The following is a 55,807-nucleotide window of genomic DNA, read 5'->3' on the forward strand; positions in this document are numbered from 1 at the left end:
AAGCTGAACGAGCAGGCTGAATGAGCGGGCTGAGGGTGCACAGGGCGATCGCCGGAAAATGCGCGAATCCCCGGCTGCCACGGCATCGAGCTGGGCAGCCGGGGAGCTGGTCGAACCACACGAGTTCGGCGACGCGCGTTCGACCACGCGGATCCCGCCACGCGCGTTCGGTCACGCGCGTTCGGTCACGCGGATTCGGCCGAGCTGTCAGGGGCTCACCGCGTAGACCTCGAACTTCGATGGCCGGGTAAACGGGCCCAGCGGGCGGACTACTCGATCAGGCGCCGGGGAACCGGCCGATCCAGTACCGCGTGCGGTCGAGGTAGGCCGTCTCAGACGCGGTGCCCGTCGTACCGTACGCGCCCTGGAACGTCTCATAACCGAAGCCCGCCGGCGGGTTCGAGGCGGCAGGCTCGATCACCGAGCCCTCGTGCCACTCGTTGAACGAGGTGACGGAGACCCACGAGGGCGACGTGGCGATGGCGTTGCTCCACTCCGTGTCGTACGTCGAGCCGTTGGCGCGGCCGAGGGTCGGAGTGGTGTTGCCGGGGTTCGCCCGGTCGTCGACATAGCCGGGAGCCACGGAAGGCGCCCACACGAGCCCGCTGGCCTTGCAGTACGCGGCGGCGTTCTGCCAACCGGGACCGGTGGCCCCGGCGATGCCGTCGTAGGTGTACATGCCGCCGAAGTGCGCGACCTTCGAGGTGTCGGTGGTCTGTGCGAGCACGATGGCGGACGCCCTGACCTGGTCGAGCGCCGTCCAGTCGGTGATCCTGAGGCTTTCGAACACGTAGAACGCCGGCCGATTGCCGTGCCGGATGTCGCGGTAGAACGCGGGGCTGGCGCCGTACCTGGAGGTGATGTAGTTGATGTCGGCGACGGTCGAGGCGGCGGTGCGGCCCGTGTAGGGCTCGAGGTGCCAGGCGACCTTGATGCCGTTCTGCGCGGCGACGTTCAGCACGCCCGCGGCGAGCTGGTCCTCGTACGACCCCTGTCCCCACCAGCTGTAGACGATGACGCCGGCGCCGGATTGCTTGACCCAGGCCATCTGCTGACTCACCACACGCGTGAGGTCGCCGGAGTCGTAGGCGCCCAGCTTTGGGTAGAGGTTCGCGCCGATGTCGGCGGGCGGGTTGTGGCCGCCCTGCTGCCAGTGGCGGTAGCCGCCGTTGACGGCCGGGCTGCCGTACCACGGGTAGTAGAACAGGTGCACGTTCGCCGACAGCCCCGAGGGCTGCTGCGGTCCGGAGTTGTACGCGTTGAACTCGGCGATCGACCACCACCAGCTGGTGCTGCCGGTCTGCACGACCCTGATGTAGCGGGCGGAGCGAGCGGTGAAGGACACGCTGATCAGGGGTGCGGTACCGGTGCCGGTCGCCACCGCGCCGCCCCAGTCGGCCCCGTCGGCGGACAGGAAGACCTGGTAGCCGCGGGCGTAGTCGGTGGTGTTGCCGGCCGAGTCCATGGTGATCTGGTCGACGGTCTGCGACGCGTGCATGTCGATCGTGACCGACTGGCCGCTCGCCATCGGCACGCCGGTGGACCATCGGGTGGAGGCGTTGCCGTCGAGCATCCTCGCGGGGACGTCGCCGCCGCCGGTTGCGGACGCGGTGGCCGTCCATCCGGTGCGCGGCAGGGCGGCGGCGAGCGCGGCGGTCGGCAGGGCGATGAGCGCGGCGGCGACGAGCGACACGGCCGTCAGCACGCCGAGGAGACACCTTCTCAAAAGAGGCTCCGTTCGGGGATGGGGGGTCACAGACCCGCCGTTCCGGGCTTGCCGGAGGACGGGGCGGCGGGCATCGCCGAGTGCCACGCCATACGGGAGCGGGCCCTGCCGACGAGGGCGTCTCCCGGGTGGAGCGCGGCGCGCCAGGTCAGGTGCCTTGCTCATCGCGCGCCGGTAGCGAGGTGATCGCCGATCGATCACACCCGCGCAGCACGACTGTATTTCTGACTACACAACAAGTCCATACGTCAATGCATATTTCCGGACATGTCGAACCCCGCCATCCACCCGCCCACCCCCGCCGGCCCACTCCGCCGGCGGTGATGACGCACGGGATCCGTCAGCCCTTGTCCGAGCCCTCGTTGGCCCCGCGAACGAAGTAGCGCTGGAACACGACGAAGATGACCGCCACGGGGACGGTGGCCATCAGGGCCGCGCCGAGTTTGAGCGGATACTGCGTGCCCTTGCCGAGCGAGCCGCTGACCAGGTCGGCGAGCCCACGTGGCAACGTGAACAGCTCAGGGCTCTGCACCGCCACCAGGGTGTGCGGGAACTCGTTCCACGTGCCCTGGAAGGAGATGATCGTCAGGGTGATCAGAGCAGGGCGGGCCATCGGCAGCACGACCGACCAGAACGTGCGGAAGACCCCGGCGCCGTCGATGCGCGCGGCCTCCTCCACGCTCACCGGGATCGACTCGAAGAACTGTTTCATGATGAAGACGCCGGCCGCGTCCACGATCACCGGCAGGATCAGCGCGGTGTAGCTGTCGTAGAGCCCGAGCTGGTTCAGCACGAGGAACTTCGGGATGAACAACACCACGCCGGGGACGGCCATCACCGCGATGATCGTGGAGAACAGCGCACGCCGCCCGCGGAAGCGCAGCCGGGCGAGCGCGTAGCCCGCCATGGAGTCGAGCAGGACCCTGCCGAGCGTGACGACGACGGTGACCAGCAGCGAGTTGCCGAGCCAGAGCGGCAGGTCGGTGTTGAGGAACGCCTTCTCGTAGCCGCTCGTGGAGAACGGGTCGGGGAACGGCGACAGCGGGTGGGCCGCCGCGTCCGGCTCGGTCTTGAAGGAGTTGCCGATCTGGATGACGAACGGGTAGAGGAAGACGAGCGCGAAGAAGATCAGGACGCAGTAGCCGGTGAAGGCGGACACCAGGGAACGCGCGGCCTCCGACCCGCCGGGGCCCTTGCCCGCGCTCTTGACTGTCGCCATCTCAGGACCTCCCCGTCCGGGCCGACGTGCGGGCCGATGCGTGGGCCGGCGCGTGTGCGTGGCGGCGGGGTCGTGACCCGCCGTTCCGCTCCCGCATGATCCACCGCTGGATCAGCGTCATCACCACGATGATCATGAAGAGAACGAACGAGATCGCCGTGCCCGAGCCGTATTCGAAACTCCGGAAGGCGGTCTGGTAGGAGAGGAACGCCGGGGTGAGCGTCGTCTTCGACGGGTTGCCCTGGCTCATCACGTAGATCTGGTCGAACACCTGCCAGGTCGAGATCAGCCCGAGCGTGAGCACGAGGAAGAGCGTGGGCTTGAGCATCGGCAGGGTCACGTAGCGGAAGCGCTGCCACCGGCCGGCGCCGTCGAGCATGCTCGCCTCCTCCAGCGTCACCGGGATGTCCTGCAGGGCGGCCAGGAACATGAGCATGAACGTGCCGGACGTGGTCCACACGACGAGCATGATGATCGTGGTCATCGCCACGCTGGGCCCCGACAGCCACTCCCACCACGACAGCCCGAACGGCCCGCCGCTGGTGAGAGCCGACGGGGGAGCCGACGGGTCGACGAGACCGACGGCGCCGAGCAGTAGGTGGAGTATGCCGCGGGAGTCGGAGAACCAGTCCGGGCCGTCGATCCCGAACACCCCGAGCAGGCTGGTCACCGCACCCGAGTTGGCGAAGATGAACAGGAAGACGACGCTGATCGCCACCGAACTGGTCACCGACGGGAAGAAGAACGCCGCCCGGAAGAACGTCTTGCCCTTCAGCATCCTGCTGTTCACGATCACGGCCAGGCCGAGCGCCAGCACCGTCTGCGCCGGCACCACGATCGCGACGTAGTAGATGTTGTTGCGGATGCTCGTCATGAAGTCCTGGCGGGCCAGGCCGTCCTCGGTGAACAGCCGGGTGTAGTTGCCGGTCCCGACGAAGGGCACGCCGCTGCGGAACGGGCTGCCCTGGCCGTTCCAGTCCGTGAGGCTCACCCACAGCGCCATCAGGATCGGCAACAGCATGAACAGGCCGAGGATGATCACGACGGGTGCGACGAACAGCCAGCCCGCGAGGTTGTCCCGCATTGCGGTGGAGCCGCGGAACCGCCCGCGGCGCGCGGGGACCGTGGTACCGGCCACGTCCGCCTCCTTCCGGTCGGTACGGCCCGGCCCCGCCGTGAAGCGGGAGCCGGGACGTCCACGATGTGCTCAGATCAGGGGCCGGGTCAGCCGAGGGCGGCCTGGGTGTTCTTCTGCACGCGCTCGAGCAGCGTCTTGGGCGCCGTCGAGGAGAGCTGCTGGATGCCGCTGTCGAAGTCGGCCAGGACGCTGTCCATCTTGGGAGCGTTGACCGGCCCCTGGGCGTAGTCCACGCCGTTCACGAACGGGGCGTCGTTGGGGAACTCCTTGACGTAGGCGTCCCTGGCGGACTGCCGCGAGGGCATGACGCCGAACGCCTGGGCGAAGGCCATCTGCTGGTCGGCCTTGGTCATCGCCTCGACGAAGCTGATCGCCTGCTGCTTGTACTTGCTCTTGGACGAGATGCCCCAGCAGTTGGTGAACGACAGCGTGCCCTTGCCCTTGGGCCCGGCGGGCAACTCGTGCACCGTGTACTTCACGTCGGGGAAGTCGGCCTGGAGCGCACCCTTGATCCAGTTGCCCTCGATGGTCATCGCGGCCTTGCCCTTGCCGAAGGCCTCGCCGCCCCAGCCCGAGTCGAGCGCCTTGGGGTACTGGGCGAGCTTGTCCTTCAGCAGCGACTGGACGTAGTCGAGCGCGGCGAGGTTCTCCGGAGAGTCGGCGGTGGCCTGCTTGCCGTCCGGGCTGGTGATCCAGCCGCCCGCCTCGACCATGAACGCGCCGACCCGGTCCCGGGTGTCGCCGATCGTGATCGGCGTGACGTCCGCCGCCTTGAGCTTCTTGCTGACCGCCGTCAGCTGGTCCCAGGTGGTCGGCACGTCGGCGTCGGTCAGCTTGGCCTTGGCCCACAGGTCCTGGTTGATGACCAGCGCGAGGGTCGAGAAGTCCTTCGGCGCGCAGTAGAACGTGCCGTCGTGGGTGAAGGCGGTCCGCAGGCTCGGGTAGAAGTCGTCCGGGTTGGAGATCTTGTCGCCGTACGGCTCCAGCGCCCCGACGCTCGCGTAGTCGGCGAAGCGGGAGGCGTCCACGTAGAAGACGTCGGGCGGGCTGCTCCCGGCGAAGGCCTGGCCGAGCTGCTGGGCGAGGTCCTGCGCGGGGGTCACCGTCGCGGTGGCGCCGTTCGCCGAGGCCCATTTCGCCGCGGCGTCCTTGACCGCGGCGGTCTCCGCGTCACCGGACGAGCCGATGAGGATCTGCAATTGGGCGGGGCCGCTGGACTGCGAGGCCTGCTGGGCGCCCTTGTCGTCGAATCCGCTTCCACAGGCCGCGGACGAGAGGACCACGGCGCACACGGCGGCGCCGAGCGCCGCGGTCCTGATGTTGCTGTTCCTGGAGACGCTACTGCGCTTCATCGCACTTTCCTGATCTTTCTCGGGAGGTGGGGACGGTTGCTGATGAATCACGCCGGATCATGCCGACTGCCGGACGACCAGCGAGGGCTCGAGCAGCACGGGCGCCGGGGACGCGGCCGACGCGCGTGCGGTCTCCGTCCCCTCCAGGATGCGCGCGAGCAATGTGACGCAGCTCGCCGCGGCCTCCTTGAGCGGCTGGCTGAGGCTGGTCAGCCCCACCGCCTTCGCCACGGGCGTGTCGTCGAAGCCGATCACCGCGATGGGCAGATCGGGCCGGGCGTCCACTCGCCAGGCGAGGCCGGGGGAGCGCGCGGCGTGGAGCGCGCCCACCGCGAGCGAGTCGCTCACGCAGACGAGTGCGGTGACTCCGGAGTCGGAGCCGAGAAGGTCGTGGGCCGCCGCCTCGCCGTCGGCGACCGCGTCGCTCGTCGCCCGGCCCAGGTCCGTGTGGTCGATCCCGGCCTCGGCGAGCGTGCGGGCCCAGCCCTCACGCCGGTCGTCGCCGACTCCGGAGGGGGACGGCCAGCCGAGGAAGCCGATGCGGGTGTGCCCCGCGTCCAGCAGGTGGCGGGTGGCCGCGGCGGTGCCCGCGGCCCCGTCCACGTCGACCCAGGGGTGACGCGCCTCGGCCTCCTTCCCCCAGGGGCGGCCGAAGGTGACGAACGGCACGCCCTTGTCCAGCAGCCACGAGGCGCGCGGGTCCTGGTGGTGGGTGCCGGTCAGCACGAAGCCGTCGGGTTCGTACGCACCGAGCAGGTCTTCGAAGGTGGCGACCTCCGAACGGTCGTCGTCGGCCGTGTAGAGCAGGACCCGGTAGCCCGACCTGGCCGCCGAATCGGTGAGCCCGTGCAGGAACCGGTCGAGGACCGACCCGTTGATGCCGTCCCGGTCGGGGTCGATCCGGATGGCGATCAGGCGGGAGCGGCCGGTCCGCATCTGGCGGGCGGCCTGGTTCACCCGGTAGCCGAGCTCTCCGACCACGTCGAGCACCCGCTGCCGGGTCTCCTGGCGGACGACGTCAGGGGTGTTCAGCACGTTGGACACCGTCTGGCGCGACACGCCCGCCACCCGAGCGACGTCGGCGATCGTCACCTTGTCGGCCATAACGCGCCTTTCCATGGGTTTGAACGTTCAAGACGAAGTAAGGCATGATTGGATCGTTCAAGTAAAGGAAGTGTTTCGCAATGTGCACCTCCGGCGCGATTCTGTCAAGGTCATGCCTCGGCGAATTCAGGGCCGGCGACTCGACCAGGGGGCCCCTCCGTTGCTCGCTTTCCCCGCTCACGACCGCACTCATGACGGCGCCGTCGCGTGACGACCTCTGAGCTCGCACAGGGAGCCGCACCCGAGTCGGCCGACGACGTCGCCGCGCCGCCGTACCGGCTCCAGCCGCTTCTCCACGACCTCGTCAGCACCGTCATGGCGCCCACCAGCGCGCTGAGCGGCCCCGACGGGCAGATCCGCGCCGCCGGGGTGCAGGGCGTGTTCCACGCGGACAGCCGGGCCCTGTCGCAGGTGAGGCTCCTGATCGACGGAGTGGAGCCCGAGGCGGTCGCGCACGCGCCTGCCGGTCCGGGCCGCACCCGCTTCGTTTCGCTGGCCCGCCACCTGGGCGACCGCCACCCCGATCCGACCGTACGGCTGGACCGCGTCCGCGAGATCGGCCCGTCGGGCATGACCGAGACCGTGGAGATCGCCTCCACGGCGTCGGCCGACGTGACCGCCACCGTGACGATCGAGCTGAGCTGCGACTTCGCCCCCATCGAGGTGGTCAAGTCCGGCGGCCTCGCGGAGCCGTTCCCGGCCTCCCCAGGGAGACCGGGCGAGTTGCACTGGCGGTCGGGCGCCATCCGCGTCGTGGTGACGGGGGAGGGCGCCGAGGCGGACCCCGGTACCGCAGCCGACGGGGAACCGGGCGGCATCACCCGGCTGAGCTGGAACGTCACGCTGGCCCCGCGCACCCGGGTGACGCTCCGCTGGCGGGTGGCGATCGACGATCCCGCCGCCGTGGTGGTCGCCCCCGCGGGGCAGCCCGAGTGGAGTGCTCCCGAGGTCGTCGCGGCCGATCGGCGGCTGACGCGGCTGCTTCACCAGTCCCTGGACGACCTGCGGTCGTTACGGCTGGCGGAGTCGGGCGCGCCCGACGACGTGTTCCTCGGCGCGGGAGTGCCCTGGTTCCTGACGCTGTTCGGCAGGGACAGCCTCTGGGCGGCCCGGATGTTGCTCCCGCTCGGCACCCGGCTCGCCGGGGGCACGCTCCGGGTGCTGGCGCGGCGCCAGGGCGTGCGGCTCGACCCGGGTTCCGGCGAGGCGCCCGGCAAGATCATGCATGAGCTCCGGCGGCACGAGTTCGCCGTGGAAGGCAACAATCTGCGGCTGCCCGCCGCCTACTACGGCACCATCGACGCGACGCCGTTGTGGATCAGCCTCCTGCACGACGCCTGGCGCTGGGGGATGCCCGACCACGAGGTCGCGGCGCTGCTGCCGAACCTGGAGGCCGCGCTGGGGTGGCTCGGCGATCACGCGGACCCCGACGGCGACGGGTTCGTCGAGTACATCGACGGCAGCGAGCGCGGCCTGGCCAACCAGGGCTGGAAGGACTCCGGCGACGCCGTCCGCTTCCATGACGGCACCCGGGCGGAGCCGCCGATCGCCCTGGCGGAGGTGCAGGGCTACGCCTACGAGGCCGCCAGGCACGCCGCCGCGCTGCTGGAGGCGTTCGGCAGGCCGGGAGCCGCACGCTGGCGCGACCACGCGGCCGCCATGGCCGAGCGGTTCCGGGCGAGGTTCTGGGTGGAGGGCCCGCAGGGGCGGTTCCCCGCTCTCGCGCTCGACCGGGACAAGCGGCCGGTCGACTCGCTCACCAGCAACATCGGCCATCTCCTCGGCACGGGGATCCTCTCGGCCGAAGAGGAGGCCGACGTCGCCGCCCTGCTGGCGTCGCCCGCGATGGCCGAGGGATTCGGGCTGCGCACGATGTCCTCGGGGGACGGCGGGTTCAGCCCGCTGTCCTACCACTGCGGCTCGATCTGGCCGCACGACACCGCCATCGTCATCGCCGGGCTGGCCCGGGCGGGCCACGGGGCCCAGGCCGCGTCGCTGGCCGAGGGGCTGCTGGCGGCAGGCGAATCCTTCGGATACCGGTTGCCCGAGCTCTACGCGGGCGACACCCGGGAGGTGGTGGGCCGGCCCGTGCCGTACCCCGCGGCCTGCCGGCCCCAGGCCTGGTCGGCCGCGGCGGCGGTCACGATCGCGCACGTGGCGATCGGCCTCTACCCCGACGTCCCCGAAGGGCGGGTGACGCTGCGGCCGCTCGCCGGCGCTCCGTTCGGACCGGTGTCCGTCCAGGGGCTCCGGGTGGCGGGGACCGAGGTCCGCGTCAGCGTCGACGCCGACGGGCGTGCCGACGTCACCGGGCTGCCCCCGGGGATGTCCGTCGTCGGGACTGATCGCCCGTAGGGTGCTCGTCATGACGATCGTCGAGCGCCTCGGGGCCGAGAAATACGTGTCCGTCGTGACCTTCCGCCGGAACGGGACGCCCGTCGCCACACCCATCTGGGTGGTGCCGGACGGCGACGCGCTGGCGATCTGGACGGGCACCCGCACGGGGAAGGTCAAGCGCGTCCGGAACAACCCGGAGGTGACGGTGACGCCGTGCGACGTCCGGGGCAACGTGCACGGCGAGCCCGCCGACGGGCGGGCGGAGGTGATGTCCGCCGAGGACACCGAGCGGGTGCGCGCACTGATCATCAAGAAGTACGGCCTGGTCGGCTGGCTGACGGTCAGGGGGAGCAGGCTCCGCCGAGGCAGGGAGGGGACGGTCGGGATCCGGATCAGCATGACGGCGGGCTGACGCCCCCGGATGCTTGTCCGGCCCGGTAACCGGTGAGAACGTCAGGAGGCGGCATTTCCTGAAGGGAATCCTGACATGACCGAACTGAGGCAGTTGCCGTTCGACCGCGGTGACGCGCTGGAGATCTCACCCGCCTTCGGCGAACTGCGCGCGGAGCAGCCGATCGCCAGGGTGCGGACCAGGACAGGCGACGAGGCCTGGCTGGTCACGGGGTACGACGAGATCAGACAGGTCTTCGCCGACGATCGTTTCGGCCGGTCGCACCCCACGCCTGAGTCGGCTCCCCGCCTGTCCAAGAGCGTGCTGCTCGGGGGGCCGAACGGGGACTACGCCGGCGAGGCCGCCGCCCATCAGGGCATGCGGCGGCTGCTCGCGCCGGCCTTCTCCGCCCGGCGCATGCGGAACCTGTCCGACCGGATCGGCTTCATCGTCGGCGATCTGCTGGACCGCATGGCCGAGAAGGGTCCGCCGCTCGACCTGCACGAGGAGTTCTCCGTCCCGCTGCCCATCCAGGTGATCTGCGAGTTGCTCGGTGTGCCGTACGAGGACAGGGACCGGTTCCGAGCCTGGGCCGACACGATGTCCGACCTGGAGGACGCCGAGAGCGCGGCGGCGGCCCAGGCCGAGATGAGGGCGTACTCGTACTCCATCGTCCAGGCCAAGAGGGACGACCCCGGCGAGGACGTCTACTCCGACCTCGGCGCCTCGGACCTGCCCGAGGACGAGATCGCCCGGATGGCCGGGGGTCTCCTGTTCGCCGGCCATGAGACGACGGTGAACCAGATCGACTACGGCGTGCTGCTGTTCCTGCGCAACCCCGCCCAGCGCGACGCGCTGCTGCGCGACCCCTCCCTGGTCCCCGCGGCCGTCGAGGAGATCATGCGGGTGGCCGCGCCGAGCGAGCACGGCATCCTCCGGTACGCGCGGGAGGACGCGGAGATCGGCGGCGTCACGGTCCGCGCGGGCGACGCGGTGATGCTCGCCACCGTCGCGGCCAACAGGGACGAGCGGGCCTACCCCGAGCCGGACCGGTTCGACATCACCCGCGACGGCACCGAGCCCCACGTCGGATTCGGGTACGCCGCCCACTACTGCCTCGGCGCGAGTCTCGCGCGGGTGGAACTGGGGGCCGTGTTCGGCTCGCTCTTCCAGCGGTTCCCCACGCTGCGCCTGGCGGTGCCGTACGAGCGGCTGACTCTCCGGACCGACCGGATCACGGGAGGGTTCGTCGAGGTCCCGGTGGCCTGGTAGACGCCGCCGCATCCGCGTGATCGAATGTCTGTTTGAATAGTGTGCGTAGACTGGCCGTATGACGGACGCGTTCCAGGGATCTCTCCTCGGCTGGTCCGAGGAGACCGGCCTCGGTCTCCTCGGATCGTCGGTCCGGCGCACGGTCCTCGACCACGGGGCCTGGGTGGACGTCAGGCCCGGCTGGCTCACCGGAGCCGACGCCCTGTTCGAGCGGCTCCTCGAGGCCGTGCCCTGGCGTGCCGAGCGGCGGCACATGTACGACCGGGTGGTCGACGTCCCGCGGCTGCTGAAGTTCTACGGCGAGGGCGAGCCCCTTCCCGACCCGGTGCTCGCCGAGGCGAGGGACGCCCTCGACGCGCACTACGCCCAGGAGTTGGGGGAGCCCTTCCGCACCGCGGGCCTGTGCCTGTACCGCGACGGCCGTGACAGCGTGGCCTGGCATGGAGACACCATCGGGCGCGGGAGCTCCGAGGACACGATGGTCGCCATCGTCTCGGTGGGCACCCCCCGGGCCCTGCTGCTCCGCCCCCGCGGCGGCGGCGCCGCGCTGCGCCACGAGGTCGGCCACGGCGACCTCCTGGTGATGGGCGGCAGTTGCCAGCGCACGTGGGAGCACGCCATCCCCAAGACCGCCCGGCCGACCGGTCCGCGGATCAGCATCCAGTTCCGCCCTCGCGGGGTTCGCTGACTCTTACGTCGTGGATGTCCGCTTTCCGGTGTCGCTGTGTCGTCGCGCGGGCCCATCTGGAATCGTTGTGCTGCCGCGGTCCCCTGTCCGATTCCGGGATCGCCGCATGAGAGACCAGGAGAGAGAGAAGGCATTCGGATGTCCCCGTTGACCTATGCCGCCGCGCCCGGCCGCTACGACACCATGACCTACCGGCGGAGTGGCCGCAGCGGCGTTCTGCTGCCCGAGGTCTCCCTCGGTTTGTGGCACAACTTCGGCGACACCGCGAACCTGGACGTCCAGCGCGCCGTCCTGCGCCGTGCGTTCGATCTCGGGATCACCCATTTCGACCTTGCCAACAACTACGGCCCGCCGGCCGGGTCGGCGGAGGAGAACTTCGGGCGGGTCCTGCATGCCGACCTGCTGCCCTACCGGGACGAGCTGTTCATCTCGACCAAGGCCGGCTATGACATGTGGGCCGGGCCGTACGGGGAGTGGGGGTCGCGCAAGTACATGCTCGCCAGCCTCGACCAGTCCCTGAAGCGCATGGGCCTCGACTACGTGGACGTCTTCTACTCCCACCGCCCGGACCCCTCGACCCCGATCGAGGAGACGATGGGGGCGCTCGACCGCGCGGTCCGCTCCGGCAAGGCGCTGTACGCGGGCATCTCGAACTACTCCGCCGAGCAGACCGCCCGGGCGGCGGCCGTCCTGCGGGAGCTCGGCACGCCGCTGCTGATCCACCAGCCGGCCTACTCGATGCTGGACCGGTGGACGGAGGCGGACGGGCTCCTCGACACGCTGGAGACGGCGGGCGCGGGGTGCATCGCCTACTCGCCGCTGGCTCAGGGCCTGCTGACCGGCCGGTATCTCGACGGGAACGTCCCCGAGGGCTCCCGGATGGCCCTCGGCCGCTTCCTCACGCGTGACCGGCTCACGCCCGCGCTGCTGGATTCGCTCCGCGGCCTGAACAAGATCGCCGGGACGCGCGGCCAGACGCTCGCCCAGCTGGCGCTTTCCTGGGTCCTGCGTGACCCCCGGATGACGTCCGTGCTCATCGGGGCGAGCAGCGTCGCGCAACTGGAGCAGAACGTCGCCGCGGTGGGGGCTCCGCCCCTGTCCGCCGAGGAGCTCGCCGAGATCGAGGGTCTCCTCTAGACGGCTCTCGCGGCGTCCGTCCGCGTCGCCGGCCGCCGGCCCGGGGTTCGTCTCCGGGCCGGCGGCCTGCTGTCAGTGGTCGTCCCAGTGCCCGTTGTGGGCGGCGTGGCGGTGGCCGTCGTGGACGTAGTCCATGTGGTCGCCGTGCCGTACGGCCTCGTGGCCGCAGCCCTCACCGTGCTGGTGGTCGTGCTGGTGCTCGACGTGCCCGGACGGCTCGCACTCGTCCCAGTGCCCGCTGTGGGCCCGGTGCAGGTGGCCGTCGTGGGCGAAGTCGGTGTGGTCACCGTGCTTCACGGCGGTGTGGCCGCACCCCGAGGAGTGCTCGTGGCTGTGCCCGCCGTGCTCGAGATGTCCCTTGGAGTTCATGGCGCTGGTCCTACCCCCGCAGGCGGGCGCGTCGCGCCCCGATCCGCAACCTTTGACCAGGTAAAACGCCCTCAAAACGGAAGGTTGGCTAGTCGACCTCGGCGCTGCCGTTCACGCGGAGCTTGCGTCGCGCGCGTTCGTAGAAGTTCGTGGTGCCGAGCCGTACGACCTGGGCGGCGCCGCGCACGGCGGTCACGGTGAGCCGGTCGCCGGGAGAGAGGTAGCCGCCGATCGTGCCGTCGACCTCCATGGCCAACTGCCCGCTGGTGGGCAGCACGTCGAGCGTGACCTCCTCGTCGGCCGACAACACCAGGGCGCGGTTGAACGCCGTGTGCGCGGCGGCGGGCACGACGAGGAAGCCCTCGACGTTGGGGGACACGATCGGGCCGCCCGCGGAGAAGCTGTACGCGGTGGACCCCGTAGACGTGGCCACGATCAACGCGTCGGCCGCGTAACGGACGAACGGATGCCCGTAGACCGACACCGCCACCGCGGACAGGCCGTCACCCGGGATCCGCACCAGGGCGATGTCGTTGAACGCCGTGATCTTCCGGCCGTCGGGGGCCGTCGCCTGTACGGCCATGCGGGGCTCGACCGTGTACTCGTGGTTGTCGATCGAGGACAGCGCGGGGGACAGACCTTCGACGTCGATCTCCGCGAGGAAGCCCAGCCGGCCGAGGTTGACGCCGAGGATGGGCGTCGGGTGGCCCTCGATCAGCCGCATCGTGCGGAGCATGGTGCCGTCCCCGCCGAGGCTGACGAGGAGATCGGCCCGCTTCACCAGTGTCGTGGTGTCGACCGCGATCGCGCTGCAGTCGATGCGGCCGACCTCGTCGGGCAGGCCGAGCACCGTGACGTCCCGTCCCCGCGCCCACTCGACGATCGTGTCGATGGCCTCCTTGGAGTCGCGCTGGGGATGTAGAACCAGACCGACGGTGCTGACCAAGCCCATGCCCACACTGTACGAGTTCCGAGAAGGCGCTCGGAACGGCCGGGCGGCCGCTAGGGCCGGTCCTGATCGTCGATCGGCAGGTACACCCGGAAGGTGGTGGCGCCGGGCTCCGACTCCACCCGGATGTCGCCGTGATGCTTGTTCACCACGATGCGGTAGGAGATGTCGAGGCCCAGGCCGGTTCCCTCGCCGACCGGCTTGGTGGTGAAGAACGGCTCGAAGATCCTCGGCCTGATCTCCGGGGGTATGCCGCCGCCCGTGTCGGAGATCTCGACGGTGAGGCGATCGTCCTCGCGCCCGGTCCGCACGGTGAGGGTGCCGCTCCCGCCCATGGCGCCCAGGGCGTTGTCGATGAGGTTGGTCCAGACCTGATTGAGCTCGGCGGCGTACGCGGGGATCTGGGGCAGCGTCCGGTCGTACTCCTTGACGATCCGGACGCCCTTCGGGATCTTGGCCTGCATCATCGTCAGGGTGGCGCCGAGCAGATCGTGGACGTCGACCGTCTGGTAGGGCGCGCGGTCGAGCTGGGAGTACTGCTTGGCCGCGGCGACGAGGCCGGAGATGCGCGTGACGGAGTCCTCGATCTCGCCCATGAGGAGCTCGGTGTCGATCGTGTAGCCGAGCCACCGGACGGCGGCCTCCAGGTTGTCCACGCCGACGGCGCCCGCGATCTCGTCGAGCCATTCGACGTCGACGGCGCCCGCGACGAGCGTCGCGGCGAGGTCCCAGCTTCCGGCGATGTCGTGGTCGTCGAGCCAGTCGGCGATCGCGTCCTCGGCGTCGGAGGTGGCCATCGCCGAGAGAGTCGGCGCGGTGGCCGCCCGCTTGACGGCCTCGTCCTGGAGCCCGACGAGATCATGCAGCTGGCTGCCGTCCAGCCGCCCGTCGGCGATCATGGCGAGCTTCTGCCGCATGCCGGAGACCCGCTCGCGCAGGGTGGAGGTCGCCCGTACGGCCGCGGCGGCGGGGTTGTTGAGCTCGTGGGTCAGCCCGGCGGACAACGAGCCGAGGGCCAGCAGCCGCTCCCGCTCGCCGACGATCGTCTGGGTGGCCCGCATGCCGAAGAAGAGGCCCTCGAGCAGGTGGATCGCCATGGGGAACCACGCGCGGACCGCCTCGGCGATGTCGTCGGCCGGGAGCACGAAGAACTCGGACTCGGTGATCGCCCGCAGCGTGTTGAGGTAGGTCTGGGCGACCCGCTCCCCGATGTAGGCCTGGGTGGCGCCGCCGTACACGCCGCGTTGCTCGGTGCGGTTGACCTCGACCTCGTCCCCGTGGACGCGCCTGCTCATCGCCACGGTGCCGTTGAGCAGCACGAAGAAGCAGGTCGCCGGCTCGCCCTCGGCGTAGACGACGGTGCCCGCGTCGCGGTGCTCGACCTCGCCCTTCTCCGCCAGGAGCGCCAGTTGGTCGTCGTCGAGCGCCTCGAACAGGAAGAGCGTGCGCAGCTCGTCCGGTGTCAGCCGCGTGGTCATTGAGCCTCCAGGTAGCGGTGGATGAGGGACACCGCCATCGCGCCCTCGCCCACCGCCGAGGCGACGCGCTTGACCGAATCGGCCCGCACGTCGCCCGCGGCGAAGACGCCGGGCATGCTGCTTTCCAGGTGGTAGGGGTCGCGGGGGAGCGTCCACCCGGCCGGTCGCCGGCCCTCGGCGAGGAGGTCGGGACCGGTGATGACGAAACCGTGCTGATCGCGGGCGATCACGTCGTCCAGCCAGTCGGTGCGCGGCTCGGCTCCGATGAACACGAAGAGCCAGGAGGTCTCCACGGTCCTTGTGGTACCCGTGCGCGAGTCGCACAACGTGAGCCGTTCGAGATGCTCGGCACCCTCGCCGCGGACGACCGCCGTGTGCGGGTGCACCTCGATGTTCGGGATCTCCTTGATTTGATCGATCAGATACCGCGACATCGAGCGGGTGAGATCGTCGCCCCGCACGAGGATGTGGACCCGCCGGGCGTAGTGCGCGAAGTACACGGCCGCCTGGCCGGCGGAGTTCGCCCCGCCGACGATGTAGATCTCCTCGTCCGTGCAGCCTGGCGCCTCGGTCGCGGCGGAGCCGTAGAAGACGCCCCGTCCGGTCAGCTCGTCAAGGCCCGGGGCGTCGAGCCTGCGGTAGGACACGCCGGTGGCCAGCACCACCGTGTGTGCGGCGATGGCCGTGCCGTCGCCGAACCGCAGGAGGCGGGTCGTGGTCCCCCCGCCCTCCAGGCCGATCACCTCGCGGGTGGTGAGCAGTTCCGCGCCGAACCGCAGGGCCTGCCTGCGGGCGCGGTCGGTGAGCTGGGCGCCGGACACCCCGTTGGGGAAACCGAGGTAGTTCTCGATCCGGCTGCTCTGGCCGGCCTGCCCGCCGGTGGCGCGTTGCTCGACGAGCACGGTCCGCAGCCCCTCGGACGCGCCGTAGACGGCGGCGCCGAGGCCCGCTGGCCCCGCGCCGACCACGGCCACGTCGTAGAACTCCGAGGCGGGCGTGGTCGACAGGCCCACGTGGGCGGCGAGGTCCGCCTCGGTCGGCTTGACCAGCGACTTGCCGTCCGGCGTGACCACCACCGGCACGTCGGCCTCCGACAGCCCGGCCGCGGCGAGCAGGCGTGCCGCCTCCGGGTCGTCGGTCAGCAGCCACCGGTACGGCACGAGGTTCCTGGCCAGGAAGTCCCGTACGGCGAACGACGGCGCGGACCACCGGTTGCCGATGACCCTGGTCTCGGGAACGGACGTGTCGGGCGTCGCCAGCCACGCGTCGAGCAGGGCGTCGACCACCGGATAGAGCTTCTCCTCCGGCGGGTTCCACGGCTTGAGCAGGTAGTGGTCGAGGTCGACGAGGTTGATGGCGTCGATGGCGGCGTCGGTGTCGGCGTAGGCGGTCAGCAGGACCCTGCGCGCCAGCGGGAAGAACTCCATCGCCTGCTCAAGGAACTGGATGCCGTTCATGTGGGGCATCCGGTAGTCGGCGAGCATCACCGCGACCTGTTCGCCGCGCAGCTTGATCTCGCGCAGTGCGTCCAGGGCGGAGTCCCCCGACTCCGCGCGGACCACCCGGTAACGGTCGCCGTATCGGCGCCGGACGTCACGGGCGACGGCGCGCGAGACGGCCGGATCGTCATCCACGGTCAGAATCGCGGGGTTTGCCATGGAAACCATCCAATCACGTTCGTTTGAACGGGTGGTTTCGGAAAACTCCGTAGGGCCGTAGGTCCCGCCAAGCGGTGACTTTCGGCCCACTCCGAGGCCGGGACCCGAAGGCCAGGCTGGTGCTGAGGGGAGGAGAGCGCCGTGCCGATGACCGTGCGTGACGTCATGAGCAGATTCGTGATCGCGGTCGAGACCGGCGCCTCGTTCTCCGACGTGGTCAACGCCGTGTGCCGCTTCAACGTCGACGCGGTGCCGGTGGTGGACCAGGACAAGTGCGTGCTGGGTGTGATCTCCGACGACGACCTGCTGCTCAAGGGGCTCGGAGGAGGGCGGACCGGAGACTCGATCTTCGAAGGCGCGGCGCGCCGCCGTGAGCGCAGGAAGGCCATGGGCCGCACCGCCGCGGAGATCATGACTTCCCCGGCGGTAACGGTCACGGAGGACACGGCACTGCGGCACGCGGCGCACCTCATGCACGACAACAGGATCAGGCAACTCCCCGTGGTGGACGCCCGGACGGGATCCATCCTCGGCCTCGTCCGCCAGGCGGACCTGCTGAAGGTCTTCTCGAGGTCTCCGGAGGACATCCGCGACGAGGTGATCGCCATGGTCGGGCCGTACATCCGCAGTTGCACGGTCCAGGTGGAGGACGGCGTGGTCTCGCTGGTGGGCAGCGTGGACCGCCGGTCGCGGATCGCGATCCTCCTCGACGCGGTCTGGCAGGTGGACGGCGTCGTCGACGTGGAGGCCGAGGTCTCGTACGCGGAGGACGACCTCGGCAGGACCGTCCCGCCGCTCTACATCTGAAGGGGAGGTGGTGGACCAGATGACGGTCGAGACCATGACGGCGGCCGACGTGATGAGCAGGATGCTCGTCACCGTCGAGCCGGACGAGTCTCCACTGATGGCGTGGGAGCTCATGCGCCGTGCGGACCTGCACCACCTGCCGGTGATCGACGCCGAGTCCCGGATCGTCGGCGTGCTCAGGCGCGAGGACCTCGCCTGCCACTGGTCGGGAGGGCCTGCGGAGCAGTCGAGCGTGCGGGTGGCCCGGTTGCTCGACACCCAGCCGTGCCCGTGCGCCACCCCGGAGATGCCCCTGTCCGCCGTCGCCGCCCTGATGATCGACTCGGACGTCGACGTCGTTCCCGTGACCGGCCCCGCGGGGACATTGGAAGGCCTCATCACCGCGCTCGACGTCCTGAAGGCCGTCGCCGGCAGGGCCACGCCCCCACACGGTCCGATGGACGTGCGAGGCGGCCTGTTCCGCCTGGAGCCGGTGCTGCCGCCCTGCTAGACCGCCTCCCGGCCACCTTCCATGATCAGTACGGCCGCGCCCTCGACCCGGTCGGCGGCGAGGTCCCGAAGGGCTCGGTCGGCCTCATGGAAGGGGTAGGGCGTGGTCGTCACCCGCGGCCCGTGGACGGCCGCGAGCTCCAGGAACCGCCGGCCGTCCGCCCTGGTGTTCGCGGTGACGCTGCGGAGGGTGCGCTCCTGGAACAGGTGGCGCTCATAGTTGAGCGCCGGGATGTCGGTCAGATGGATTCCCGCGACGGCGAGGGTGCCGCCCCGGTCGAGCGCGGCGAGCGCGACGGGCACGAGATCTCCGACGGGGGCGAACAGGATCGCGGAGTCGAGCGGCTCGGGCGGGCTGTCGGTGCTGCCGCCCACCGAGGCCGCGCCCAGTTCCACGGCGAGATCCCGCGCCATGGCCGACCGCGTCATGACGTGGACGACGGCGCCCTCGGCGACGGCGATCTGGGCGGTCAGGTGGGCGGAGGCTCCGAAACCGTAGATGCCGAGCCGCCCAGCGGGCGGGAGATCGGCGCGGAGCAGCGCGCGATACCCGATGATCCCCGCGCACAGCAGCGGGGCGAGGCCGGCGGCCCCCGCGTCCTCCGGGAGCGGGTAGACGTAGGCGGCGGGCGCGGTGAGGTATTCGGCGTAGCCGCCGTCCGCGTCCCAGCCCGTGTAGGTGGACGACGGGCACAGGTTCTCCGCCTCGCGGCGGCAGTAACGGCACTCCCCGCAGGTCGAGCGCAACCACGCCACGCCGACCCGTGTGCCCGGCGGCGGCCCCGCCGTACCGGGGCCGAGCGCGGCGACCCTGCCCACGGCCTCGTGTCCCGGCACGGTCCGCGGCCTCCGGGGCGGGAGGTCGCCCTCGGCGAGATGGAGGTCCGTACGGCAGACCGCGCAGGCCTCGACGCGCACCAGAAGCTCGCCGGGCGCGGGGACGGGCACCGGCAGCCTGACCCGCTCCAGGGGGTGGGTGTCCATCGGCCCCGGGCGCGCCACGACCCAGGCGTCCATCTCCGCAGGAAGCCCCGCAGGGGCCTGAACGTCTCCCATGTCCGCGATCCTAGAAGCGCGAGACGCGACGGCCGCTGATCTCCACGGGGACGACCTTGATGTACAACTCGCGCTCGCCGCCCGCCCACGACTCCAGGCCCGAGGCGGCGGCCGCGGCGTGCTCACTGTCGGAGACCACGTGGTGCGCGCCGCCCCGGATGAGGACGCTCCAGCCTTCCCTCGCGGCGTGGTCGAAGCGGTCGACCTCGAAGGCGATCACCAGTTCACAGCCTTCGACGCCGCTTCGCAGGTCCTGGTCCATCGGCCCGCCGAAGGCGGTGCGGATCAGGACGACTCCTTCGACGATCACGTAGTTGACCGGGAGGATCACGGGCCCGGCGCCCGCGCCGAAGGCGATCCGGCCCACGCCGCCGGGAGCGATCAGGCGCAGGCACTCGTCCTTGTCGAGCTTCTTCGGCCTGGACGGGGTGGCCGCTTCGGGATCGCGGGCCGGCAGGGCGCTCTCCGTCATGTGGGTCTCCTCCCGCAGTGAGTCAAGCGTGGTCCGCCGCGTGCGTCCGCGGCACGGCCATCCGGCCCCTGTGGGAGGGACGAAAGGCCCGCCGTCCGGTGACGACCTGGCGGCGGTGGGCAGGATTCACCCATGGAAGTCCTGAGCAGCCGGATCCTGCTGCGCCCCGCCGATCTCGACGCGAGCCGCCGGTTCTATCGGGACGTGCTCGGCCTGGCGGTCTTCCGGGAGTTCGGCCCATCGGACGACCCGGGTGTGGTGTTCTTCCTCGGCCAGGGGTTGCTCGAGGTCTCCGGGCGATCGGACGGCCCCTCGGGCCGTGGGCCGCGGATCTGGCTCCAGGTCCGGGACGTCCACGCCGAGCACGACCGGCTCGTGGCAGCCGGGGTCGCGGTCGCCCGCGGCCCCGTGACGGAGCCATGGGGTCTCGTGGAGATGTGGATCGAGGACCCGGACGGCACGCCCATCGTCATCGTCGAGATCCCGCCGGAGCACCCGCTGAGACGGGACCACCGGGTGATCGATTGAAAATATCCGCGGTCCACGACATCATGCGCAGACGCGCGGTGCCGTGGCCGTGGTGCCGGTCGAGCCGATCCACGCGGGACACCTGGATCGCCGGAACCGTGAGATGCGCACACGAAAGTAACCCTATTACCTACCAACAATATGGGACAATGAGGCATGAGCTCGTGGGCATGTGCTGAGACGCCGACCACCGCCGCCGTCATGGCCGCGCGCTGGGTCAGGTCCGCGGCAGCCGACGACGGGCTCGGCCGCCACTGGGCCGCCAATCCCGACCCCCAGGGCCGATCGGCGAAGGCCGGTCATCCGTCGTCCCTCTATTCCGGCGCGGCCGGGATCGTCCTGTTCTTCCTAGAACTGGCCGCCGCCACCGGGCACGAGGCCTACCTCGACGACGCCGGGGCCGGAGCCCGCTACCTCGCCGCGACCTGGCCCGACCAGGCCGACCTGACCCTCTATCACGGCCTGTCCGGGGCCGTCTTCGCCATGTCCGAGGTGGCCTGGGCGACCGACGACGAGCGGATCGGCGAGGCCGCCCGGGCGGCGGCCGACCAGATCGTCCGCAGCGTGCGCCGGTTGGGCGACGGCATCGGGTGGACCGGCGACCCCGCCCAGCGGGGCGACGGCGGCATCGTGCTCGCGCTGTTGCAAGCCGCCGGAATCCTCGGCGTCCCGGCCTATGAGGAGGTGGCCGTCGAGGCGGGGGAGCGCATCGCCTCGCTCGCCGTGCCCGGCCACCGGTTCGGCGGCGACTCCTGCGCCGACCTGCCCGTCGACGCGGTGACCCCCGGCTTCCTGTCCGGTACGGCAGGCACCGCATTCCTGCTCGCCCGCCTGTACGGCGTGACCGGGGACGAGCGGTTCCTGTCGGCCGCGCGGAGGGGGGCCGACTTCGTCCGTACGGTCAGCGTGGTGACCGACAAGTGCGCCATGGTCCCGCACCACGTGCCGCAGGGGCGCAGCCTGCACTACCTCGGATTCTGCTCGGGCTCCGCGGGGGTCGCCCGGATGTTCTACGAGCTCCACCGCGTCACCGGCGACCCCGGCGACCTCGACTGGGTCGAGCGGCTCGCGCACGGCATCGTCCAGAGCGGAGTGCCGCAACGGCACACGTCCGGCTACTGGAACGTGGCGTGCCAGTGTTGCGGCAGCGCGGGGCTCCTGGAGTTCTTCATCGGCCTGTGGGCCGCCACGGGGAGCGAGACGTACCTGCAGTACGCCCGGTCGATCGGGCAGGACCTCATCGGCCGGGCCACGGCCCACGACCAGACCGGTTACCGCTGGTACCAGGCCTATCGGCGGCTGCGGCCGTGGGAGGTCACGGCGGACACCGGCTACATGGTGGGGGCGGCGGGAATCGGGTCGGCGCTGCTCCACCTCGACGCCGCCGACCTCGCGGCCGCGCCGCGCCGGATGATCCTGCTGCCCGACAACCCGTTCCCCGCCATCCCGTTGCCGGCGCGGCTGCTCGGCGACGGCTCCTGACCGGCCGTTCGGCGGGTACGGCCCGCCGGACAGGACCGGCGGGCCGTACCGAGCGGATCAGATCTTCTTCCAGAGCGCCGGCACGTTGGGCGGCTCCCATCCGGTCAGGGCCGTGTGAGCCTGCAGGCACTGGTAGGTGGACCCGCCGTAGATGACCTTCGCGCCGACCGCGTAGGCCGTACCGGCCTTCCACGCGGGCGTGGTGCCGGGCGGCGTCTGCGTGGGTGTCGGGGTGGGCGTCGGCGTCGGGGTGGGTGTGGGGGTCCTCGTGGGCGTCGGGGTGGGTGTCGGCGTGGGGTTGCCGCCGCCCCCGAACGTGACGTCGGAGCAGGTGTAGAACGCCTCAGGGCTGTCCGAGCGCTGCCAGATCGAATAGATCAGGTGGCGGCCGGACCTGCCGGAGGGGATCGTGCCGGTCATCGTGTACGCGCCGTTGGTCAGCGGCGGGTCGGTCACCCGCAGGAACGGGGTGGCGTCCAGGTCCGACCACTTGAGCGGCTGGGCGGGGTTGTAGCCCGCCTTGGTGAGGTAGAGCTCGAAGGTCCCGCGGTGGGGCGCGGTCGCGCGGTAGGTGAAGGTGAACGAGCCGGGGTTGACGCTGGTCGCGGGCCAGTCGGTCCGGGCCAGGTCGAATCCCTTGTACTTGTCGCGGCCCGCGCTGCACAGCTTGCCGTCGGGGATGATCGATCGGCTCTGGCCGCCCGCGTTCGCGAGGTTGATCTCGTTCCAGTCGTAGAGGGCCTGGGTGCCTCCGGCGGCGACGGCCGCCTTGCAGGCCGCCGACTTCGGGCTCTCGGGGCCCTCCAGGAAGCACGCGTAGGCGCGGCTGACGGGGTTCTGCATGGTGCCGTGGGCGAGGGCCGCGGGAACGGCCAGCAGTGGGATGCTGCCGAGGACGGCCACGATTGCCGCAGTTCGCTTCCTGCTCATCAGGCATCTCCTTTGGCGGGGGGTGTTCATGCAGTTCACGGCGTCTTACTGCATTTAACTCTTAGTTAACTTTCCTAAGAGTTTGATCGAAGTTACTCCCAGAAAAGACCCCGGTCAACAACCCCCGCCCCGTCACCCCCCTCCTCCTTTCCCGCGTGATCATGCACGCTTTCGTGATCAAGGCCGCTGGCCTGCGCCTTCCCTGGGTGTGATCATGCGCAGGTTCGTGAATTCATGTCCTGACCTGGGCATATGCCGTTCGTGATCATGCAATTCCTTGCGACGGTCCGGAGCGACCGGGCCGACGCCCGGTCAGTGAGCCGGCCGCGATCGGCTCAGCCGATGTAGGTGCGGGCCCCGTGCGCGGACCTGGGGGACGACCCCAGGGCCGCCGGCGGCTACCGCCTCGAAGAGGCTCCGATGCCGGCGGACGCCGTCGCCGATCTCGGCCGCCGCCGCCCCGCCGGGGTGGATGCTCTCCCAGGCCCTGCTCGTCGAGCAGGCGCAGCGCCTCGTTTAGTGCCTCGCGCAGAGGGGTGCGGCTGATGCCGGACCGCCGGATGAGCTGCCCCTCGACCAACCGGTCGCCGGGTCGCAGGGCGCCGCTGAGGATCTCCTCGCGCGGGCGGTTCATGGACGACTCCACCTGGCTGACGACCTCGAGCACTCCCACACCTCCTCGCACCCGACTGCGGCAGATGACGCCGGCTCCCTGCGCTTCCCGTACGGCCATGCCTGTCGTCTGCGCATGATCACGGAGGGAGTAATGCCAGGTCAGGGCGTTTTTTACGAAGGTGCGCATGATCACGGGCTGCATCGGCGCAGGTCGGCCGATGCTTCTCCGAATGTGTGCATGATCACGCCTACGTGGCTGCGGGTGGAGCTGGTCGCGGCCAGAGTGAGCTTTGTGACTGTATGTGGCAAAAGTAAAATTTCGTGGCGATGACTTGGGGTTTGACTTGTTCTTGGCTTAATGTCCGATTACTCAACCGTGACCAGTCAGGAGATCCCCCATTTCCAGCATCGCGGCACAGCCTCCCCAGAGCCCCCTCCAGATCCCGTCCGGCTGCACTGAGCAGCCGCTGCTCAAGGGCACCACGACCGCCTCCTACTTCTGGGACGACGGCTCGGGCGTCAACGGCGACACCGGCACCCCGGCCTCGGGGAAGCCGATGCAGAAAGGCCTCGCGGCGAGCCCGAGCTGGCCCCTGGGGACCAAGGGCTATGTCGTCTACCAGGGCAAGAAGGCGGAGTTCTTCATCGGCGACCGCGGGCCCGGCATCCCGTCCGACCACGGCGTGATGCTCGACCTCGACGGCAAGACCTTCGCCGACCTGACCGGCGGCACGTGGGACGACTCCTCCATGACCGTCGAGGGCAACGGCGGAGCCGGCCACATCAACGTGACCTACGTCGTCACCGAGTGGGGCTCGAACCCGGGTAAGAAGGCCGCTCCGCGGCCGTTCTCGGCCGGGGCCTACAGCGTCCACGACGACTCGCCCAACGGGCCGGTGATGGTCTGCCCGTCCGCAGCGCCCACAGCGCCTGCCGCGCCCGCAGCGTCCGCACTGGCCTCCCCAGCCTCCCCGGCCGCCGCGACTCCCGCCGATGACAGCGTGTCGGCCGCTCCGGGCTTCAGCACGGTGTCGGCGACGGGACCGTACTCCGAGCCCGTCATTCCCTGCCCCGAGGTCTCGGCCGCCCTCATCGTCTGCGCGGTCGCCGCGGCGGCGGGCAGAAGCGCGCTTCGCCGCGCCGCAAGCCGCCGGTCCTGACGGAAACGTCGGCACACGCCGGTCCTGACGGAAACAGCCGCGTCCGCCGGTCCTGACGGGAACGGCCGCGCTTCGGGGCCCCTGAGGACCGACGCCGGCGTGCCGCCTACTTCTTGCGGCGGCGCTTCAGCGTCCCCGCCACGCGCTGCAGGATGCGCTCCCAGTCGGAGCCGAACGGGTTGTCCTGAACGAGGTACGTCCACGTCGCGGTGGGCCGCTTGAGACCCTGGTCGGCCAGGTCGGCGGTGACGTCCGCCGTCTCGAACGTCTCCTTCGACCGCTGCTCGACCTCGTCGAGCAGGCTGCGATAGGCAGGCGCCGCCTCGCGGTTGAACTCGTCGAGCGGGTTGAGCCGTCCGAGCGCCCGCAGATGGATGCCCTCGCGGAGGTCCGCCAGATAACCGAGGTGCTCGGTCCAGCACCTGTCCAGATGGAACAGCACGATCTGCCGGCATGCCTGCTCGACGACGTCGGCGCCGACCGTCTCGCTCAGCTCGCGGAAGCGGTCGGGGAGAGCCGTCCGCAGCGCCTCCGCCGCGGCGTCGCCGTGGAGGACCCGGTCGCGCAGCTCGAGGACGTGCGTCCGCTGCTCCTCCATGAGCCGGGTGTAGCGCCAGGTGTTGCGGTGGATCTCCAGGTTGACGCCCTCCGCGACCCGCTGGGCGTGCGCCACGAGATCTTCCGCCCGCTTTTGCCGTACGACCCCGTCGGGGTCGGCGCCGGGGAGTGACTCCCCGGCCGCGTACGCGGTGAGCAACTCGTCTTCGCCGCTGACGAAGAAGACCGAGCCGCCGGGGTCGCCCTGCCGCCCGGCCCGGCCGCGGAGCTGGTCGTCGAGCCTGCTGCTGTCGTGCCGCCCGGTGCCGATGACGTACAGCCCGCCGAGGTCCGCGACGTTACGCTCCGTGGACTCTGCGACGGATTCTCCGACGGACTCTTCGGCGGGATCCCCAAGGGACGCTCCGCTGGAATCCCCGGTGGAATCCTCGATGGTCCCGCCGTCGTCGCCCGCCGGCCGTCCGCCGAGCCGGATGTCGGTGCCGCGGCCGGCCATCTGGGTGGAGACCGTGATCGTGCCGAGGGCGCCGGCCCTGGCGATGATCGCCGCTTCTTCCGCGTCGTTCTTGGCGTTGAGCACCACAGGCCGCAGCCCCCGGGCGCGGAGCGCCTCGTCGAGGCGCTCGGACTCCGCGACGTCGAGCGTGCCGATCAGGATGGGACGGCCGGTGGCGTGCTGGGCGTCGATCTCGTCCAGCAGGGCCTCCTGCCTGGCCTCGGCCGTAGCGAAGATCCGGTCGGGCTCGTCCGCCCTGACGCACGGCTTGTTGGGCGGGATCACGGCGACCTTGAGGTCGTAGAACTCGCGGAGCTGCTCGCCGACGGCGACGGCCGTCCCGGTCATGCCGCAGATCTCGGGATAGCCGCGCAGCAGGCCCTGGATGGTCAGGGAGTCGAGGATCTCCCCGGTCTCCGACGCGGGGAGCTTCTCCTTCGCCTCCACCGCCGCCTGGAGCCCGTCGGGCCACCGCTGCAGCAGCGCGACGCGTCCACGCGACTGGTTGATCAGATGGACGCGCCCGTCCCTCACGATGTAGTCGACGTCGCGCGTGAGCAGCGCGTGTGCGTGCAGTGCCAGGTTGACCTCGGTCACCACGCCGGGGTCCTGATAGAGATCGACGCCGAGGGCCTTCTCGACCGTGTCGGTGCCCTTGGCGGTGAGGAAGACGCTCCGCCCCTCCTGGTCGACCTTGTAGTGGTAGCCGCGGGACAGTCTCCTGACCAGCGCGGCCATCTCCGGCACCGCCGTACCGGGATCGGCGGCCCCGGCCAGCACCAGCGGCACGCGGGCCTCGTCGACGAGCACGGAATCGGCCTCGTCCACCAGCGCGACCTGCGGTGTGGGGACGACAAGCTCGGCGGGATCGGTGACCAGCCGGTCGCGGAGCACGTCGAAGCCGAGCTCGCTGACCGCCGCGTAGGTCACGTCCTTGGTGTAGGCGTCCCGGCGCTCCTCGCGCGTGGAGGTCTCGGAGATCCAGCCGACGGTGAGCCCCAGGATCTCGAACAGGGGCCGCATCCACTCGGCGTCACGGCGCGCGAGGTAGTCGTTGACCGACACCGCGTGGACGTGCTTGCCCTGGAGGGCGAATCCGGCGGCGCTCAGGGCGCCGGCCAGCGTCTTACCCTCACCGGTCGCCATCTGCGCGACGTGTCCGTCCAGCATGGCCAGCATGCCGACGAGCTGGACGTCGAAGGGCCGCTGACCGAGCGCGCGGCGGGCGGCCTCGCGCATGACGGCGCAGAACTCCGGCGTGCCCACCTCTCCGGCCCGCAGTTCGGTGCGCTCGCGCACCTCGGCCTCGAGTTCCCCGGCCCGCTCGACCGTTCGCTGGAACGGCGTCAGGTCGACGCTTCCCGGCCTGTCGAGAAAACGCCTGACGAAGTCAGCTACCGAGGCCATGCTCGCTCCAACGACTCACCTGCCGGACTGGTTCCGTCTGCCCGGTTCATGGTGCCACTATCCGGTCTGACAACCTGACCGGGCACCCCGGCATTGCTGTCAGAGGTTGACAGGTATGGCCGGAAGTATGGCCCGCATGACAACCATCGCGAAACTCATCGCCGTCACCATCGACTGTGCCGAGCCCAAGAAGCTGGCCGAGTTCTACGCCACGATCACCGGATTCGAGGTGCAGTACGCCGAGGACGAGTACGCCGGAATCGGCGACGGCACGACCGCCATCTACTTCCAGCGGATTCCCGACCGGAAACCGGCCTCGTGGCCCGGCGCCGACAAGCAGTTCCACCTCGACTTCCGGGTGCCGGACGTGGCCAAGGCCGTACAGGAGTACGTCGAACTGGGTGCGAGCAAGCCGGAATTCCAGCCCGGTGACGGGTGGATCGTCCTCGCGGACCCGGAGGGCCACCTGTTTTGCGTCTGTCCGGAAAGGTCATGACTTCATGCGGGTCGAGTGATCAAGCGGCCGGGGCAGTGACCTTTGTCCTTAAGCTTGCGTGGTGACACTCGACTCGCGACTCACCGGCCGGCGCCCATGATCTTGATGGGAATCTCGATCGCCCTCATCGGAGCCCTGGGCTACGCCCTCGGTGCCGCCCTGCAGCAGCGCGAGGCGGTCAGCGCGGGCGCCACACTCAAACTGGTGAGGCGGCCGCGCTGGTGGATCGGCGGCGTCATCGGCTTCACGGGCGCGTCCCTGCACGCCGTCGCGCTCAGCATCGCGCCGCTCGTGGTCGTGCAGCCGGTGAGTGTGGCCACGCTGGTCTTCGCCGTCCCCCTCGCGGCGTGGCTTCACGGCAGGCGCCCGCGACGGGCCGAGATCATCGGCTCGGTCGCGGTCGCGGCCGGGCTGCTGGGCCTGATGTTGCTCGTCCCGGCCCACAACGTGACGCCGGTGTTGTCGAGCCGTGCCGCCATCGGGCTGATCGGGACGGTCGGGGTGATCGTCGCGGTCACGTTCTTCATCGCACGGTGGTTGCGGGGGCCGCTCAAGGCGCTGCTGATGGCGATCGGCGCCGGCTCGGTCACCGCGACGGTGTCCACGTTCGTCCGGGTCGTGGGCGGCGGGCTCGGCGGTGACCTCGCACGGTTGCTCACCTGGTTCACCATCGCCATCCCCGTGCTGCTGGTCTGCGCCGTGGTGCTGCTGCAGAAGTCGTACGCCGTGGGCTACTTCGGCATCGCCTACGCCGGGGTCCAGGTGGTGGACCCCATCACCTCGGTGACGGCGGGCGCCGTGCTGCTCGGCGAACCGCTGCCCACCGGGGCGGGGAACGTGATCCCCGCTCTGGTGGCGGCCGCGGTGCTCATCGCCGGGACCATAACCCTGGGCCGGATGGCGCCCGATCATTCCCAGGCCGTCCCAGAAGGCGTTCCGGAAGGCGTCCCGGTGAAGTTCCCCGAGGGAGGGGCCGGCGCCGTCGAGACGGCCCGGCTCTGACCGGGGTCACCTCCCCATCCGGTACGGCCGGTCACGCCGGGGGACGCCAGTCGAAGACGTCGTCGAACTGGCGGAAGGCCACATTGGGGCCGAGCCTCCCCGCGAGGAGCAGCATCACGTCGCGGGCCGGAACGGCCAGGGGGTTGCGCCACCTGGTGAGCCGGCCGATGGCCCTCGACCGCCGCGCGATGCGCGTCGTGCGCTCCAGCCGGTCGGCCGTGTAGGCGGCGAGCCCGGCGCGGCCCGCGTGATGGGCCAGGACCACGGCGTCCTCGATGGCTTGGCAGGCGCCCTGCCCCAGATGGGGCGTCATCGCATGGGCGGCGTCGCCGAGCAGCGCCACCTTGCCTCTGTGGAAGGCAGGTAGCGGCGCGTCCATGGAATAGAGGTCATGGCGCAGCACCGCATCCGGCCCGGTGGCAGCGAGCAGTGCGGGGATCGGGTGGTGCCAGTCGCCGAACAGCCAGGTCAGCTCGGCCTTCTCATCGGCCGCCTGCTCGCCGGCGGGCGCCGCCGCCGTGGCGTAGCAGTACACCTGATCGTGGGCCAGTGGCATGACGCCGAAAACCAGTCCGCGGCCCCACGTCTCGCCGGCGGGCACGGGACCGCGCGTCTCGGAGGCCGGGGCGACGAGGCGCCAGCTCGTGACCCCCGCGTACACGGGGCCGGGGTGCCCGGGGAACAGCGCCTCCCTGGTCGAGGACCAGATGCCGTCGGCGGCCACGATCAGGTCCGCCGCGATGTCGCCGTCGTTCGTGGTGACTCGCCCGCCTTCTGGATCGACCGACTCCACGCGGGTGTTCACGCGCAGGGCGCCGGACGAGAGCCGTACAGCCAGGAGGTCGACCAGAGCCGAGCGGAGGAGGATCACGGTGGGATCGCCGTAGCGTGCCCATGCCTCCTCGGCGCTCGTCCGGGAGAGCCAGCGGCCGTCCGGCCGCCGTATGCCCGCCTCGCCCTGGACGGCGGAGAGCTTGCGCACCTCGTCGCCCACGCCGATCGTGTCGAGGGCCCTCAGCGCGTTCGGCGCCACGGCCAGCCCTGATCCGACGGGCTGGATCGACGGCGCCTGCTCGAAGACGGTCACCGCCCATCCGTCGCGCTCGAGGGCCGCCGCAGCCGTCAGACCGCCGATTCCCGCACCGATCACCACCGCCTGTGCCATGACGCCTCCCTTTCACTACATCTGTAGTCGAACGTACTACGCCTGTAGTTCGATGTCACTACGGGCGTAGTATTCGACCGTGATCAGTCATCGGGCGGAAGCCATCGCGGACGCGGCCATCGAGATCCTGGCCGAGCGCGGCATGCGGGGGCTGACCCATCGCGCGGTCGACGAGGCCGCGGGCCTGCCGCAGGGCTCCACTTCGAACCATGCCCGCACCCGCGCCGCCCTGCTCGAGTTGACCATCGCCCGGCTGGCCGACAGGGAGGCGGCCCTCTTCTCCGGCCCGCTCGCCGCCGGGCCGCCGGAGACGGCCGACGACCTGGCCGGCCTCATCGCCCAGGTGACGTACCAGGCCGTGACGGCGAACCGGCGCGGCACGATCGCCCGGTACGAACTCGCTCTCGAGGCGACCCGCCGGCAGGAGCTCCGCAAGGTCTACGACGAGTTGGGCCGCCGGTTCCGCGAGCCCGCCGTCGCCCTTCTTTCGACCGTCGGCTCCGCCGATCCCGTACGGCACGGCCATGGGCTCGTCGCCTTCGCTGAGGGCATCCTGTTCGACGCCGTGGTGGGGGCGGGCGCGGCGCCATCGCTGGGCGACCTCCATGCCGCCTTCGCCGGCTTCCTCCGGGGCTGCCTCCCGTGACGAGGGGGTTCGACAGCCATACCGGCTGGTCGGTACGCTGCTGACGTGAACGATGCCGAGGAGAACGCCGCAGGACAGGACGCCCTCGGCGTGAACGCCGACCCGCCCGGCCTGGACCTGGGCCGGCTCGCGGATCACCTGCGTGAAGCGGGGCTCGCCCGCGGTCCGCTCTCCGCCGAGATGATCACGGGCGGGAAGTCCAACCTCACCTACGTCGTCAGGGACGGCGACGCGACGTTCGTCGTCCGCAGGCCGCCGCTCGGCCATGTGCTCGCGACCGCGCACGACATGAGCCGTGAGTACCGCGTCATGAGCGCGCTCCAGGACACGCCGGTCCCGGTGCCGCGGACCTTCCACCTGTGCCAGGACGCTGACGTGATCGGCGCACCCTTCTACGTCATGGAGTACGTCGAGGGCGGTCAGCCCCCGATCGACCCGGCACTGGCCCACCAACTCGTCGACGTGCTGGCGGCGCTCCACTCGATCGCCCCCGGCGGCGTCGGGCTCGGCGACTTCGGCAGGCCGGACGGCTTCCTCGAGCGCCAGGTCAGCCGGTGGAAGCGCCAACTCGACGCCTCACGCAGCCGCGAGGTCGCGGGCATCGACGAGCTTTTCGCACGGCTGTCGCAGTCGGTTCCGCGCTCCGGCGAGCCGGCGATCGTCCACGGCGACTTCAAGCTCGGCAACACACTCGTCGCGGACGGCCGGGTCAAGGCCGTCCTCGACTGGGAGATGTCCACACTCGGCGACCCGCTCACCGACCTGGCACTCTTCCTTCTCTACGGCGACTTCAACCAACTCGACAGTGAGAACGCCGGAGAGTCGCCCCCCGCGGACGAACTGGCCGCCCACTACGCGGAGGCGTCCGGCCGGGACATCTCCCGCCTGGGCTGGTACATCGGCCTTGCCTGCTTCAAGCTCGCGGTGATCGCCGAGGGCATCCACTTCCGCTTCACCCAGGGGCTCACGGTCGGGGACGGGTTCGCCGAGGTCGGTGAGCAGGTCGCCCCGCTGGTCGCCCGCGGTCTCATGGAGGTCTAGATGAATTTCGGGTTCGACGACACCACGGCCGAGTTGCGGGCCAGGCTCCTGGCGTTCATGGACGAGTGCGTCCTTCCCGCCGAGCGCGCCTACGAGGAGCAGACGGCCACCAGCGGCTGGGGCCCGCCGCCCCTGCTCGAGGACCTGAAGGGGGAGGCCCGCAAGCGCGGCCTGTGGAACCTCTTCCTGCCGGGAGAGGAGGGCGCCGGGCTCACCAACCTGCAGTACGCGCCGCTGGCCGAGATCATGGGCAGGTCCCCGTCGATCGCCGCGTCCGCGACCAACTGCGCCGCGCCCGACACCGGCAACATGGAGTTGCTCGCGCAGTTCGGCAGCGAGTGGCAGCGCAAGGAATACCTGGAGCCGCTGCTGAACGGTGAGATCCGCTCGGCCTTCGCGATGACCGAACCCGACGTGGCCTCCTCCGACGCGACGAACATCTCGACGTCGATCGTCAGGGACGGCGGGGAGTACGTCATCAACGGCCGCAAGTGGTTCATCACCGGGGCGATGAACCCCAACTGCAAGGTCCTCATCGTGATGGGGAAGACCGACCCCGAGGCCCCGTCGCACCGCCAGCAGAGCATGGTCCTCGTGCCGCGCGGCACCCCGGGTCTGACGATCAAGCGGGGCATGAAGGTCTTCGGCTACGACGACGCCAGCCACGGCGGCCACGCCGAGGTCGTCTTCGAGGACGTCAGGGTGCCCGTCGACCACCTGATCGGCGAGGAGGGCGGCGGCTTCGCCATCGCCCAGGCACGCCTCGGGCCTGGCCGCATCCACCACTGCATGCGCCTGATCGGCGCGGCCGAGCGCGCGGTCGAGCTCATGTGCAGGCGGGCCCTGTCGCGCAGCACGTTCGGCAAGACGATCGCCCAGCAGGGCGTCGTCCAGGACTGGATCGCCGAGTCCCGCGTCCGGATCGAGCAACTCCGGCTCCTGGTGCTCAAGACGGCCTGGCTCATGGACACGGTCGGCAACCGCGGCGCCCACACCGAGATCCAGGCCATCAAGATCGCCACTCCGGCGGCCGTCGAGTGGATCCTCGACAAGGCGATCCAGGTGCACGGCGCGGGCGGGCTCAGCCAGGACTTCCCGCTCGCCGGCGCGTGGGCGGGCGTGCGGAGCCTCAGGTTCGCCGACGGCCCCGACGAGGTGCACAAGAGGTCTCTGGCCTACCGCGAGCTCAAGAAGTACATGGACTGAGTGGGAGAGGACGACTCGTGGGATGGGATGAGGCGGCGGTCGACGAGCGCGCTCAGGCGTTCCTGGCCGACCATGATCCGGCGAAGATGGAACGGCTCGACTTCCTGCGTGCGCGGTTCGACGCCGGTCTGGCCTGGGTGCACTTTCCCGAAGGGCTCGGCGGCCTCGGCGCGGCGCGCGGTCTGCAGGCGGTCGTGGAGCGGAGGTTCCGCGGCACGCCGGACAACAACCCCGGCCTGATCACCATCGGTCTCGGCATGGCCGCCCCGACGATCCTCGCCTTCGGCACCGACGAGCAGCGGCAACGGTTCCTCCGGCCGCTGTGGACGGGGGAGGAGGTCTGGTGCCAGCTCTTCAGCGAGCCGGGCGCCGGATCCGACCTCGCGACGCTCGCCACGCGGGCGGTCAGGGAGGGCGACGAATGGGTCGTCGACGGGCAGAAGGTCTGGACGTCGGGGGCTCACCACTCGCGCTGGGCGATCCTGGTCGCGCGCACCGACCCGGACGTGCCGAAGCACCGCGGGCTCAGCTATTTCGTGTGCGACATGGAGGCCCCCGGCGTCGAGGTGCGGCCGCTGCGCCAGATCACCGGTGAGGCCGAGTTCAACGAGGTCTTCCTCACCGGCGTCCGGCTGCCCGATTCGCTCCGGCTCGGCGAGGTCGGCGACGGCTGGCGCGTCGCGCAGACCACGCTGATGAACGAGCGGGTGGCGATCGGCGGCACGCCGACCAGACGGACGATGATCGGCCTGCTCAGTGAGACGTGGCGCGAGCGTCCCGAGCTGCGCACCCACGCCCTGCACCAGCGGCTGCTCAAGCTCTGGGTCGACGCGGAGGTCATGCGCCTCACGGCGACCAGGCTGCGCGAACAGCTCGCCGCGGGGCATCCCGGCCCTGAGGGGTCGGGGATGAAGCTGGCCTTCGCGCGGCTCAACCAGGAGCTGACCGGTCTGGAGGTCGAGCTGCTGCGCGAGGACGGCCTGGCCTACGACGACTGGGCGTTCCGCCGCTCCGACAGTGTCGACTTCCTCGGCCGCGGGTCCGGCTACCGCTACCTGAGGGCCAAGGGCAACTCCATCGAGGGCGGCACGTCGGAGATCCTCCGCAACATCATCGCCGAACGCGTCCTCGGGCTCCCGTCCGAGCCCCGTGTCGACAAGGACGTCGCCTGGAAGGACCTCCCCCGATGAGCGAGGAAGCACACAGCCCGATGACGCTGCTCTACACCGAGGTGGAGGAGGAGCTGCGGGCGGCCGTCCGCGGCCTGCTGTCCGGCCGGAGCTCGCCCTCGGCGGTGCTGGCCCACGTCGAGTCGGCGGCGTCGGACGCCGCCGTGCCGTACGACCTGGAGGTGTGGAAGGCGCTCGGGCGGGACATCGGCGCGGCCGGGCTGCTGATCCCCGAGGACCTGGGCGGCGCCGGCGCGTCGGCGCGCGAGGCGGCCGTCGTCCTGGAGGAGCTGGGCCGTGCGGTGGCGCCCGTGCCGTATCTGAGCAGCGCCGTCCTCGCCACGCGCGCGCTGCTCGGCGCGCAGGACGAGGCCGCTCGGGATCTGCTCGGACGGCTGGCCTCGGGAGAGGTCACCGCCGCACTCGCGGTGTCGTTCGCGGCCTCGCCGTACACGCCGCCGCTCCCGGCGGTGACGCTCGGCGCGGACGGCACACTCACCGGCAGGGTGACCGGGGTGATCGGCGCGGAGGTGGCCGACGTCCTGATCGTCCCGGTCTCGGTGGAGGGGAGCGGCCCGGCGCTCTACGCGGTGGACGCGTCGGAGGCGAGGATCAAGACCGTGGCGTCCCTCGACCTGACCAGGCCCATCGCGACGGTGTCGTTCTCCGGGGCACGGGGGCGGCCCGTCGGGAGCGCCGCCGGCGTCGGGGACGCCCTGCTGCTGGCGGCGGGCCTGCTGGCGTCCGAGCAGCTCGGAGTGGCCGAGTGGTGCCTGACGACGACGGTGGCCTACGTCAAGGAGCGCAAGCAGTTCGCCAGGCCGGTCGGCTCGTTCCAGGCGATCAAGCACCGGCTGGCCGACCTGTGGCTGGAGATCGTCGGCGCCAGGGCCGCCGCCCGCAACGCCGCCGCCCTGCTGGGCGCCGGTGAGGACGCGCACGTCGCGGTCGCGGTCGCCCAGGCGCACTGCGGAGTGGCGGCCGTGCACGCCGCGGAGGAGTGCGTGCAGCTTCACGGCGGTATCGGGATGACCTGGGAGCATCCCGCGCATCTCTACCTCAAGCGGGCGAAGGCCGACGAGATCGCACTGGGCACTCCCGGTGACCACCGCGAGGCCCTCGCCATGCTGGCCGACCTGCCGGGTCCGGTCAGCTGACCGAGTGCCCGAGGGAGCCGAGCAGGAGGTCGGCGAAGTGCCTGCCGACCTCCTGGCCCGAGAGCGGGCCGTCGGGGTTGTACCACGTGCCGAGGTGGTGGACGGAGCCGAAGAAGAAGTCGACCACCATCTCGGCCGGGATGTCCTCGCGGAACACTCCGGCGCGCTGGCCCTCGGCGACCAGGTCGCGGAAGCGCTCGTGGTAGCGGCGGCGCTCGGCGCGGACGGTCTTGTACGTCTCGGGGGTGAGCTGGTGCATCGACCGGAAGAAGATCTTGGAGTCGTCGAGGTTCTCGACCGTGGTGACGACCACGTCCATCGCGGTGGCGTGCAGGCGCTCGGCGACCGGCCCCTCCGCGTCGGCGAACCGGGTCAGGCGCTCCATCTGAAGTCGGAGGACACGGCCGTAGATCTCGTGCAGGAGGTCATCTTTTGATCCGAAATAGTGGTACATGGCGCCCTTGGTGACGCCGGCGGCTGCGACGATCTCCTGGACGGACGTGCTCTCGAAACCGCGTTCGGCGAACAGCCGGGTGGCCTCGGCGAGCAGGCGCCGGCGGACCGGCTCCTCCACGGTGACTGCGCTGCGCGCCATCGTGTCCTCCTCGTTGTCTGTACGGCACAGCGTACCGACTGGTCGGTCGACGTGCTGGGGACGGGGCCAATCCCCGGTTTCGGAGGCGGGAATGGGCTAATTTCCTATCCCGAGGAGAGCTGGGGTTCCTACTTGGGTATCCCTGAGACAGCCGCCTGCCTACCGTGGGGGAGTTTTCGCCATGCCCAGTGGCTCGATCTACGTGCCTCAGGACGAGAAGTTCAAAGGAGCCTCGCCGCAGAACCTGTACGAGACCTTCTGGTTCGCCGGGCGCAAGAACCGGCTCCGCGTCCGCGCCGCCGTCGGGGTGGCCGGCTTCATCGCCGGCTACTACCTCGCCTTCCAGATGGGGCTGGACAATCCCTTCGCCGCCGGCGTGGTGTTCGCCGCCGCCGCGGCCCTGATCGACCTCCTGATCGCCTGGCGCTCCCACGAGCGCACGGCCGTATGGCGGGGCAAGCGGCGCGGCGAGGTCAGGACCGGGAGGCTCCTGCGCCGAGGGCTGACCCGGCACGGTTACCGCGTCATGAACGGCCGTGCCATACCGGGCGAGGCCTCGATCGACCACCTGGTCATCGGACCGGGAGGCGTGTGGATCGTGGACAACGAGGCGTGGGAACCCGACACCCACATCGCCAAGTACGGCGAGCGCCTGTTCTTCGACGAGAAGTTCGGCACCTCGGTGGCCAAGGGGCTGATCGGCGCCGCCACGTCGATGGCGGGGCTGCTGAGCCGCGAGACCGGCATCCCGGTCACGATCACGCCTGTGCTCGCCATCCACGGCGGGAAGATCGACTCGCGCGGCGGGCTGCTCACGGGCGAGGGGCTGACGGTCTCCTATCCGCGCAAGGTGGCGCGCTGGATCCGGTCGGAACCGACCGCCGAGCTGACCGCCGAGCAGATCGAGTTGTTGTCGCGGACGGCCGCCCGCATCCTGCGCCGCATGATGTGATCCTCGGCCGGCTGGGAGATCGACGCGGGCGAAGGACGTCGATGTGACCAGGGGCCGACACCGGACATGGGCCGGATCGAGATGGGGATCTCGATCCGGGAGCCGGCTCGAGGGTTCACTTCAGCGTCTCGATGAACTCGGCCAGTTGGGCGACGTTCCGGCATTCGTGCATCGGGACGACCGAACCGTAGCCGGTGGCGACCGAGTCGCCGGTGTCCCACTGCGCCCGGGGCTCCGGGTTGAGCCAGTACGCGTGCCGGGCGCGGCCGGCCAGCCGCTTCAGCGTGTCCAGGGCGGGCGCCTGGTAGTTGGAGCGGGCGTCCCCGAGGATCAGCAGCGACGTCTTCGGGCCAACGGCGTCCGCGTAACGCTCGGCGAACCTCTCGAAGACGTTGCCGTAGTTGGTGCGGCCGAACCGGGTGATGTCGGCTTCCTGCGCCATCCGGGAGATCGCGTCGATGACGTCGGTGCCGGGCGCGAACATCTTGGTGATCTCGTCGACCGTGTCCACGAACGCGAACGCGCGCACCTTGGTGAACTGCTCGCGCAGGGCGAAGGTGAGCAGCAGCGTGAAGTGGGAGAACGTGGAGACGGAGTCACTGGCGTCGCACAACACCACGAGCTCCGGCTTGTGCGGGCGCTTGGGCCGCAGCCGCGTGCTGAGCGGGACTCCACCCGTCGACAACGAGGCCCTGACCGTGCGCCGGAAGTCGAGCCGCCCGCGGCGGCCGAGCCGGTTCCTGATCGTGAGCCGGGTCGCGAGCCGGCGGGCCAGCGGGTAGACCTCACGGCGGAGTTGTGCCAGCTCGGCCTTCGTCACGCGCAGGAAGTCGATCCTGTCGATCGGCGGCTTGACCGTCGAACGGGCGATCTTCTCGATGCCCGACTCTTCGGCGATCCTCCGCCGGACGTCGGTGGCCACTTCTTCCTGGAATCTAGCGATATTTCGGCTTATCTGCTGGCGGGCGATCTTCTCGGGGAGGCCGCCGCGTTCCGTCAGCATCCGGCCGAGCAGGCGGGCCGTCAGCGTCTCGGGGGACAGCGCGCGCATGACGGCGAAGGAGAACCACGACTGGCGTCCCGCCGCCGCCTGAACCCGGCCGAACCGCTCCACCATCGCACGGGCGAACTCCCGGAACGCGGGGTCGTCGGGATCGTCCATCAGCAGGTCGGCGAGCCGGTCGCGTAACTCGGGGATCTCGGCGTGCTCCAGGTCGACGGCGTGGTCCCGCCAGTCGCCCGTGTCGGGATCCGTGTCCGCATCCGGGTCCGCGCCCGGGCCGTCCGAGACCACGGGCGGGAACCACAGGTCGAACAGCACGTCGAAGCCGGGACGGTACGACGGGCGCTTGACCAGCGTCGCCGCGTACGCCTCGCGGAGCGTGTTCCGGTCGGCCAGGTCGATCACGGTGAGGGCGCCGGCCGCGTCGAGCCCTTCGGCGAGCGAGACGGGCAGCCCCGCCTCGCGCAGCGCCTGGACGAAGCCGAGATGCCGGTCGACCAGCGACTCCCGTGTCATGGCCGTTTTCATGCCCGTATTCATGACCGAGCCGGCAGGCCGAGCTCCTTGGCAGCTCTGGCCTGGTCGGAGTTGTGCTTGAGCACCACGCCGAGCGTCTGTCCGATGACCGTCTCGTCGAGTTCCGTACGGCCCAGCGCGAGCAGGGTACGGGCCCAGTCGATCGTCTCGGCGATCGACGGCGACTTCTTCAGCTCCAGGACGCGCAGCGCGGCGACCGTACGCGCGAGTTGTTCGGCGATGCTCGCGGGAAGGCCGGGCACCTGGGCCAGCACGATGTCGCGCTCGCGCTCGGGGGTGGGGTAGTCGAGGTGGAGGTAGAGGCAGCGCCGCTTGAGCGCCTCCGACAGTTCGCGCGTCGCGTTCGAGGTGAGCACGACGTACGGCGTGCGCGCAGCGACGATCGTGCCGAGCTCGGGGATCGTGATCTGGTAGTCGGACAGGATCTCCAGCAGGAGTCCCTCGACCTCGACGTCGGCCTTGTCGGTCTCGTCGATGAGCAGCACCGTCGGCTCGTCGCTCCTGATCGCCTTCAGCAGGGGGCGTTCGAGGAGGAACTCCTCGGAGAAGATGTCGTCCCAGGCGTCGTCGTCGGCCTGGATGCGCAGGAGTTGCTTCTTGTAGTTCCACTCGTAGAGCGCCCGCGCCTCGTCGAGGCCCTCGTAGCACTGCAGCCTGATCAACCGGGCGCCCGTGGCCGCCGCGACGGCCTTGGCGAGCTGGGTCTTCCCGACCCCGGCCGGTCCCTCGGTCAGCAACGGCTTGCCGAGCGCTCCGGCCAGGAAGACCGATGTCGTGATGCCGTCGTCGGCAAGGTAGTCCACGGCCGCAAGCCGTTCCCGGACCTCGTCAGGCGAGGCGAACCACATCTGTGCTCCCAGCGTCGACCGAATGTTGTTCTAGCGTAGCCCGGTTTTGAGTGGTCTGGGCATTGCGATAATCTCTAAGAGCTCTGCGCCGCTAGCTCAGTTGGTTAGAGCAGCTGACTCTTAATCAGCGGGTCCGGGGTTCGAGTCCCTGGCGGCGCACTTCTCTGAAACCCAGGTCGATACAGCCGACCTGGGTTTTCCGTTTTTCACCCGGTCGTGGAGTCGCGGTCACGTCCCGGGAGTCGTCGTCGGTCTCATCAGCACCCATGGACGAATCGGTGAATCTCTGTTGTGATCCACTTGGCCGTCCGCACGATGCGGCGGGCACGATCGACGAGAGAGCCCGGACCCCCCGTGATTCGATCAGGCACCACCGGCCGTGAAGATTCGATCCTCTGATGTCCCGTGGCCGGGCCCCGGGCCCGCGATCGCCTGACACACGGGCCGTTCCGCTCGATCCTCGATGGTTCGCCCTGACGGGTGCGTCCACTGAGGTGGCCCATGTCCACAGGTCTCTGGACGTGCAGGCCGCGGCCGATGCCTCCGTGACCGCGGTCGAGCTGATCGGCAGGCTGCGGGAGTGGACCACCCGGCTCGGCCGCCCTTTCGACCCCGCCATGGTGCCGCTGTGCTCTCTGACGGCGGCCAACTGCACTCCCTGGCTGTCCGCGTCCGCCTGCTACCCGGTCGCCCAGACGGCGGCCTGGCTGCTGGCCCTCGACGCCTGGTCCGACGGGCCCGGCTCCGACGGCTCGCTCGTGGACGCCGGGATCACGCGCTGCCTGGAGGTCGTCGACGGCGGCGCACCCACGTCCGGCGATCCGCTGCAGGTCTCCCTGGCCGAGATCCGCGACCAGGTCCACGCGGGGCCGTCAGGCGAGGCGGTGCACGACCGGTGGCGGCAGGCCGTCACCGAGTCGCTGCTGGGCACGGCGTTCGAACGTCACGCCGCGGACGACGTCGCGCGGGGGGCGGAACCGCCGCCCCTGGCCGAGTATCTGCGGCACGCCACCGGCAGCATCGGCCTGGCCATGATGGTCACGGCGGCGTGGTCGGCGATGGACGATCCGGCCCTGCCCGACCGGCTCCCGGAGCTGCGCGGCCCCCTCGACGACGCCTCGATGGCCGTCCGGCTGGCCAACGACCTGCGCGGTCACGCCCGGGAGCAGGCCGAAGGGACGATCGACGCGCTCGCCTTGGGCCTCGCTCCGCAGGACCTCGCCGCATCGCTGGCCGAGCATCTGAACCGCTGCCGCCGGCGGCTCCGGCCGCTGGCGGGGATCGTCCCCGGACCGGTCGCGGCCCTGGAACGCCATCTGATCTGGAGCGTCCGCATGTACCAGCGATTCGAGGCCGGCCACACCGGCTGAGCGCTGTCCCGCACCTTTCAGACTGGGGAAACACGTGACAGACACCGCCACCTCCTCGCCTGCCGGAACCCCGCTCCCGTCATCCGCCGCCGAGGTGCTGGCCGGGCTGACCGCCCGCCCGCTGGGCGAGACCTCTCCCTCGATCTACGACACCGGCCGGGTGAACACCCTGGCCCCCTGGCTGCCGAACGCCGGAGGACGACTGCGTTTCCTGATGTCGGCCCAGAAAGCCGACGGAACCTGGGGCGGCCCGGACGGTTATGCCGTGATCCCGACGCTGAGCGCCGTCGAGGCGTTGCTGAACGCCGGATGCCGGGAAGACGTCTCCGCCGCCGAGCAGGGGCGGCTCGCCGGGGCCGCCCACCGCGGCCTGTCCGCCCTGTGGTCCCTGCTCCACCGGAACGACCCCGCGCGCCTTCCCGACACGGTGGCTGCGGAGCTCATCGCACCCGCGCTGACCGCGGAGGTGAACGCCCATCTCGACCGCCTCGCGTCCAGCCCGGTCTCCGGCCTGGACGCCTGGAGTGGCGGCGCCCGGCTGGAGCGGCCGCCGGGCTCGGCCCCGCAGTCGCTGGCCAAAGCCCGCGAGCACCTGCGCGTCAGTGGAAACGCGCCCGTGAAGCTCTGGCACTCCCTGGAGGTCATGGGCGACCTGGCCCGCGCCGCGAGATCGGTCGTACCGGCAGGAGGCGCCGTCTCCTGTTCACCGGCCGCCACCGCCGCGTGGCTGGGCAGCCCGCCGATGGACGAACCGGCCTCGATCGCCTACCTGGAGTCGGCCGGCGCCGATCACGGCGGGGCGCTGCCGGGGATCTTCCCGCTGTACGGCTTCGAGCGGATCTGGGTCATCGCGACCCTGCTGGGAGCGGGCCTCGACGTCAGCGTCTCCGGCTCACTCGTCACCCAACTGGAAACCACACTGGACGCCGGTGCGATGGGCGGAGCGCCGGGGCTTCCGCCCGACGCCGACACCACGAGTGCGGCGCTGGCCACGCTGGCGCGGCTCGGTCGCCCGCGTGATCCGGCCCGCCTGTGGGAGTTCGAGTTGGATGACCACTTCTGCTGCTGGGTCGGGGAGCGGACACCGTCGCCCACCGCCAACGCCCACGTCCTGGAGGCGTTCGCCGAACACGTCGCCCGCGCCTCCGGCGACACCGGCCGACACCGCGCCGCCATCGTCAAGATCGTCCGATGGCTCGCCGACGCCCAACGGCGGGACGGCTCTTGGACGGACAAATGGCACGCGTCCGCCTACTACGCGACCGCCCACTGCGCGCTGGCGCTGGACCTGGTGGACCGCGACGACGTGGTGCGCAGAGCCGTCGAGTGGACCCTCGCCACCCAGAACGCGGACGGCTCGTGGGGACGATGGGGCGGCACCAGTGAGGAGACCGCCTACGCCATCCACATCCTGCTCCGCACCCGCCCAGGCCGGGCCGACCCGCGGACCCGGCGGGCCGCCGCCCGCGGCCACGCGTTCATGCGGGCCGAGGACCCCGAACGGCACCCCGCCCTGTGGCAGGACAAGGAACTGTACGCACCGTTGGCCATCTGCCGCGCCGTACGGCTGGCCGCCCTGCACATCGCGCAGGCCGCCGGTCTCCCCAGTGGGGAATAGGTCGTGCGTGGGCCCTACGGCTCCCGGGATCCGTCGTAGGCGTCGCGCGCCTCGAAGACGTCGTCCAGCCTGGACTCGACCCACCGGGTCAGCGTCCATACCTGCTCGGCGACCTCGTGGCCCATGGGAGTCAAGGAGTAGTCGACGCGCGGCGGGATGACGGGCTTGGCGTCGCGGTGGAGGAAACCGTCGCGTTCCAGGGTCTGCAGGGTCTGCGCGAGCATCTTCTCGCTCACGCCCCCGACCTCGCGGCGCAGCTCGCTGAAGCGGTACGAGCGCTCGCGCAGCGCCGCCAGGACCAGCACGCCCCAGCGGCTGGTGACGTGTTCGAGCACGACCCGCGAGGGGCACCCCGCGCGATTGACGTTCGGCGGGGGTGCGAGTGTCCCGGTCGCCACAGCTCCAGCCTTGTCACTTACACCCATACCAGTACCTTACTTGAAGGTGGGTACTTACGGCCATGCCGGTACCGCTCGTATGGTGAGCTCCGAGCGCGCGACCTGCACTCATGGCGCACACCTAACGGGGAGAAGTACTTCAATGAGCATCGTCATCACCGGCGCGACCGGTCAGCTCGGCCGTCTGGTCATCACGGACCTGCTCGCCGCCGGGGTACCGGCGGACGGGATCACGGCCGTCGCGCGCAGCGCGGAGAAGGCCGCCGATCTGGTGGCGAAGGGCGTCGGTCTGCACATCGCCGACTACGACCGGCCCGAGACGTTCACGGGGGCGTTCCGGCCTGAGGACCGGGTGCTGCTGGTCCCCAGCACCGACGTGGGCAGGCGCGCCGCCCAGCACGTCGCGGTGATCGACGCCGCGAAGGAGGCGGGCGTGGCACAACTGGCCTACGTCGGCGCGTTCGGCGGGCCCAAGGCCGACTTCCTGCTCGCGGACGACCACCGCGAGACCGAGCAGTTGATCCTCGACTCCGGCCTGCCGTACACCTTCCTGCGCAACAACTGGTATTCCGAGGTGTACACCCGCGACCTGGCCGGGAACATCGAGCGCGGCGCCATCGTCAACAACGTCGCTCCCGGCAGTCACATCGCCACCGCTGCCCGCGCGGACTACGCGGCGGCCGCGGCCGTCGTCATGCACGCCGACGGTCACCTGAACAAGGCGTACGAACTGGGCGGTGACACCACATGGACGTTCGAGGAGTTCGCCGAGGAGGTGACGCGGCAGACGGGCAAGAAAATCGTGCACACCTCGTTGACCGCCGCCGAGCACAAGGCGATCCTCACCGGCGTGGGGCTTCCCGAGGGCTTCGCCGACATTCTCGTGGACATGGACGAAGGCATCGGCAGGGGCGTGCTGGCGGCCACGCCCGGGGACCTGTCGCGGCTCATCGGGCGTCCCACGACGCCCATCGCCGACACGATCGCGGAGGCGCTGGCCTCCTGACGCCACGACGGCTCCGTACGGCAGGCGCCCGCTAGATCCGATCTAGCGGGCGCCTCGCCGTTTCTCGCGCCTGTGGGGTGACGCCGGACAGCCGAGGAGGGACGCCGATGTGGCTCGCGGAGGCCGTGCCCCCGCTGCGCATGGCAGCGATCATCGGAAGCACCAGGGAGGGCCGTGTCTGCGACGTCATCGGCCGGTGGTTCGTGGAACGGGTGCGAGAGCGGAAGGACCTCCAGGCGGAGGTCGTCGATCTGGCCGAGTTCGCCTTCCCCGCCAGGTATCCGCACGAGGCGACGTCCCAGATGCGCAGGTTCACCGCGGAGATAGGCAGGGCCGACGCCTTCGTGGTGGTCACTCCCGAGTACAACCGCAGTTTCCCCGCCTCCCTCAAGCAGGCGATCGACTACGCCTACGACGAGTGGCAGGCCAAGCCGGTCGGCTTCGTGTCGTACGGCTGCAGGTCGGAGGGCATCTATGCGATCGAGCAGCTACGGACGATCTTCACTGAGCTGCATGCCGTGACCATGCGTGACAGCGTCGGCTTCAACCTGCTCGGCGGCGGCGTCGACGACAGCGGCAGGCCATGTGGCACTGACGAACAGATCCAGGCGAGCAAGGCCATGCTCGACCAGCTCGTCTGGTGGGGCCTCGCGCTGCGGGCCGCGCGCGCCGCGAGGCCGTACGTCGCGTAACCGGAGAGGACAGATCATGGGTGAGCTTGGAACCGGCCCGGCGATAGAGACGTCGGGCCTGATCAAGATTTTCGGGAAGAACCGTGCGCTCGACGGCCTGGACCTCACGGTCCCCGCCGGGACGGTGTACGGCGTGCTCGGCCCCAACGGGGCGGGCAAGACCACGGCGGTGCGGATCCTGGCCACACTACTTCGCCCCGACGGCGGCGAGGCGCGGGTGTTCGGTCACGACGTCCTGCGCAATCCGGACGCGGTGCGCGGCAGGGTGAGCCTGACCGGGCAGTTCGCCTCGGTGGACGAGGACATGACCGGGATGGAGAACCTCGTCCTGATCGCCAGGCTTCTGGGCTACCGGAAGCCGGGCGCCAGGGACAGGGCGGGACAACTGCTGGAGGCGTTCGGGCTCACGGACGCCACCGACCGCCAGGTGAAGAACTACTCCGGGGGCATGCGCAGGCGACTGGACATCGCGGCCAGCATCCTCAGCACCCCCGAACTGCTCTTCCTCGACGAGCCCACCACGGGCCTCGACCCGCGCAGCCGCAACCAGGTCTGGGACATCATCCGCATCGTGGTCGCCCACGGCACGACGGTCCTGCTGACCACGCAGTACCTCGACGAGGCCGACCGGCTGGCCGGCCGCATCGCGGTCATCGACCACGGCAAGGTCATCGCCGAGGGGACGCCGGGCCAGCTGAAGGCCTCGGTCGGCGCGGGTTCGGTGCACGTACGGCTGCGTGACGCGTCCCAGCGGCCGGAGGCAGAGCGTGTCCTGTCCAAGGCGCTGGACGCGCCCGTACAACTCGAAGCCGATCCGGTGGCCCTGACCGCCCGGGTGGCGGGGGAGGGCATCGAGCACGCTGCCGCGGAGCAGGCCGCCCGCGCGCTGTCGGAACTCGCCGCGGCCGGCATCACCGTCGACGACTTCTCCCTCGGCCAGCCCAGCCTGGACGAGGTCTTCCTCGCCCTCACCGACCACCCGGCCACGTCAGAGGAGACAGCGGCATGAGCGCCACGACCACGGAGACCGGCACGACGTACGTCCCCGCCGCCGAGACGCTCGGCGCGGTCCTGGCGCCGGGGGCGCGTCCGCAGCGCCCCAGCGCGCTGTCGGCCTCGATCACGTTCGGCTGGCGCGCGATGTTGAAGATCAAGCACGTGCCCGAGCAGCTGTTCGACGTGACCGCGTTCCCCATCATCATGACGCTGATGTTCACCTACCTGTTCGGTGGTGCGCTCGCCGGCTCGACGACCGAGTATCTGCAGTACCTGCTGCCGGGAATCATGGTCACGAGCATCGTGATGATCACGATGTACACCGGCGTGGCGGTCAACACCGACATCGAGAAGGGGGTGTTCGACCGCTTCCGGTCGCTGCGGATCTGGCGGCCCGCGCCGATGGTCGGCTACATCCTCGGCGACATGTTCCGTTACACGGTGGCGTCCCTGGTCATCCTCGTGGTGGGCCTGATCCTGGGTTTCCGGCCGGGCGGCGGAGTCGTCGGCGTGCTGGCGGGAGTGGGCCTGCTGATCGCCTTCTCGTTCGCGTTCTCCTGGGTCTGGACGATGTTCGGACTGCTGCTGCGCAGTGAGAAGTCGGTGATGGGCGTCAGCATGCTGGTGCTGTTCCCGCTCACCTTCCTCAGCAACGTCTTCGTCCAACCGGAGACCATGCCGGGCTGGCTGCAGGCGTTCGTCGAGGTCAACCCGATCACGCATCTGGTCAGCGCCGTTCGTTCGCTGATGGGAGGCGCCACCGACACCGGGGAGGTCACCCTGGTGCTGATCTCCGGAGCCGTGCTGGTCGTGGTCTTCGGCACGCTCACGATGCGCCTGTACAACCGCAAGTGACAACCGACGGTGTCCACCTGCGGAAACGCCTAGGTTGATCTTCAGAAGGCACAGTCAGGGCACTCGACCCTTCCACGAGGCCGGGCGCGAAGAAGGCATCCATGGCCTTCCGCGCCCGGTCCGCGGCATCCGGCAGCAGGTGGGTGTACGTCCTCAGCGTGAACCCTGGGTCGTTGTGCCCGAGAAATTCGGCCACCGTGCGGATGTCGACGCCGGCGCCCAACCAGGCCGAGGCTGCTGTGTGCCGCAAGGCGTGACATCCGTTCTCACGACCGCCGTGAATGCCTGCATTTTTGAGCGCGGTCTGCCATGTCCTGTTGAAGGAGGGGCGACGCAAGGCCCGGCCGTTCGAGGTCGTGAAGAGCAGCGCGGCCGCGATCGGCTCACCGTTAGGAACTCGCCAGGGGAGAGTCACCTCAACTGGCGGGAAGTCCGCGATGTGGGCGCTCAGATGCATGGCGACGGAATCCGGAAGCGGAACCGATCGCACCTTGCCTCGCTTTGGCGGACTAAGCACGAGCGTGCCCGTGTCGTTCCCCGTCGCCTGGGAGGACCTGGACAACGTCTCCCCAGCCGACTTCACCGTGCATACCGCGGCCGGACTGCTGGGCGAACGGGACCCGTGGGTGGAACTCATGCAGGAACCGCAGGAGTTGCCGGCCGACCTGGTGGAGGAGGGCCACACGATTCCGGTCGCCCGCGTCCAGGCCATGCACGAAGGCAAACGCCGCGCCCGCGCCCGCCGCACCTGAGCGAATTTCATCTCAGTTCAAGGTGGCAATCACTCCCGCGCCAACTTCGCTGACCGAGGTTCCTCGTCTCCGGCCCGGGCTACTTCAGGAGCTGACGAGCCATGACCAGGCGTTGGATCTGGGTATCGGCGTGCTCGTCAACAACACGGTCATTACCAACTACCGAAAGAAAGCGCCAAAAGAAGACAGAAGAGCACCGTTAGAGCGAGGACGAGAATCTCAGGAAATCCTAAAGTGACCACTCTCCTAAATTCTCCAACCGCCCCCTTGGAACCCTCCTTTCTTTTCATCAATTCAAGGGCCACCGAGTCCCTCTTCCCCTTCCAGAGAAACGACGCATCAAGGGCGTCTACCAGAATTTTACCGTGACCCCTCGTGTTAATTACAAGGCTTCGGTTGCCACCGCACGACGAAATCTCCGCATAGGGGATAGTATACCTACTAAAAGCGTTGTTGACGACCACTTCACGCTCCCCGTATTTTACATATGGATTAAGGAAGAGGCGCCATATAACGTACATCGCAAAGGGTGCCCAGGTAAGCATCGCAAACCGCCCACTCCAAGTGGGCTCGCCACCCAATGAAACAAGAAGCTGGAGCCCAATAATGCCCAGTTGGCCAGAGATGGCCAGAAAAACCTTACTAAACCTTCTGATCTTCACTGACTCTTACGCTTCCCTGGATAGAGCGGGTTTCGCCTCAAGCTGCGGACGTGATCCATGCGGCTCCAGCGGCGTTACTCATACTGACAAAGCATGCCAGCGCGTGACTATTGCCGCTCCGTTTTTGATCTGGCTGGCATGACAGGTACGCCTGCCCCGAAGTTCGACTGGAACTCCCGGTCGCGGGGTGCTGCTCGATGCGTGCGCGCCGCGCGGGTCGCTCGCTCCCTCCCACTGCGGCGGAGTGCGGCCCTGTTCCGTTTCTGTTCCGGCGCAGAGCGAGAGATTCCCGAAACTGTTGGCAAGTTCTGGAACATGAAATCGCAGCTCAGGCGGGGTTTCGGGGGTCGGCCGCAGGTCAGAGAAACGCTGGGGTCAGAATCCGGCCCACATGCCGGCTCGACCGATGCTTCCCGGGCGCTGCGTCGGCCCGTGGGTCGTGGACCGTTCCTCGCAGAGTCCCCTATGCTCGCGAGGCAGTCGGTCTGAATAGTCCATTTAGGGGGCGCGGAGCCGCATGGTCGACGAGATCAAGTACGAGTACAAGACCGTGCAGACAGTTCGCGGCACCGACGGCTTGGTGATCTCGAAGATGCAGAAGGATGGCTGGGAGCTCGTGGAACAGGCCCAGGGCACGCTTCGCTCCACCCTCAACTTCCGTCGGCCGAAGAAGCCGCAGCCGTGGCTCCTGATCGGTACGGCGGCCGCCGTCCTCGTGATCCTGACCGTCGTCATCGGCGCTGCCTCTGCACTCAGCGGCGGAGGCGAGAATGAGGACGAGTCAGACAAGTCGACGGTCGCTGCGAGCGAGAAGCCTTCCGCTACGCCGGCTCCGACCGCGGCCGAGTCGTATGCCACTGAGGTGATCACGCCTCAGAACAACCGGGAGTTCGCGGCGCTGCTGAGGGCGGACTATTGCGACGACGCGAACCTGGACTTCGCGACCAGGCACGAGGGCCAGACGGTCGCGTTCAACGGCTCGATCGTGAACATGGTGCCCCACGGTGACTCCGACACCCGGTACGACTTCCTCCTGGGCCCAGGCGACAAGGGGCCGAACACAGCGGTTGGCTCGGCCTTCAAGTACGAGGACGTCAACATCTTTGACCTGAAACTGACCGGCAAGAAGATCCCGGCCACCGTCGGCGTAGGCGACAAGTTCCGCTTCGTTGCCGAGGTGGGCGAGTTCAACGCGGAGCAGTGCCTCTTCTTCCTCGACCCGGTCTCGACGGAAGTCCGGTAGTCAAGATGGGCAGCCGCGTCAACGGACCAGCGCGCCCGGCCGATTAGCGCCGTCATCAGCATCGGCCTGCACGCTCGGCTACTTCCTGCGCTGGATGATCGCGGCGCTCCGCTCGGGAGTGGCGCCGAATCGGATTCTGGGAGGACTACTTCGATCACGTCCCGGACGCCGTGGCGGAGTACGACCGGCTGAAGGCTGAGATCCTCACCGAGTCCATCTGAGGAGTCGGCGGAGTCCGTGCCATGAGCCACATGTGACTGCTGGAAGCCGCTGCGGGTGTGTACGTATTCTGCGGGTCGGGCTCGCGGCGCAGTGAGGTGTGGATGTGCATCGGTCAGATCTGATCCATACGGGCTGGATCTGGGAGGAGAACACGAGAGTTCTCTGTGAAGTTCTCGCGTGGCTGGTCGGCTATACATTCGATGATCTTGACTGGATGGCGATCGGTGCCGCCCTGCCGGATACGGATGATGAGAATGAGGGACGTTGGTACAGCTACCCCTTGGTGGGTGGCAAGGCCACACTCGAATTGCGACTGGCACAGGCGGTAGGCGGTTGTGAGTTGTCCTTTGAGGTCTTCGGATCTGCCGATGAGGTTCTCTCTGCGCAGATCAGGCTCGCGGGGGACATGGCCGCTCAGTATGTGATCATGAGCCGGAGGGCACAGCAAGGGCACATGACACTGTGATCAGCTGCGAAATGCCGAGAACCACCGAGACGGCCGTTGCAGGTCATCGCGATGGTTCAGGGTTTTGTCGCAGGTCACGGCGATGCCTGATTACTTCAACCGCAAGTGACGACCGGTGGTGTCCACCTTGGGAAATGCCCATATGGATCTCCCAGAGGGGTGCGATGACCGTTGAGGCGACCGGGTGCGAAGAAGGCATCCATGGCCTTCCGCGCCCGGTCTGCGGCATCGGGCGGCAGATGGGTGTAGGCGCTACTGTGCCGTCATGCTGAAAGGACGCCGCCTTGAGCGCGACCGTTTGGAGGTGCTGCTTGCGAAGGCCCGCGAAGGGCGGAGCGGGGCACTGGTCGTGCGGGGTGAGGCGGGGATCGGCAAGTCGGCCCTGATCGAGGATCTGGCGTCGGTCGCGGACGGGATGGAGGTGTTACGGGGGGCCGGCATCGAGACCGAGGCCGAGTTGCCATTCAGTGGGCTCCACCTGCTCCTGCATCCGTTCGTGGACCGGCTGGACGTTCTGCCGGGCCAGCAGGCGGCCGCCATGCGGTCGGTGTTCGGCCTGGCCGAGGTTCCGGTGCGCGACCCGTTCCTCGTCGGCGCCGCGACGCTGACGCTGCTGTCGGACCTCGCCGCGCGGCGGCCGCTGGTGTGCCTGATCGACGATGCTCAATGGCTGGATCAGGCGTCCTCGGACGCGCTGTTGTTCGCAGCGCGCAGGCTTCACGAGGATCCGATCGTGATGGTCTTCGCGGTACGGGACACCGCACAACCGTTCCTCACGCCGGGGATCGAGGTCATGCGGCTGGACGGACTGGACCGTGACTCCGCCGTGGAACTGCTGGCGGAATGCGCGCCCGAGCTGACTGTTCCGGTGCGTGACAGGCTCCTGGAGGAGGCGGGCGGCAACCCGCTGGCCCTGATAGAGCTTTCCCACGCGTCGAGGGACGGCCTGGTCACGCCGGTCGGTCCGCTGAGGATCGCCGGACGCGTGCAGGACGCCTTCCGGGCCCAGTTGGAGGAGCTGCCCGCGGCCACTCGCCTGCTCCTTCTGCTGGCGGCGGCCGACGGCACCTGCGAACTCGATGTGGTCCTGCGGGCGGGCGTCGCCCTCGGTGCGTCACCCGTCGATCTCGGTCCGGCTGAGGAGGCCCGTCTCGTCGTCACGTCAGCCGACGAGATCAGGTTCCGTCATCCGCTGATCCGCTCGGCCGTGTATCAGAGCGCCCCTCATCATCAGCGCATCGCGGTACACCAAGCCCTGGCTGGTGCGCTGTCGCTTGTGGCGGACTCCGACCGCCGCACGTGGCATCGGGCCGCCGCGGCCACCGGCCCCGACGATGAAATCGCCGGCGAGCTGGAACACACCGCCGAGCGAGCCCGATATCGCGGTGGGGCGGTGGCGGTCGCCTTGGCGTACGAGCGGGCCGCGCGGCTCAGCACCGGCCAGGAGGGCAAGGCGCAGCGCATGGTCCGCGCGGCCCGCTCGGCCTACGACGCCGGCCGCCCGGAATGGGCGACCCGGCTGGCGACCGAGGCCGCTGCGCTGACCGGCAGGGCCGCCGTCGTCGCCGAGGCCACCTACGTGCGCGCGCAAGTGGCCTACGAAAGCACCTCGCCGGCCGCCGACGCGGCCCTGGCGTTGGAGGGCGCCACGCTGATCACCGGCACCCATCCGGAGCGGGCGGTGTCCATGCTGACCGAGGCCGTGTGGGCGGCCCGTGACGCATGCGCCCACGATCTCGTCAAAGAGGCCGTCGCCCAGTTGGAGACCGTCCGGCTGCCCTCGGGCGCGGCGCTGACGCCCGTGGTGGCGGCCCTGATCGGGTACGGCAGGCACGCGGAGGGCGATTTCGGCGCGGCGGTCGTGCCCATGCGCGCGCTGGTCGAGGCTGTCCGGACCGGAACCGTCCAGGACTTCGTCGAGCGGGTGATCGCCGGATTCATGGGGCTGCTGACCGCCGACGACGTGGCGGCGACGGACCTGCTGGAGTCGCTGGCGGCCGACGTCAGAGCGGACGGGTCGCTCGGCTGGCTTCCGTACGTACTGGAGCCGCTGGCCATCGGCCGGCTGCTGCGGGGCGACTTCCGCGGCGCTCAGGCCGACCTCGCTCAAGGCATCTCGCTGGCGTCCGACATCGGCATGGACATGCAGGTGACCGTGCTGAAGGCCATCGCGGCCTGGCTGGCCGCCGTCATCGGCGACGCCGCCGAGTGCCGTGCGTTGGCCGCCGAGGTGCGTGAACACGCCGCCCTGCACCCCACCAACGCGGCCCTCGCCTCGTGGGGCGTGGGACTGCTCGATCTCGCCGAGGGACGTTCCGAGCAGGCGCTCGACTGGTTCGAGGAAGCATGTGGGGGCCCTGCCCGGCACGATCTCCTCATCAGGGCCATACCGGATCACGTCGAAGCCGCCATCCGCACCGGACGCACCGACCTGGCCCGACGACACCTGCCGACCCTGGCGGCGTGGGCCGGCCACAATGACGTCGGCAAGGCTCTGGAGTTGCGCTGCCAGGCCCTGCTCGCCGACGGTGACCAGGCCGAACGCCACTATCGCGCCGCGCTGCGGCTCATCCCCGACCGGCCGTACGAACTCGCGCGGACCAGGCTCGCCTACGGAGAATGGCTGCGCCGCCAGCGCCGCCGCTCAGAGGCCCGCGCCGCTCTGGCGCAAGCAGAGGACACCTTCGCCAGGCTCGGCGCGGCACGCTGGGCCGAGCGTGCCCGCACCGAACTGGCGGTCCTCGGCGACAGACCCGTGGCCCATGCTCAGGCCGACGACCCGCTCCAGCGGCTGACCCCACAGGAACTCCAGGTTGTGCGACTGGCCGCAGCCGGGTACAGCAACAGGGAGATCGCGGCGCGCCTGTACCTCAGCCCGCGCACCGTGGGACATCACCTCTACCGGGCTTATCCGAAGATCGGCGTGACCCGCAGGATGGAGCTCGCCAAGCTCCAGCTGTGAGCCGTATCAGTCGACCTACTTACTCGTCACCATGGCCGGCACCCGTCGCGGACCGGCCTGCGGTACGCCGTTGCCGTCGCCGCCCGTCCTGATCAGCGGATCTGTCAGAGCAGTCGTGAGGCCGATGCCCGCCCTGCCGTGCCGTCCCTAGATTCGAGCCATCGAACCGACGAACGGAGACGCACATGCTTCTGGAGAACAAGACCGCGGTGATCTATGGGGGCGGCGGAGCCATCGGCGGCGCGATGGCGCGGGGCTTCGCCGCCGAGGGAGCGCGGGTCTTCCTCGCCGGGCGCACTCCCGGCAAGCTCGACACCGTCGCCGCGGACATCCGCCGCCAGGGCGGCCTGGCCGAGACGGCGATCGTGGACGCCCTGGACGCGAGCGCCGTCAACGGCTGGGTCGACTCCATCGCGGCACAGACCGGCAGCATCGACGTCTCGGTCAACGTCATCTCCCAGGACGCGCTGTTCGTGCCGCTGCTCGACATGCCCGTCGCCGACTTCGGCCACGCGATGGACAAGGTGGCGCGCTCGTTCCTGCTGACCGCACAGGCCGCCGCACGGCACATGGTCAAGCAGGGCTCGGGAGTCATCTTGCACTTCGGCGGCTCAGACCCGGCCAACTCCTCGCCCGGCCTGGGAACCGTACAGGTCGGCTGCGACCTGATCGAGGCCATGCGCCGCCAGTGGGCCTGCGAGCTCGGCCCGCACTCCGTACGCGTGGTCTCGATGCGTACCGGTGGGATCCCCGATTCCCTGCCCGACCTTCCCGAGATGGCGCCCTACAAGCAGAAGATGGTGGATGCGACGCTTCTCAAGCGAGCCGCGACCCTGGACGACGTCGGCCGAGTCGCCGCGTTCCTGGCGTCGGAACACGCCAGGAGCATCACCTCCACGCAGGTGAACATGTCCTGCGGAGCCCTCGTCGACTGACACAACTTGAGGGACCTGCGGAAGCGACATTTGGAGAACAGCATGAACGACGACGTCACCCAGTACATCAACAAGACCGCGCCCTGGCAGATCGGCGTCTGCGAGAAACTGCGCGCAATGGTCCACGAGACCGTTCCCACGGTCGAAGAACGGCTGCAGTACGGCAAGCCGCACTTCCTCAAGAACGGCCACTTCGCGGCCGTCATAGCGGTCTCCCGGAACAAGGTGTCATTCATGGTGTTCAACGCCACGGACATCCCTGTGGTCAAGGGCTTCATCCGAGCTCTGGGCCAAGGGGAACGCAAGGTCGTCGACATCGAAGAAGGGCGGGATGTCGACTACACGCGCCTCGCGGACATCCTGGAGAAGACCACGATCGCTTTGTGAGCAACAAGACCGACCTCGCGCGGCCAGGAGCGAGTCTCCGGCAACGGCATCGCCTGCTGCCGAGGTGTCGTCAGCCGGCGCTTCGGAAGGGTGCAACGTGCATACCCGTTGTCAGGGGTTCCCTGACGAGCTATGGTGTCAGGGACGCCCTGACACCATAGGAGCACGCTGTGACATCGCCTGACACCCTGACCGAACTCGCTCGCTGTTCCTTCTGCGACAAGCCGGACACCAAGGTCGACAAGCTGGTCGCCGGTGCTGGAGTGCACATCTGCAACGAATGCGTGGCTCTCGCCGCGTCGATCATCGACGGGAGCCTCGGTAGTCCCGCAGGACCGCGCGTACCTGTCTGGGAGTCGTTGACAGACGAGGAGATGCTGGGTCACATTCCGCGCGTCGCCGCACATATCGACCAGGCCGAGGCCGACCTTCGTTCGTGGGTGCAGGAACTGCGCCGACGCGGCGTCACCTGGAGCAAGATCGGCGAAGCTCTCGGGGTCACCCGCCAGTCCGCATGGGGACGGTTCTCCGGCGAGGAGTGAACGCCCTGCAACCTGCTCACCGGACCGGAACGGAGGGAGCCCTCGGTTCCGGTCCGGTTCCGTCCGGGGCCCGCGAAGTGCCGGGGGGCACACTCGGGGCGCATGGCGCCGTGGTCGGCTGCACCGATTAGGTGCTCTGGGGGCTTGAATCTTCACTAAAAGGATCATTAGCCTCAATCTGGCCGGTCGGGGATTCCTGTTCCGTCTCGCGGGATAGCCGCCTGGGCACCCGTGCTCTTGGTGCCAGGTCTTGGAGGTACGGTGGCCCCCGATTCGATCTCCGCGATCGACCACATCTCGGCCGGATACGACCCGAACCCCGCGTTGTCGATGTCGTTGCACGCCGACGCCTATACCGATCCGAAGTGGTTCGAGGTCGAACAGCGGGCGATCTTCGCTCGTTCGTGGCAGTGGCTCTGCCACGTGGAGAAGCTGAGGGAGCCGGGAAGCTATGTGACGGGCACGGTGGCCGGCATGCCCATCGTCGCCGTCCGGGACGCGGCCGGCACGCTGCGGGCGTTCTACAACGTGTGCAAGCACCGGGCACATGAACTGCTGTCCGGTTCCGGCGTCCGGCGCAGCATCGTGTGTCCGTACCATGCGTGGAACTTCGACCTGACCGGCCAGTTGAGGCGCGCGCGCAACACCGGTGACATGCCGGGCTTCGACACCTCCACGGTGTGCCTGGACCAGGTCCAGGTCACCGAGTTCGGCGGCATGGTCTACGTCAACCTCGACCCGGAGGCGGCCCCTCTGTCGGAGCAGGCCGGGGACCTCGAGGCGGAGATCGAGGCGAGGGCGCCCGACGTGGCCAAGCTGACCCTCGCCCGCCGGCTCACCTATGACATCGCCTCCAACTGGAAGAACGTCGTCGACAACTTCCTGGAGTGCTACCACTGCCACGTGGCCCACAAAGACTTCGTGTCCCTGGTCGACATGAGCACCTACAAGGTCACGACCTACGGGATCTACTCCAGCCACATGGCCCAGGCCGGGAGAACGGAGAACTCCGCCTACGACGTGTCAGGTGCGACGGTCACCGAGCATGCGGTCTGGTGGCTGTGGCCCAACACCTGCCTGCTGCGCTATCCCGGCCGGGGGAACTTCATGGTGTTGCAGATCATCCCTGACGGCCCGCAACGGACTCGCGAGATCTGGGACTTCTATCTGGAGACCGCGGAGCCCGACGAGACCGAACTGGACAGCATCCGGTACATCGACGAGGTTCTCCAGGTGGAGGACATCGCCTTGGTGGAAAGCGTCCAGCGCGGAATGCGCACCCCCGCGTTCACCCAGGGGAAGATCGTTTATGACCCCGACGGGTCCGGTTTGTCGGAGCACGCGGTCCACCATTTCCACGGCCTCATCCTCGATGCCTACCGACGCGAGCTTGAACGATCCTGACCTGGGGGTCCGTCGGACCTCGCCAGGGGGAGCCGCCCCCGTCGCTCAAGCGGGTGCTACCTCCGCGAGTCGCGTCTGACTAGGTCGTAATAGTGATGGTTTGCGCTGTTTTGTGGTGACATGTCGAGCGTAGATAGGATCACCGCGCCCCGAACCTGGGACTAACTCGTGGAGTACCCGTGTCTCAACCCCCCCTCGATATGCCGGAATACCCGAATACGGCCAGCGGATCGCACCCGCCGTTCGCCCGGCCGGACGGCCCTCCCGAATACCTGGGCAGCGGCCAGCCGCCTTACCCCGGCTACCCGGGCAGTGGCCAGCCGCCTTACCCCGGCTACCCGCAACCTTCGGCGCCTCCACCGAAAAAGCGTAATGTCGGCAAGATCGCCACCATTGGTCTTGCCGCGCTGGGCGCCGTCCTCGGCAGCACCGTGGTCAATTACGCCCTCAAGGACCACACCGAGAAGACGAACGCTGTTCAGAGCGGTATCCGGACGCACGTCGTCGAACCGGCGACACTCGGTGGTCGGCCCAAGATCGTGGACGCCGACCTTCGCGCGGTGAGCGACCAGGTGGTCGCGACAGCGAAGAAGGCGGCGCCGGGAGCGACCGGAACAATCTCCGCCTTCTACGGCGACCCGGCGAAGCAGGACATGGTCATG

54 protein-coding genes and 1 tRNA gene (1 of these 55 cut by a window edge) are annotated in these 55,807 nt (G+C 69.6%); 34 read left to right on the forward strand and 21 right to left on the reverse strand.

Annotated features, from left to right (window positions below; all coding sequences use genetic code 11):
- Positions 1-277 precede the first annotated feature (277 nt).
- The 5 genes from Pmi06nite_RS11205 to Pmi06nite_RS11225 all read right to left on the reverse strand — a co-directional run bounded on the left by Pmi06nite_RS11205 (position 278) and on the right by Pmi06nite_RS11225 (position 6,554).
- The gene (locus tag Pmi06nite_RS11205; protein ID WP_203952866.1) at positions 278-1,726 is read right to left on the reverse strand and encodes a discoidin domain-containing protein; all 1,449 of its coding nucleotides are present in this window, start codon (positions 1,724-1,726) and stop codon (positions 278-280) included.
- A gap of 340 nt (positions 1,727-2,066) precedes the next feature.
- Entirely contained in the window at positions 2,067-2,945 is an 879-nt protein-coding gene (locus tag Pmi06nite_RS11210) for a carbohydrate ABC transporter permease (RefSeq protein ID WP_203952867.1), read from the reverse strand.
- A 1-nt stretch (position 2,946) separates the two neighbouring features.
- Positions 2,947-4,083: a carbohydrate ABC transporter permease gene (locus Pmi06nite_RS11215; protein ID WP_239113825.1), complete on the reverse strand. Its 1,137-nt coding sequence runs from the start codon at positions 4,081-4,083 to the stop codon at positions 2,947-2,949.
- Positions 4,084-4,169: 86 nt separating this feature from the next.
- On the reverse strand, positions 4,170-5,435 hold the full coding sequence (locus tag Pmi06nite_RS11220; protein WP_203952868.1) for a sugar ABC transporter substrate-binding protein: 1,266 nt from the start codon (positions 5,433-5,435) through the stop codon (positions 4,170-4,172).
- 57 nt (positions 5,436-5,492) lie between these two features.
- The gene (locus tag Pmi06nite_RS11225; RefSeq protein ID WP_203952869.1) at positions 5,493-6,554 is read right to left on the reverse strand and encodes a LacI family DNA-binding transcriptional regulator; all 1,062 of its coding nucleotides are present in this window, start codon (positions 6,552-6,554) and stop codon (positions 5,493-5,495) included.
- A gap of 192 nt (positions 6,555-6,746) precedes the next feature.
- Here Pmi06nite_RS11225 and Pmi06nite_RS11230 point away from each other — a divergent pair, with 192 nt between their 5' ends.
- The 5 genes from Pmi06nite_RS11230 to mgrA all read left to right on the forward strand — a co-directional run bounded on the left by Pmi06nite_RS11230 (position 6,747) and on the right by mgrA (position 12,364).
- Positions 6,747-8,894, forward strand: a complete 2,148-nt coding sequence (locus Pmi06nite_RS11230) for an amylo-alpha-1,6-glucosidase (RefSeq protein WP_239113826.1) — start codon at positions 6,747-6,749, stop codon at positions 8,892-8,894.
- Positions 8,895-8,904: 10 nt separating this feature from the next.
- Entirely contained in the window at positions 8,905-9,288 is a 384-nt protein-coding gene (locus Pmi06nite_RS11235) for a PPOX class F420-dependent oxidoreductase (RefSeq protein ID WP_203952870.1), read from the forward strand.
- 75 nt (positions 9,289-9,363) lie between these two features.
- Positions 9,364-10,539, forward strand: a complete 1,176-nt coding sequence (locus tag Pmi06nite_RS11240) for a cytochrome P450 (protein WP_203952871.1) — start codon at positions 9,364-9,366, stop codon at positions 10,537-10,539.
- A gap of 58 nt (positions 10,540-10,597) precedes the next feature.
- Complete coding sequence (locus tag Pmi06nite_RS11245; RefSeq protein ID WP_203952872.1) at positions 10,598-11,227, forward strand: alpha-ketoglutarate-dependent dioxygenase AlkB; 630 nt, start codon at positions 10,598-10,600, stop codon at positions 11,225-11,227.
- A 138-nt stretch (positions 11,228-11,365) separates the two neighbouring features.
- Positions 11,366-12,364, forward strand: coding sequence for an L-glyceraldehyde 3-phosphate reductase (gene mgrA, locus Pmi06nite_RS11250; protein WP_444544145.1), 999 nt, complete (start codon positions 11,366-11,368; stop codon positions 12,362-12,364).
- A gap of 72 nt (positions 12,365-12,436) precedes the next feature.
- Here the strand turns inward: mgrA and Pmi06nite_RS11255 are convergent, their stop codons facing one another.
- The 4 genes from Pmi06nite_RS11255 to Pmi06nite_RS11270 form a co-directional block, all read right to left on the reverse strand.
- Positions 12,437-12,733 carry a threonine dehydratase gene (locus Pmi06nite_RS11255; protein ID WP_203952873.1) on the reverse strand — a complete coding sequence of 99 codons (297 nt, stop codon included), beginning with the start codon at positions 12,731-12,733 and terminating at the stop codon, positions 12,437-12,439.
- Positions 12,734-12,821: 88 nt separating this feature from the next.
- A complete protein-coding gene (locus Pmi06nite_RS11260; RefSeq protein ID WP_203952874.1) occupies positions 12,822-13,685 on the reverse strand; it encodes an NAD(+)/NADH kinase in 864 nt (287 codons plus the stop codon).
- 50 nt (positions 13,686-13,735) lie between these two features.
- The gene (locus Pmi06nite_RS11265; protein ID WP_203952875.1) at positions 13,736-15,160 is read right to left on the reverse strand and encodes an ATP-binding protein; all 1,425 of its coding nucleotides are present in this window, start codon (positions 15,158-15,160) and stop codon (positions 13,736-13,738) included.
- Positions 15,157-16,818, reverse strand: a complete 1,662-nt coding sequence (locus Pmi06nite_RS11270; protein WP_203952876.1) for an NAD(P)/FAD-dependent oxidoreductase — start codon at positions 16,816-16,818, stop codon at positions 15,157-15,159. The genes Pmi06nite_RS11265 and Pmi06nite_RS11270 overlap by 4 nt, the downstream gene beginning before the upstream one ends.
- A gap of 147 nt (positions 16,819-16,965) precedes the next feature.
- On the opposite strand from Pmi06nite_RS11270, the gene Pmi06nite_RS11275 reads away from it, so the two are divergent.
- The gene (locus Pmi06nite_RS11275) at positions 16,966-17,625 is read left to right on the forward strand and encodes a CBS domain-containing protein (protein WP_203952877.1); all 660 of its coding nucleotides are present in this window, start codon (positions 16,966-16,968) and stop codon (positions 17,623-17,625) included.
- Positions 17,626-17,644: 19 nt separating this feature from the next.
- Positions 17,645-18,115 (forward strand): CBS domain-containing protein, encoded by a 471-nt coding sequence (locus Pmi06nite_RS11280; RefSeq protein ID WP_203953217.1) that lies wholly within the window; start codon positions 17,645-17,647, stop codon positions 18,113-18,115.
- Here Pmi06nite_RS11280 and Pmi06nite_RS11285 read toward each other — a convergent pair.
- Positions 18,112-19,170 (reverse strand): zinc-binding alcohol dehydrogenase family protein, encoded by a 1,059-nt coding sequence (locus tag Pmi06nite_RS11285; protein ID WP_373317287.1) that lies wholly within the window; start codon positions 19,168-19,170, stop codon positions 18,112-18,114. The genes Pmi06nite_RS11280 and Pmi06nite_RS11285 overlap by 4 nt on opposite strands.
- 10 nt (positions 19,171-19,180) lie before the next feature.
- The gene (locus tag Pmi06nite_RS11290) at positions 19,181-19,642 is read right to left on the reverse strand and encodes a pyridoxamine 5'-phosphate oxidase family protein (RefSeq protein WP_203952878.1); all 462 of its coding nucleotides are present in this window, start codon (positions 19,640-19,642) and stop codon (positions 19,181-19,183) included.
- 132 nt (positions 19,643-19,774) lie between these two features.
- Here Pmi06nite_RS11290 and Pmi06nite_RS11295 point away from each other — a divergent pair, with 132 nt between their 5' ends.
- Positions 19,775-20,170 (forward strand): VOC family protein, encoded by a 396-nt coding sequence (locus Pmi06nite_RS11295; protein WP_203952879.1) that lies wholly within the window; start codon positions 19,775-19,777, stop codon positions 20,168-20,170.
- A gap of 156 nt (positions 20,171-20,326) precedes the next feature.
- On the forward strand, positions 20,327-21,652 hold the full coding sequence (locus Pmi06nite_RS11300) for a lanthionine synthetase LanC family protein (RefSeq protein ID WP_203952880.1): 1,326 nt from the start codon (positions 20,327-20,329) through the stop codon (positions 21,650-21,652).
- Positions 21,653-21,709: 57 nt separating this feature from the next.
- Here Pmi06nite_RS11300 and Pmi06nite_RS11305 read toward each other — a convergent pair whose 3' ends face one another.
- Together Pmi06nite_RS11305 and Pmi06nite_RS11310 are read right to left on the reverse strand one after the other, a co-directional pair.
- Entirely contained in the window at positions 21,710-22,582 is an 873-nt protein-coding gene (locus tag Pmi06nite_RS11305) for a lytic polysaccharide monooxygenase auxiliary activity family 9 protein (RefSeq protein WP_203952881.1), read from the reverse strand.
- A gap of 265 nt (positions 22,583-22,847) precedes the next feature.
- Positions 22,848-23,399: a GntR family transcriptional regulator gene (locus Pmi06nite_RS11310; protein WP_308442492.1), complete on the reverse strand. Its 552-nt coding sequence runs from the start codon at positions 23,397-23,399 to the stop codon at positions 22,848-22,850.
- Between the two features lie 355 nt (positions 23,400-23,754).
- Here Pmi06nite_RS11310 and Pmi06nite_RS42955 point away from each other — a divergent pair, with 355 nt between their 5' ends.
- Complete coding sequence (locus tag Pmi06nite_RS42955) at positions 23,755-24,357, forward strand: hypothetical protein (RefSeq protein WP_373317288.1); 603 nt, start codon at positions 23,755-23,757, stop codon at positions 24,355-24,357.
- A gap of 106 nt (positions 24,358-24,463) precedes the next feature.
- On the opposite strand, the gene Pmi06nite_RS11320 is transcribed toward Pmi06nite_RS42955, so the two are convergent.
- Positions 24,464-26,818 carry a preprotein translocase subunit SecA gene (locus Pmi06nite_RS11320; RefSeq protein ID WP_203952882.1) on the reverse strand — a complete coding sequence of 785 codons (2,355 nt, stop codon included), beginning with the start codon at positions 26,816-26,818 and terminating at the stop codon, positions 24,464-24,466.
- A 136-nt stretch (positions 26,819-26,954) separates the two neighbouring features.
- Between Pmi06nite_RS11320 and Pmi06nite_RS11325 the strand changes: the two genes are divergently transcribed.
- Positions 26,955-27,314, forward strand: coding sequence for a VOC family protein (locus tag Pmi06nite_RS11325; RefSeq protein WP_203952883.1), 360 nt, complete (start codon positions 26,955-26,957; stop codon positions 27,312-27,314).
- A 105-nt stretch (positions 27,315-27,419) separates the two neighbouring features.
- Positions 27,420-28,316 (forward strand): DMT family transporter, encoded by an 897-nt coding sequence (locus tag Pmi06nite_RS11330; RefSeq protein WP_239113827.1) that lies wholly within the window; start codon positions 27,420-27,422, stop codon positions 28,314-28,316.
- 31 nt (positions 28,317-28,347) lie between these two features.
- Here Pmi06nite_RS11330 and Pmi06nite_RS11335 read toward each other — a convergent pair whose 3' ends face one another.
- Positions 28,348-29,481 carry an FAD-dependent monooxygenase gene (locus tag Pmi06nite_RS11335; protein ID WP_203952885.1) on the reverse strand — a complete coding sequence of 378 codons (1,134 nt, stop codon included), beginning with the start codon at positions 29,479-29,481 and terminating at the stop codon, positions 28,348-28,350.
- 79 nt (positions 29,482-29,560) lie between these two features.
- On the opposite strand from Pmi06nite_RS11335, the gene Pmi06nite_RS11340 reads away from it, so the two are divergent.
- From Pmi06nite_RS11340 to Pmi06nite_RS11360, 5 genes are all read left to right on the forward strand, one after another.
- Positions 29,561-30,127: a TetR/AcrR family transcriptional regulator gene (locus Pmi06nite_RS11340; protein ID WP_203952886.1), complete on the forward strand. Its 567-nt coding sequence runs from the start codon at positions 29,561-29,563 to the stop codon at positions 30,125-30,127.
- A 90-nt stretch (positions 30,128-30,217) separates the two neighbouring features.
- Positions 30,218-31,168 (forward strand): phosphotransferase family protein, encoded by a 951-nt coding sequence (locus Pmi06nite_RS11345; protein ID WP_203953220.1) that lies wholly within the window; start codon positions 30,218-30,220, stop codon positions 31,166-31,168.
- Positions 31,169-32,374, forward strand: coding sequence for an acyl-CoA dehydrogenase family protein (locus tag Pmi06nite_RS11350; protein WP_203952887.1), 1,206 nt, complete (start codon positions 31,169-31,171; stop codon positions 32,372-32,374). It begins immediately after the preceding gene.
- A 17-nt stretch (positions 32,375-32,391) separates the two neighbouring features.
- Positions 32,392-33,564: an acyl-CoA dehydrogenase family protein gene (locus Pmi06nite_RS11355; protein WP_239113828.1), complete on the forward strand. Its 1,173-nt coding sequence runs from the start codon at positions 32,392-32,394 to the stop codon at positions 33,562-33,564.
- On the forward strand, positions 33,561-34,700 hold the full coding sequence (locus Pmi06nite_RS11360) for an acyl-CoA dehydrogenase family protein (RefSeq protein ID WP_239113829.1): 1,140 nt from the start codon (positions 33,561-33,563) through the stop codon (positions 34,698-34,700). The genes Pmi06nite_RS11355 and Pmi06nite_RS11360 overlap by 4 nt, the downstream gene beginning before the upstream one ends.
- Here Pmi06nite_RS11360 and Pmi06nite_RS11365 read toward each other — a convergent pair.
- Entirely contained in the window at positions 34,693-35,295 is a 603-nt protein-coding gene (locus Pmi06nite_RS11365) for a TetR/AcrR family transcriptional regulator (RefSeq protein ID WP_203952888.1), read from the reverse strand. The genes Pmi06nite_RS11360 and Pmi06nite_RS11365 overlap by 8 nt on opposite strands.
- Positions 35,296-35,476: 181 nt before the next feature.
- Between Pmi06nite_RS11365 and Pmi06nite_RS11370 the strand changes: the two genes are divergently transcribed.
- Entirely contained in the window at positions 35,477-36,247 is a 771-nt protein-coding gene (locus tag Pmi06nite_RS11370; protein WP_203952889.1) for a nuclease-related domain-containing protein, read from the forward strand.
- 115 nt (positions 36,248-36,362) lie between these two features.
- Here Pmi06nite_RS11370 and Pmi06nite_RS11375 read toward each other — a convergent pair whose 3' ends face one another.
- Both Pmi06nite_RS11375 and Pmi06nite_RS11380 read right to left on the reverse strand, forming a co-directional pair.
- Entirely contained in the window at positions 36,363-37,766 is a 1,404-nt protein-coding gene (locus Pmi06nite_RS11375) for a vWA domain-containing protein (RefSeq protein ID WP_203952890.1), read from the reverse strand.
- A 20-nt stretch (positions 37,767-37,786) separates the two neighbouring features.
- The gene (locus Pmi06nite_RS11380; protein ID WP_203952891.1) at positions 37,787-38,635 is read right to left on the reverse strand and encodes an AAA family ATPase; all 849 of its coding nucleotides are present in this window, start codon (positions 38,633-38,635) and stop codon (positions 37,787-37,789) included.
- Between the two features lie 85 nt (positions 38,636-38,720).
- Between Pmi06nite_RS11380 and Pmi06nite_RS11385 the strand changes: the two genes are divergently transcribed.
- From Pmi06nite_RS11385 to Pmi06nite_RS11395, 3 genes are all read left to right on the forward strand, one after another.
- Positions 38,721-38,794, forward strand: a tRNA-Lys gene (locus tag Pmi06nite_RS11385).
- Between the two features lie 386 nt (positions 38,795-39,180).
- Complete coding sequence (locus tag Pmi06nite_RS11390; protein WP_203952892.1) at positions 39,181-40,005, forward strand: terpene synthase family protein; 825 nt, start codon at positions 39,181-39,183, stop codon at positions 40,003-40,005.
- Between the two features lie 34 nt (positions 40,006-40,039).
- Positions 40,040-41,623 carry a prenyltransferase/squalene oxidase repeat-containing protein gene (locus Pmi06nite_RS11395; RefSeq protein WP_203952893.1) on the forward strand — a complete coding sequence of 528 codons (1,584 nt, stop codon included), beginning with the start codon at positions 40,040-40,042 and terminating at the stop codon, positions 41,621-41,623.
- Between the two features lie 14 nt (positions 41,624-41,637).
- Here Pmi06nite_RS11395 and Pmi06nite_RS11400 read toward each other — a convergent pair whose 3' ends face one another.
- A complete protein-coding gene (locus Pmi06nite_RS11400) occupies positions 41,638-42,021 on the reverse strand; it encodes a winged helix-turn-helix transcriptional regulator (protein ID WP_239113830.1) in 384 nt (127 codons plus the stop codon).
- Between the two features lie 142 nt (positions 42,022-42,163).
- Here Pmi06nite_RS11400 and Pmi06nite_RS11405 point away from each other — a divergent pair, with 142 nt between their 5' ends.
- From Pmi06nite_RS11405 to Pmi06nite_RS11420, 4 genes are all read left to right on the forward strand, one after another.
- Complete coding sequence (locus Pmi06nite_RS11405; protein WP_203952895.1) at positions 42,164-43,027, forward strand: SDR family oxidoreductase; 864 nt, start codon at positions 42,164-42,166, stop codon at positions 43,025-43,027.
- Between the two features lie 107 nt (positions 43,028-43,134).
- Positions 43,135-43,719 (forward strand): NADPH-dependent FMN reductase, encoded by a 585-nt coding sequence (locus Pmi06nite_RS11410; RefSeq protein WP_203952896.1) that lies wholly within the window; start codon positions 43,135-43,137, stop codon positions 43,717-43,719.
- Positions 43,720-43,735: 16 nt separating this feature from the next.
- Positions 43,736-44,728: an ATP-binding cassette domain-containing protein gene (locus Pmi06nite_RS11415; protein ID WP_203952897.1), complete on the forward strand. Its 993-nt coding sequence runs from the start codon at positions 43,736-43,738 to the stop codon at positions 44,726-44,728.
- The gene (locus tag Pmi06nite_RS11420) at positions 44,725-45,570 is read left to right on the forward strand and encodes an ABC transporter permease (protein ID WP_203952898.1); all 846 of its coding nucleotides are present in this window, start codon (positions 44,725-44,727) and stop codon (positions 45,568-45,570) included. Before Pmi06nite_RS11415 ends, Pmi06nite_RS11420 begins: the two co-directional genes overlap by 4 nt.
- On the opposite strand, the gene Pmi06nite_RS42960 is transcribed toward Pmi06nite_RS11420, so the two are convergent.
- Positions 45,542-46,207 (reverse strand): tyrosine-type recombinase/integrase, encoded by a 666-nt coding sequence (locus Pmi06nite_RS42960; protein WP_373317289.1) that lies wholly within the window; start codon positions 46,205-46,207, stop codon positions 45,542-45,544. The genes Pmi06nite_RS11420 and Pmi06nite_RS42960 overlap by 29 nt on opposite strands.
- Here Pmi06nite_RS42960 and Pmi06nite_RS11430 point away from each other — a divergent pair.
- Complete coding sequence (locus tag Pmi06nite_RS11430) at positions 46,098-46,322, forward strand: hypothetical protein (protein WP_203952900.1); 225 nt, start codon at positions 46,098-46,100, stop codon at positions 46,320-46,322. The two genes, Pmi06nite_RS42960 and Pmi06nite_RS11430, sit on opposite strands and share 110 nt — an antisense overlap.
- Before the next feature lie 152 nt (positions 46,323-46,474).
- Here the strand turns inward: Pmi06nite_RS11430 and Pmi06nite_RS11435 are convergent, their stop codons facing one another.
- The gene (locus Pmi06nite_RS11435) at positions 46,475-46,984 is read right to left on the reverse strand and encodes a hypothetical protein (RefSeq protein ID WP_203952901.1); all 510 of its coding nucleotides are present in this window, start codon (positions 46,982-46,984) and stop codon (positions 46,475-46,477) included.
- Positions 46,985-47,501: 517 nt separating this feature from the next.
- On the opposite strand from Pmi06nite_RS11435, the gene Pmi06nite_RS11440 reads away from it, so the two are divergent.
- The 8 genes from Pmi06nite_RS11440 to Pmi06nite_RS11475 form a co-directional block, all read left to right on the forward strand.
- Entirely contained in the window at positions 47,502-48,227 is a 726-nt protein-coding gene (locus Pmi06nite_RS11440) for a DUF4839 domain-containing protein (protein WP_203952902.1), read from the forward strand.
- 319 nt (positions 48,228-48,546) lie between these two features.
- Positions 48,547-48,915 (forward strand): hypothetical protein, encoded by a 369-nt coding sequence (locus tag Pmi06nite_RS11445; RefSeq protein ID WP_203951079.1) that lies wholly within the window; start codon positions 48,547-48,549, stop codon positions 48,913-48,915.
- A 265-nt stretch (positions 48,916-49,180) separates the two neighbouring features.
- Entirely contained in the window at positions 49,181-51,877 is a 2,697-nt protein-coding gene (locus Pmi06nite_RS11450) for an ATP-binding protein (protein ID WP_203952903.1), read from the forward strand.
- A 185-nt stretch (positions 51,878-52,062) separates the two neighbouring features.
- Positions 52,063-52,812 carry an SDR family NAD(P)-dependent oxidoreductase gene (locus tag Pmi06nite_RS11455; RefSeq protein ID WP_203952904.1) on the forward strand — a complete coding sequence of 250 codons (750 nt, stop codon included), beginning with the start codon at positions 52,063-52,065 and terminating at the stop codon, positions 52,810-52,812.
- Between the two features lie 42 nt (positions 52,813-52,854).
- On the forward strand, positions 52,855-53,199 hold the full coding sequence (locus tag Pmi06nite_RS11460; protein ID WP_203952905.1) for a DUF1801 domain-containing protein: 345 nt from the start codon (positions 52,855-52,857) through the stop codon (positions 53,197-53,199).
- Between the two features lie 170 nt (positions 53,200-53,369).
- Positions 53,370-53,741, forward strand: coding sequence for a ClpX C4-type zinc finger protein (locus tag Pmi06nite_RS42565; RefSeq protein WP_203952906.1), 372 nt, complete (start codon positions 53,370-53,372; stop codon positions 53,739-53,741).
- 261 nt (positions 53,742-54,002) lie between these two features.
- Positions 54,003-55,145: an aromatic ring-hydroxylating oxygenase subunit alpha gene (locus Pmi06nite_RS11470; protein WP_239113831.1), complete on the forward strand. Its 1,143-nt coding sequence runs from the start codon at positions 54,003-54,005 to the stop codon at positions 55,143-55,145.
- A gap of 179 nt (positions 55,146-55,324) precedes the next feature.
- On the forward strand, positions 55,325-55,807 hold the 5' portion of the coding sequence (locus tag Pmi06nite_RS11475) for a hypothetical protein (protein ID WP_203952907.1). 288 nt of this gene lie beyond the right edge of the window; 483 of the gene's 771 nt are visible here — the first part of the coding sequence; it begins with the start codon at positions 55,325-55,327; its stop codon lies beyond the right edge, outside the window.

Source organism: Planotetraspora mira, from assembly GCF_016863275.1.
GTDB classification, from domain to species: Bacteria; Actinomycetota; Actinomycetes; order Streptosporangiales; family Streptosporangiaceae; genus Planotetraspora; species Planotetraspora mira.

Coding starts and splice junctions, on each gene's coding strand:
- Pmi06nite_RS11210 (WP_203952867.1), bottom strand. CDS start 2,945: ATGGCGACAGTCAAGAGCGCGGGCAAGGGCCCCGGCGGGTCGGAGGCC.
- Pmi06nite_RS11220 (WP_203952868.1), bottom strand. CDS start 5,435: ATGAAGCGCAGTAGCGTCTCCAGGAACAGCAACATCAGGACCGCGGCG.
- Pmi06nite_RS11225 (WP_203952869.1), bottom strand. CDS start 6,554: ATGGAAAGGCGCGTTATGGCCGACAAGGTGACGATCGCCGACGTCGCT.
- Pmi06nite_RS11235 (WP_203952870.1), top strand. CDS start 8,905: ATGACGATCGTCGAGCGCCTCGGGGCCGAGAAATACGTGTCCGTCGTG.
- Pmi06nite_RS11240 (WP_203952871.1), top strand. CDS start 9,364: ATGACCGAACTGAGGCAGTTGCCGTTCGACCGCGGTGACGCGCTGGAG.
- Pmi06nite_RS11245 (WP_203952872.1), top strand. CDS start 10,598: ATGACGGACGCGTTCCAGGGATCTCTCCTCGGCTGGTCCGAGGAGACC.
- mgrA (WP_444544145.1), top strand. CDS start 11,366: ATGTCCCCGTTGACCTATGCCGCCGCGCCCGGCCGCTACGACACCATG.
- Pmi06nite_RS11255 (WP_203952873.1), bottom strand. CDS start 12,733: ATGAACTCCAAGGGACATCTCGAGCACGGCGGGCACAGCCACGAGCAC.
- Pmi06nite_RS11260 (WP_203952874.1), bottom strand. CDS start 13,685: ATGGGCTTGGTCAGCACCGTCGGTCTGGTTCTACATCCCCAGCGCGAC.
- Pmi06nite_RS11265 (WP_203952875.1), bottom strand. CDS start 15,160: ATGACCACGCGGCTGACACCGGACGAGCTGCGCACGCTCTTCCTGTTC.
- Pmi06nite_RS11270 (WP_203952876.1), bottom strand. CDS start 16,818: ATGGCAAACCCCGCGATTCTGACCGTGGATGACGATCCGGCCGTCTCG.
- Pmi06nite_RS11275 (WP_203952877.1), top strand. CDS start 16,966: ATGACCGTGCGTGACGTCATGAGCAGATTCGTGATCGCGGTCGAGACC.
- Pmi06nite_RS11280 (WP_203953217.1), top strand. CDS start 17,645: ATGACGGTCGAGACCATGACGGCGGCCGACGTGATGAGCAGGATGCTC.
- Pmi06nite_RS11285 (WP_373317287.1), bottom strand. CDS start 19,170: ATGGGAGACGTTCAGGCCCCTGCGGGGCTTCCTGCGGAGATGGACGCC.
- Pmi06nite_RS11290 (WP_203952878.1), bottom strand. CDS start 19,642: ATGACGGAGAGCGCCCTGCCGGCCCGCGATCCCGAAGCGGCCACCCCG.
- Pmi06nite_RS11295 (WP_203952879.1), top strand. CDS start 19,775: ATGGAAGTCCTGAGCAGCCGGATCCTGCTGCGCCCCGCCGATCTCGAC.
- Pmi06nite_RS11300 (WP_203952880.1), top strand. CDS start 20,327: ATGAGCTCGTGGGCATGTGCTGAGACGCCGACCACCGCCGCCGTCATG.
- Pmi06nite_RS11305 (WP_203952881.1), bottom strand. CDS start 22,582: ATGAGCAGGAAGCGAACTGCGGCAATCGTGGCCGTCCTCGGCAGCATC.
- Pmi06nite_RS11310 (WP_308442492.1), bottom strand. CDS start 23,399: ATGCAGCCCGTGATCATGCGCACCTTCGTAAAAAACGCCCTGACCTGG.
- Pmi06nite_RS42955 (WP_373317288.1), top strand. CDS start 23,755: ATGCAGAAAGGCCTCGCGGCGAGCCCGAGCTGGCCCCTGGGGACCAAG.
- Pmi06nite_RS11320 (WP_203952882.1), bottom strand. CDS start 26,818: ATGGCCTCGGTAGCTGACTTCGTCAGGCGTTTTCTCGACAGGCCGGGA.
- Pmi06nite_RS11325 (WP_203952883.1), top strand. CDS start 26,955: ATGACAACCATCGCGAAACTCATCGCCGTCACCATCGACTGTGCCGAG.
- Pmi06nite_RS11330 (WP_239113827.1), top strand. CDS start 27,420: ATGGGAATCTCGATCGCCCTCATCGGAGCCCTGGGCTACGCCCTCGGT.
- Pmi06nite_RS11335 (WP_203952885.1), bottom strand. CDS start 29,481: ATGGCACAGGCGGTGGTGATCGGTGCGGGAATCGGCGGTCTGACGGCT.
- Pmi06nite_RS11350 (WP_203952887.1), top strand. CDS start 31,169: ATGAATTTCGGGTTCGACGACACCACGGCCGAGTTGCGGGCCAGGCTC.
- Pmi06nite_RS11360 (WP_239113829.1), top strand. CDS start 33,561: ATGAGCGAGGAAGCACACAGCCCGATGACGCTGCTCTACACCGAGGTG.
- Pmi06nite_RS11365 (WP_203952888.1), bottom strand. CDS start 35,295: ATGGCGCGCAGCGCAGTCACCGTGGAGGAGCCGGTCCGCCGGCGCCTG.
- Pmi06nite_RS11370 (WP_203952889.1), top strand. CDS start 35,477: ATGCCCAGTGGCTCGATCTACGTGCCTCAGGACGAGAAGTTCAAAGGA.
- Pmi06nite_RS11375 (WP_203952890.1), bottom strand. CDS start 37,766: ATGACACGGGAGTCGCTGGTCGACCGGCATCTCGGCTTCGTCCAGGCG.
- Pmi06nite_RS11380 (WP_203952891.1), bottom strand. CDS start 38,635: ATGTGGTTCGCCTCGCCTGACGAGGTCCGGGAACGGCTTGCGGCCGTG.
- Pmi06nite_RS11405 (WP_203952895.1), top strand. CDS start 42,164: ATGAGCATCGTCATCACCGGCGCGACCGGTCAGCTCGGCCGTCTGGTC.
- Pmi06nite_RS11410 (WP_203952896.1), top strand. CDS start 43,135: ATGTGGCTCGCGGAGGCCGTGCCCCCGCTGCGCATGGCAGCGATCATC.
- Pmi06nite_RS11415 (WP_203952897.1), top strand. CDS start 43,736: ATGGGTGAGCTTGGAACCGGCCCGGCGATAGAGACGTCGGGCCTGATC.
- Pmi06nite_RS11420 (WP_203952898.1), top strand. CDS start 44,725: ATGAGCGCCACGACCACGGAGACCGGCACGACGTACGTCCCCGCCGCC.
- Pmi06nite_RS42960 (WP_373317289.1), bottom strand. CDS start 46,207: ATGAGTTCCACCCACGGGTCCCGTTCGCCCAGCAGTCCGGCCGCGGTA.
- Pmi06nite_RS11440 (WP_203952902.1), top strand. CDS start 47,502: ATGGTCGACGAGATCAAGTACGAGTACAAGACCGTGCAGACAGTTCGC.
- Pmi06nite_RS11450 (WP_203952903.1), top strand. CDS start 49,181: ATGCTGAAAGGACGCCGCCTTGAGCGCGACCGTTTGGAGGTGCTGCTT.
- Pmi06nite_RS11455 (WP_203952904.1), top strand. CDS start 52,063: ATGCTTCTGGAGAACAAGACCGCGGTGATCTATGGGGGCGGCGGAGCC.
- Pmi06nite_RS11460 (WP_203952905.1), top strand. CDS start 52,855: ATGAACGACGACGTCACCCAGTACATCAACAAGACCGCGCCCTGGCAG.